This is a genomic window from Caulobacter sp. AVps16 (genome assembly GCF_058681455.1).
This window is the reverse complement of record NZ_CM178739.1, coordinates 449,798-504,425: the sequence shown is the minus strand read 5'-3', so window position 1 is coordinate 504,425 and position 54,628 is coordinate 449,798. Positions and strand designations below refer to the sequence as shown.

The following is a 54,628-nucleotide window of genomic DNA, read 5'->3' as shown; positions in this document are numbered from 1 at the left end:
CCCCGTGCGGATGTATCTGCGCGAAATGGGTTCGGTCGAACTGCTGTCGCGCGAAGGCGAAATCGCCATCGCCAAGCGCATCGAGGCCGGTCGCGACACCATGATCCGCGGTCTGTGCGAGAGCGCCCTGACCTTCGAAGCCATCATGGTCTGGCGCGAGGAACTGGGCACGGGCCGCATCCTGCTGCGCGAAGTGATCGACCTGGAAGGCACCTATGCCGCCATCAATGGTGTCGCCGCCCAGCCGGCGACCGATGATGGCGATGCCGAACCCGCCGAGCCGGTCGACGACGAAGGCGGCGCGCCCAAGCCGGAAGGCGACGGCGACGACGAGGACGATTTCGACGACGGTGCCGGTCCCACGGTCAGCGCCATGGAAGGCGAACTGCGCGAAGGCGTGATGACCATCCTGGACGCGATCGCCAGCGAGTTCGAAACCTTCCGCAAGCTGCAGGACAAGCTGGTCGGCAGCCGCCTGCGCGGCGAGGACCTCAGCGACAATGACCGCAAGGCCTATGAGGCCCTGTCCCAGACCATCATCCTGCACCTCAAGACTCTGAAGCTGAACAACAACCGCATCGAGGCCCTGGTCGAGCAGCTCTATGCGATCAACAAGCGCCTGATCGGTCTGGAAGGCCGCCTCCTGCGCCTGGCCGACAGCTATGGCATCAGCCGCAGCGAGTTTCTGAAGGCCTATTTCGGCTCGGAGCTGAACCCGACCTGGAGCGACCAGGTCAAGGCCATGGGCGTGCGCTGGACCAAGTTCGTCGAGAACGATGCCACCTCGGTCACCGACATCCGCAGCGAGATCGCGGCCCTGGCCACCGAGACCGGCGTGCCAATCGACGACTATCGCCGCATCGTCCAGACCGTGCAGAAGGGCGAGCGCGAGGCCCGTCAGGCCAAGAAGGAAATGGTCGAGGCCAATCTCCGCCTCGTGATCTCCATCGCCAAGAAATACACCAATCGCGGCCTGCAGTTCCTGGACCTGATCCAGGAGGGCAATATCGGCCTGATGAAGGCTGTGGATAAGTTCGAATATCGCCGCGGCTACAAGTTCTCGACCTATGCCACCTGGTGGATCCGTCAGGCCATCACCCGCTCGATCGCCGACCAGGCGCGGACCATCCGCATCCCGGTCCACATGATCGAGACGATCAACAAGATCGTCCGCACCAGCCGTCAGATGCTGCACGAGATCGGCCGCGAACCGACCCCGGAAGAACTGGCCGAAAAGCTGGCCATGCCGCTGGAAAAGGTCCGCAAGGTCCTGAAGATCGCCAAGGAACCGATCTCGCTCGAAACCCCGATCGGTGACGAGGAAGACAGCCACCTGGGCGACTTCATCGAAGACAAGAACGCCATCCTGCCGATCGACGCGGCCATCCAGTCCAACCTGCGGGAAACCACCACCCGTGTTCTGGCCTCGCTGACCCCGCGTGAAGAGCGCGTGCTGCGCATGCGCTTTGGCATCGGCATGAACACCGACCACACCCTGGAAGAAGTCGGCCAGCAGTTCTCGGTCACCCGCGAACGCATCCGCCAGATCGAGGCCAAGGCCCTGCGCAAGCTCAAGCACCCCTCGCGGAGCCGCAAGCTGCGCAGCTTCCTGGACAGCTAAACGCCGCGACAACCCGCACAAAAGCGAAACGCCCCGGTCGAAAGACCGGGGCGTTTTTCTTTGGGCTGCAAAGGCAGTTGCCGACTTGAGTTTCAGTGGCTTCGCAAGGCGATGATCTGGGATCAACCCGCTCCCCGGGTAAGTTTGGGGGAAACCCGGGGAGCGGTAATCCGGGCGCGGCCGCTTGGGGGCGAAGCGGCAGCGCCCAGTAGACGGCGCGCTAGATCTTAAGGTCCAGCAGGGCACCTGTCATGGCGTCGGCGGTCTTGAACACCGCGACATTGGCCTTGAAATCAGCCTTTGCGGAGATCTGCTCAACGGCCTCCTTGACCAGATCCGTGTCGCTGTCACGCGCGCTCCAGGTCGCCGTGCGTTCGGCGCTGGCGGTCAGGCGGTTGGCGGCGGCGGTCATGCCGGCGGCGGCGATGGCGGTGGCCTGCATGGCGGGGCTTCCTCTGCGTCCCACTGGTTTTCCCACGCCGGGGTTAAGCCCTCGCGCAAAAGAAGGGTGAACGCCGCATCAGCCATGCCCGCCGGCAGAGGACCCGGCACGGGCAAAGATTACAAAACCTTCAGGTCGCTCAATCTCGACAAGCCGCCACAGTCTGGCCAAGGTTCCCGCCTTTCGCGGGCCTGGCCCGCCCAGGAGCCTGACTGATGTCCTTTTCGCGCCGCGCCGCCCTCGTCAGCGCCGCCCTGCTTATGGTCGCCCAACCCGTCCTGGCCGCGCCCAAGGCCAAGACGCCCGCGTCCAGCTTTACGCCGTCGCCCGAGGCGATCCGCGCCCATATGACCTTCCTCGCCGATGATGCGATGGAAGGCCGCGAGGCCGGTACCCGTGGCTATGATATCGCGGCCAACTATGTCGCGGCGCAATATGCCCTGCTCGGCGTCAAGCCCGGTGCCGCCAATGGCTCCTATCTGCAGCGCGTGCCGCTGCTGGCCTTCAAGAACGCCTCGGAAGGCAGCTTCAGCCTGAAGGGGGCCGACGGCCAGGATAGCGCCCTGAAGTTCGGTGAGGACTATCTGCCCAGCCCCCAGGCCCAGGCGACCGAGGTCTCGGTCAGCGCGCCGCTGGTCTTTGTCGGCTATGGCGTGGTGGCCCCGGAGAAGGGCCGCGATGACTATGCCGGCCTGGATGTGAAGGGCAAGATCGTCGTCCTGCTGACCGGCGCGCCGACAAGCTTCCAGACCGAGGAACGGGCCCACTACGGCAATGGAACCGTCAAGCGCCTCGAGGCCGCCAAGCATGGGGCCGTGGGCGTGATCACCATGGCCACCACCAGCTCGGAAAAGCGCCGCCCGTTCGAACGCGGCGTGGCGGGCTATCGTGAATGGCGGATGACCTGGCGCAACGCCCAGGACGTGGGTTACGTGCGCGGCGTCTCTGCGCCGTCCCTGGCATCGATCGGGCTGAAAGGTGCCGCCAAGCTGTTCGCCGGTGCGCCGACCGCCCTGGACGCTGTGCTCGCCGCCGCCGAAACGCCGGACGGCGTGATCAAGGGCTTTGACCTGCCCTTCAAGGCTTCGGTGTCGCTGAAGAGCGAAATCGAAAAGCGCGAGAGCAGCAATGTAGTCGGGGTGATCGAGGGGTCCGACCCCACGCTCAAGGCCCAGACCATCGTCCTCAGCGCCCACCTGGACCACACCGGGGTAAACGACCACGGCAAGGGACCAGACAAGATCAATAACGGCGCCCTGGACAATGCCTCGGGCATCGCCACCCTTCTGGAAGTCGCCCGCGGCTTCAAGAATGCCAAGACCAAGCCCAAGCGCACCATCCTGCTGGTCGCGGTGACGGCCGAAGAAAAGGGTCTGATCGGCTCCGAATACTTCGCCAACAATCCGACCGTGCCCAAGGCCGAGATCGTGGCCAATGTGAACCTGGACATGCCGGTCCTGCTCTATCCGTTCACTGACGTGATCGCCTTCGGTGCCGACCGTTCGACCCTGGGCCCGGCCGTGGCCAAGGCCGCCGGCCGCGTCGGTATCGCGCTGTCCGGCGACCCAATGCCGGAAGAAGGCCTGTTCACCCGCAGCGACCACTATCGCTTCGTCGAGCAGGGCATCCCGTCGGTGTTCCTGATGACCGGGTTCCAGAACGGCGGCGAGAAGGGCTTCAGGGACTTTTTGGCCACCCACTATCACAAGCCCAGCGACGATCTGAACCTGCCGATCGACTATCAGGCCGCCGCCAAGTTCGCCCTGGTCAATTACGAGATCGCCCGCGAGCTGGCCGACGCCAAGGACCGTCCGGTGTGGAAGAAGGGTGACTTCTTCGGCTCGCAGTTCGCGCCGGCCGGCCACCCTTCGGCGGCGAAATAGCCAACGGCGAAAAGCGCCATTGACCCCAGGGGCGGCGGAAGAGATTCTGCCGCCCCATCCTTTTCGAGGTTCGCCGTCCTGTGTCTGCCCGTACTGGCGTTTTCCTGAAGATCGGTGTGTTCACGCCGATAATGATGGTCGCCGACGTCTGGCTGGCCCAGAAGCTGTTTCCGGGCTTCGATCCCGGTGCCCAGTTCATCAGCGAGCTGGGCGGCCCCGCAGCCCCGGCCCCCCTGGTGTTCAATCTCGGCATGGTGCTGGCCGGAAGCGCCGGTCTGCTGGCCGGGGCCGGCTTCACCCATGCCCTCGAGCACGCCGGCGGCCGACGGGTGGTCTCGGCCTTTACCGGCCTTTGGGTCGCCCTGACCGGCCTGGGCGCGATCTTCGCCGGTCTGTTCCACTGGCCCGATGAAATGCACCGCGCCTGCGGTGTGGGCCTCGCCATCCAGTTCGCGCCGCTGTTCACCGCCTGGGCCCTTTGGGGCGTCCCCGAGCACAAACGCCTGGCCCAATTCTCGCTGGGCTGGTTCTTCGGTCTGTTGCTGGTCTTCGCCCTGCTGACCGGCGTGTGGAATGTGCGGACAGGCTATGACGTCGGCTACTGGCAGCGCGGCCATGCCTTCCTGGGCCTGCTATGGCTGGGCATCGCGGCCTGGACCCTGGAGCGCGGCTGGCGCGGACGACTGGCCAGCCAGATCGAGGCGGCTTCGGCCTAGGCGTAAGCCCGTCCCGGATCGGCAGGAACGGTACTTTACCCTAGGGCAAAACGTCTCTAGGTTGTTCCAGATCGTGAACCTGCGACCACCGCATGGTCGTACAAGCCTCCAGCGGAACGACAGGGCCATGGCCAAAAACCCCTTCAAAGACAAGGTCTGCATCGTCACGGGCGCCGCTTCGGGCCTGGGCCGGGCGCTGAGCGCGCAACTGGCCGAAGCCGGGGCCACCCTGATCATTGCGGACATCAATTTCCCGGCCGCCGAGGAACTGGCTCACCGCATGAGCCAGCTGGGCGTCACGGCCAGGCCGGTCCGCACCGACGTGACCCAAAGTGAATCTGTCCGCCAGCTGATCGAAGGCACGGCGGAAGAGTTCGGCCGCATCGACTACCTGTTCAACAATGCCGGAATTGCCGTGTTCGGCGAGATCCGCGACCTGAGCCTGGATCACTGGCGGCGGGTCATCGACATCAATCTGATGGGCGAGATCTACGGGATTCACTACGCCTATCCCCTGATGATCAAGCAGGGCTTCGGGCATATCGTGAATGTGGCCTCGGGCTTCGGCATGGCCCCCGGGCCGGTGAACAGCCCCTATGTGGCCTCGAAGTTCGCGGTTTTCGGTCTATCCCACGCGCTGGCTACCGAGGCCCGGGCCTTTGGCATCCATGTCACCGTCGCCTGCCCGGGCTTCATCAAGACCCCGCTGGTCGACAACATCCACTGCGTCAACGCGGCTCCGGCCGATGTCCTCGCCAATATTCCAGTCGCCATGGTGCCGGTGGACCGTGCGGCGACTATCATCCTGACCGGCGTCGCCAAGCGCAAGATGGTCATCGCCTTCCCCGGCTATGTCGGCGTTCTGGCCTTCATCCATCGCTTCCTGCCGGCCCTCTGGGACAGCATGGGCAAGGGCGAAATCGCCAACTTCCGGAAGATCCGCAAAGACCCCGCGGCCAGCTGAAGGCTCAGGGATCCGGTCGGGAAGCCTACCGCCAGGCGTAGTTGAAGCTGATGCTGATGCGCTGCTCGTCGGCCTGGTTGGGCGTGACCTCATGGCGCAGCCAGCTCTCCCACAGCAGGATCGTGCCCGGCTCTGGCTGAACATAGACGAAGGGCTGCAGGGTTTCCGGGGCATCGGACTGACGCGTCGGGGCGGCCATCATCATCGGTAGACGCGGATCCTCGAACTTGAGGGCCGAGGCCCCCTGCGGGATGGTGACATAGACCGTACCCGAGATGACGCTGTGCGGGTGGATGTGGCCGGTATGCTGGCCGCCAGGATCCAGGATGTTGATCCAGAAACTGTCCATCACCAGCTTGCCGCCGGCAAGGTCGAAGCAAAGCTCCTTGGCGAAGACTGCGACATGCTTGTCGAGCTTCTTCTTCAGATCGGCAAACAGGCTGTCACGCTGCGGCAGGTCGTCCAGGGAGGCGTAGGAGGTATAGCCCAGATAGGCCTTCTTCTCGGCCCAGGCCTGACCCGCCTCGTCCTCCTCCGCCACCGCGATGCAGGCATCATGCAGGTCGTCGATGAAGGTCTCGAAGTCCTTCTCCCCGGCGAGGCTGGCTTGATAGAGCGGGGTGACGAAGAGCGGGCGTGTGGTCATGGGGCGGGTCATACAGGCGCGGCGCGTTGACGACAAACCATCAATGGAACATCATGGGAACATGGCCGACGACGGACTGACCCTGAAGATCGACGCGGCGCTCGCCGAGCGGATCCGTGCCCGTGCCGAGGCGGCAGGACAGACCGTTGAGGACCATGTGCTCGCAATCCTCAGCCACGCCGTCGAAGAGCCAGGCCTCGAGGATAACGAGACTCTCTGGAGCGGAGCGCCGGGTCTCATCGAGCGCATTGGTGCCTTCAACGAAGGCTCAGAAGCCTATGATGACCAGATCGACCGCATCTGTGATGAGGCCGAGCGGACTGGCGGAGTTCCGTTCGAGGTCTTTCAGGAACGCCTCCGCAACCTTGGGCAGCGCCGCTGATCCATGTATCGCGTGATCGTCTCACCGGCCGCCATGGCCGATGTCGACCGCCTGGAAGACTGGCTTTTCGAACACGGCGCACCTTACGGTCTCGATCTCGGTGCGAAACTCGCCGACGCCGCAGCCACGCTCATCGACTATCCCGAACGCGCACCCTTGAGTCGGAGCGGTCGCTATCGCGAGCTCTACATCGCGTTTCATTCGAACCAGCATGTCATCCAGTATCGTGTCAGGGATCTTACGGTCGTGATCGCGCGCGCGTTCCACAGTCGCGAGGATCGCTGATCGTGCCAGACTCGCCTATATGTCCGTCGTGAACGACGACACCCCCTCTCCCAGCGCCGAAGACACCAACGCCCTGAGCGGTGCCGCCCTGATCAAGGACGAGGCCGCGCGCCTGCCTGATGCACCGGGCGTCTACCGGATGATCGGCGAAGGCGACGAGGTCCTCTATGTCGGCAAGGCCAAGAGCCTCAAGAAGCGGGTGATCCAGTACGCCCAGGGTCGTTTTCATACCAACCGCATCGCCCACATGGTCGAAGCGACGCGGGCCATGGTGTTCGTCACCACCCGCACCGAAGCCGATGCCCTGCTGCTCGAGATCAATCTGATCAAGTCGCTGAAGCCCCGCTTCAATGTGCTGCTGCGCGACGACAAGAGCTTTCCCGAGATCATGATCCGCCGCGATCATGACGCGCCGCAACTTCGCAAGCACCGCGGGGCCCACGCGATCAAGGGCGACTATTTCGGCCCGTTCGCCAGCGCGGGGGCCGTGAACAGCACGCTCAACACCCTGCAGAAGGCCTTCCTGCTGCGCTCGTGCAGTGACAGCGTCTATGAGAGCCGCGACCGGCCCTGCATGCTGTACCAGATCAAACGCTGCGCCGCGCCGTGCACCGGGCTGGTCAGCCTCCCCGACTATCAGGCCCTGGTCGACCAGGCCGAGGCCTTCCTGCGCGGCAAGTCCCGCGCGGTGATGGCCACCATGGCCGCCGAGATGGAAGCTGCCGCCGAGGACCTGGAGTTCGAGCGCGCCGCCCGCCTGCGGGACCGCATCCGCGCCCTGTCGGCCGTGGCCCAGGCCAGCCAGATCAACCCCGAGACCGTGGAGGAGGCCGACGTCGTAGCCCTGCACGTCGAGGGCGGTCAGGCCTGTGTGCAGGTGTTCTTCTTCCGGGCCGGCCAGAACTGGGGCAACCGGGCCTATTTCCCCCGCATCACCGGCGCGGCGGAAGAAGAAGGGGTCAGCGAGGAGGCCCAGGCCATGACCGCGTTCCTGGGCCAGTTCTATGACGACAAGCCGATCCCGCGCCTGATCCTGGCCAATATCGAGCCGGCGGACAGTGCCCTGCTGGCCGAGGCCTTTGCCCTGAAGAGCGGCCGCAAGGTCGAGATCAGCATCCCCAGGCGGGGCGAAAAGGCCGATCTGGTTCAGCACGCCCTGACCAATGCCCGCGAAGCCCTGGGCCGGAAAATGGCCGAGGGCTCGGCCCAGACCAAGCTGCTGGCGGGGGTCGGCGAGGCCTTTGGTCTGGACGCCCCGCCCGAGCGGATCGAGGTCTATGACAACAGCCACATCCAGGGCACCAACGCCGTCGGCGGCATGATCGTGGCCGGGCCGGACGGCTTCATGAAGGGCCAGTACCGCAAGTTCAACATCAAGAGCACCGAGCTCACCCCCGGCGACGACTACGGCATGATGAAGGAGGTGCTGAAGCGCCGCTTCGCCCGCCTGGTCAAGGAGGAGGAAGAGGGTCAAAGCGACAATCGCCCCGACCTCGTCCTGGTCGACGGTGGCAAGGGCCAGCTGGATGCGGCTCTGGAGATCATGGCCGAGTTGGGCGTCGACGACATCGCCGTGGTCGGCGTCGCCAAGGGTCCCGACCGGGATGCCGGCCTGGAACGGTTCTTCATGCCCGACAAGACGCCGTTCATGCTCGAGCCCAAGTCGCCGGTGCTCTACTACCTGCAGCGCCTGCGCGACGAGGCCCACCGCTTCGCCATCGGGGCCCACCGCACGCGGCGCAGCATGGACCTGAAGAAGAACCCGCTCGACGAGATCGAAGGCGTGGGTCCCGGTCGCAAGAAGGCCCTGCTGCACGCCTTCGGCTCGGCCAAGGGCGTCGGCCGCGCCGGGGTTGAGGATCTCCTGAAGGTCGAGGGCGTCAGCCAGGCCCTGGCCGAGCGCATCCACGCCTTCTTCCGCAAGAGCTGAAGCCCGCCGCCGGCCTCGAAAAACTAGAGCCCGCGCATTTCGACCGGTTCTCGATCCGCGTCCAGGCGAATGGCGATGTCGGCGCGGGGCGGCAGATCGCGGGCGATCCACTCGGTCAGACGCTGGTAGTGGGCGACGAAGCGATCCAGCGCCTTTTCATCCATCGCAAGGGCAAGGTCGCGCCCCCGGGCGGCCAGGTCCTGGCGCAGGCGCTGCTCCTGCTGGCCCCGCCAGGCGCGCACGGTGGCAAAATCGGGGGCGGTCATCACCACCAGAAGATCGATGCGGTCAAACAGGACGCGATAGGGCCCCGCCAGGGCGGCATTGGCAAAGCCTCGCCAGACGCCCGCAGCGTCCTCGTCATGCTCGAGCGCATTGACCGGTTCGTCGAGGGCCGCCTCGGGCTGGGCCTGTCCCCCCACGCACCAGCCTTCCAGCAGGATCACCTGGGCCGGACCCTCGAAGGGCTCGAAGTCCGCGACCGGTGCCCGGTCATCGGCAGCCTTGTCGAAACGGGGCAGCAGCACACGGCCGGGACGGGCAAGTGCCTCCAACACCTCCAGGCCCAGCGCGATGTCGTGGGTCCCGGGTACCCCGCGCGTCCGCAGCAGGGGATGGACTGTCCGGCCCAGACCCAGACGCTCGACATGGGTCAGATAGAGGTCGTCCAGCGACAGATTGGCGGTCTGCAGGCCCCGGTGCCGCAACAGCCGGGTGACCAGTGACGTCAGGGTCGACTTGCCCGCCCCCTGCGGGGCACAGAGGCCGACCAGCAGCGGTGCATCACGCCCGGCAGCGGCCTGGGCGATCCGCGCCGCAAGCGGGACGTGGAGCCGGGCGGCCAGACCGGCAAAGCGCGGCGGCAATCCTGCCTGCGCCATGAAGGCGGCGACCTCACTGGGATCGCTCATCGCGCTCAGAACCGGTTGGACCATCTCGGGGCGTCCTCGGGCGGCGGCGGTAGGGTCGCCTCGAACACGAGGCCCTCGGGCTGAAAGTCGAACGCCGCCGAGCCTTTCAGCTCTCTCCGGATCGAGATGTCGATCAGACGCGTGCCGAAGCCCGGCTTGCTCGGCGGCGTTACCGGCGGGCCGCCCGTTTCCGTCCAGCGAAGGGTCAGGGCCCGCGTCGTCGGATCAATCTTCCAGTCGATCCCCACCTGAGCCGTCGGAACGGACAGGGCACCATATTTCGCGCTGTTGGTGGCCAGTTCGTGGAACACCATCGACAGCGACACGGCGGAATGCGGATCCAGAGACACAGGCGGCCCCGTCAGCACGACCCGGTCGCCATGGGCGCGGGTGCAGGCGCGCAGGAGTTCGTCCAGTTCGGCCTTGCTCCACCCACCCCGGGTCAGAAGATCGTGGGCCGCCGACAGGGCGATCAGCCGCTCGGTGAAGAGCTCGACCGGCGCGCCCTCCATCTTGCCGAAGGTCTGCCGGGCCAGGGCCTGAACCGTGGCCAGGGTGTTCTTCACCCGGTGGTTCAGTTCGTTGATCATGACCTTCTGGCGCTCTTCGCGGATCTGCAATTCGCGCGAGGCTTCGCTCAGGGCCGCATGGATGGCTCCGATCTCTTCCAGGCTGAACGCCGAGGGGGCCCTGATCGGCTGCCCCTGACCGATCGCGTGCGCCGCCTCCACGAGGCCCCCGACCTCACGATTGATGCGGCGCGAGAAGAACAGGGCCAGCCCCACCCCCAGGACCAGCAGCAGGATAAAGACGCCGGTGGTCAGGGCGACCGAACGGGTCACAGTCCTCGCCAGATCGGCACGCGGAATGGCGACGAGAAGCGTCCAGCCCGTCTGGGGTGAGCGACTGTAGGCGACCACGGTCGGGATGCCGTCCAGGGACGTACTGTGGCTTACCCCTTCAGGGGCGCGAGTGATCCGGTCGGCCATATCCGGTGTCGCGCTGTGGCCGACCCACTTCTCATGCAGCCTGGAGCGGGCAATGATCTTGTTGTTGTTGTCGAGAACCGCAGCCACCCAGCCGTCGGGCACCCGCTGCTCCCGGAAGACCGAGAGGAAAGACGCGGCCTCGACAACATAGGCCACAACATAGGCCTTGCCCTTGACCGTGACCGGCGTCCCCGCCGTGATCGCATATCGCCGGGAGACCACGCCCATCCGCAGGTCGGAGACCTGGCTGCGACCAGCCTGAAGGGCCCGGTCCAGCTCCGGAATCCGGGGCGAGCGCGGCAGGGCCACACCATAGGCTATCCGGGTGTTGAGGATCTGCTGTCCAGTCAGGTCTGCCACAACGACCCAGCCCGCTCGCCGGTCCGTGACGCGGAGCGCCCGGGCGTGGAATCGCGCCCAGTCACCAGCCAGCAGCGCCTGATCCGTGGCCAGGGTCTCGACGACCGCCACGCCGACGGCGGCCTGACGGTCTATGGCCCCGGACAGGGCCCGCGCCGTGGTGAGCATCTGCGCGTTCAGTTGGGCGCGGCCCTGACGATCGACGCTGGAGAGCAGGAAACCCATGCTGAGCAGGGCCGGGATCAACAGACTGACGGTAAGCAAGACAAGGCGTCCGCGAACCGAGTCCACGCCCGCCTTAACCCTCTCGCCATACCGGCCCAGCCGTCTCATGCGATTGCGGCGCCGCTACTGTCAGGAACCGATTGCGATCCTGGTACCACTATAGCCAATCTCGGCCGATCGGTGGCGCGAAAATCGTCCCCACCGGTCAGGTCCTTCGAGCGAAGCCGTAGCCCTCTGACGGTTTCCCGCGTTAGAAACGCATCATGAAGAATCTGCCGAACATCCTGACCGCTTCGCGCCTCGTCCTGGCGCTGTTCATGTTCGTGGCCCTGGCCACCGCCGCCGGTGCCGTGCCCTGGCTGAGCGAGCGCCTGACCGGCGAGGACCAGTTCCGCCTGGAACGCTGGGCCTTCTGGGCCTTCGTTGTTGCCGCCGTCACCGACTTCTTCGATGGCTGGCTGGCCCGCAAGTTCGACGCCGTGACGGTCTGGGGCGCGATCCTCGATCCCATCGGCGACAAGATTCTGGTCTGCGGCGCTCTGCTGGGGCTGATGGCCCTGGGCCCCAACCCGATGATCGTCCTGCCGGCCGGCCTGATCCTGTTCCGCGAGTTCGCTGTCAGCGCCCTGCGCGAGGTCGGGGCCGGCAAGGGTATCAAGCTGCCCGTCACCGTGCTGGCCAAATGGAAGACCACACTGCAACTGGTGGCCATCGGCGCGGAAATGGTCCTGGCCTCGTGGGCGGCGTTCGGCCTGCCTGACACCCCGGACGTCGTCGGTCCTGCCACTGTGGCCATCCATGGCCTGCTTTGGCTGGCGGCGGTCATCACCCTGATCACCGGTGCCCAATACTGGGAAGCGGCCCGCAAGGCGCTGACCTAGAACACTATTCCGCTGCGAGAAGATCAGACCTATCCCTGACATCGGCGATGATGTCGGGATCTGTCGGCCCGTAGAGCAGCCAATCGCAATTGCCGATCGCCTCGCAGCGCAGCGCTCTGTCGACGCACATCATCAAGACCAGGACATTGGGGCCTGCGGATTGAAGGACCATTCTCGACTCCAGGGCTTTGGATCTAAGTTGAGAATGACTATCATTTGCGATATTGGCAAGGCGGGTAAGGCTCATCAGAGCAGGACAGTTTCACCGGTTTCGTCACGGGCTTGCCGAGCACTCATCCGGGCGGCGAAAAGCACAATCCCAGATTCTCCTTGCTGGCGCGCACTTATGCCCCCATCATAGGATTATCGAATTCGCTGCGTTCGGCCTGCTATTCCATGCTTCCTTCGAGGAAGCGCCGGACGCGCCTACCGATCCCCAACGAAATTTGATCGCCGAACGGAACGCTTCCGGCGGCGACTACTATCCAAAGGACTAACACACCATGGCTACCGGCACCGTTAAGTGGTTCAACGGCACCAAGGGCTTCGGCTTCATCCAACCGGATGACGGCGGCTCGGACGTTTTTGTGCACATCTCGGCCGTTGAACGCGCCGGCCTTCGCACCCTCAATGAGGGCCAGAAGATCACCTACGAACTGGAACAAGACAAGCGCAGCGGCAAGATGTCCGCTGGCCAGCTGCAAGCTTAATCCAGTCAGAAAGGTGCCGGTACGCCGGCACCTCTCGAAAGCTTCCTATAGGCCGGCGCTTGCGCCGGCCTATTTGCGTTTAGGGGCCCATTGTATTCGGCAACAGCGCGGCCTGCGCCGACGGAACCGACCAAGGGACTGTGAGGCGACCCCAGGTAGGGCGGGCACCCCATCCTGGCATTCTGTTTTTCAGTCGCCTTTGGGCCAACCTGGCGTCCACGGTTCCGCGCGACGCCTTAGCCCTGACTGGACCACTGAAACACCTCTTCAAGCGGCTTGCCGAAAACCTCGGCGATCCTGAAGGCCGCCTCGAGCGTCGGCGAGTACTTGCCGGCTTCAATGGCCGCAACGGTCTGACGGGTCAGTCCGATCCGCTTTCCGAGTTCGGCCTGAGACATCTCACCGGCCAGAAAACGCAGGGTGCGGATCTGGTTGACGATCATCCCGCTGCTCATGCCGCGCTCCGGCGATAGGCCCAGGCCGCCAGGCCGTTCTGGGTGATCTCGGCGAGCACGATCGCCAGCAGGCCGGCATTGACGAGCTCCCAGCCGCTCGTCGTGAACGGCATGACCATCCCGACCAGCATCATGCCGACCATCATCACATAGTAGGCCACCATGCTGGAGCGGCGCTGGATGTCGCGGTCGCGCTCGTCGGCTGGCGCGCGAGCGTCGTCCGGTGCGCCGACCCGCAAGGCGATCCGGCCAAGAATGTGCAGCACGCCGTTGCCGCCCGCCGCCAGCGCCAGCAACCACAACTGCGGCAGGTTCGGCAGAACGCCGGGTGCCGGCGGCGATATCACCACATGGGCGAAATAGGGCCCGTAGGTCACTGCGATCAGCAGCAGCGTCATCCAGGCAAGCTTCTCTCTGTGCGGCACGGTTGAACCCCTTCATGTCCATAAATCCAGACTCAATGTTAGATATAACTTACATTGAGTCAAGTTTGACGAACTCTATGCCTGGTCCTTTCGGCATCCGTGCCGAGTATCGCGGCTCACCGCCCTAGGGATAGAGATGGGGATTGCCCCGAGCCGACACCGGCTCTGAAGGGATGACATGGCCTGCAAGGTGGTCGGATGCGACCGCGCGGATGGCCTCGACCGCCACCCGCTGTCGCCTAGGCGAGATAGTCCGCCGCAACCGCCTCGGCCACCTTGATGCCGTCGACGGCCGCCGAGAGGATGCCGCCCGCATAGCCCGCCCCTTCACCGGCCGGGAACAGTCCCGCCGTGTTGAGGCTCTGGAAGTCCTTGCCGCGCGTGATCCGGATCGGTGAGGAGGTGCGGGTCTCGACCCCGGTCAGCAGCACATCGGGGTGGTCATAGCCGGCGATCTGGCGACCAAAGACCGGCAGGGCTTCACGCATGGCCTCGACCGCAAAGGCCGGCAGGCAGGCCGACAGGTCGGTCATGGTGATGCCCGGCTTGTAGGACGGGGCCACCTCGCCCAGATCGGTCGAGGGGCGGCCGGCCAGGAAGTCGCCGACCTTCTGGGCGGGGGCGGCATAGGTCGAGCCGCCGGCCACATAGGCCAGGCTCTCCCACTTGCGCTGGAATTCGATGCCGGCCAGCGGGTGGCCCGGATAGTCGCGCTCGGGGTCGATGCCGACCACGAAGCCGGAATTGGCGTTCCGCTCGTTGCGCGAATACTGGCTCATGCCGTTTGTCACGACCCGGCCGGGCTCCGAGGTCGCCGCCACCACCGTGCCACCGGGGCACATGCAGAAGCTGTAGACCGTGCGGCCGTTGCTGCAGTGATGCGACAGGCTGTAGTCGGCGGCACCGAGGTCGGGATGGCCGGCATGGGTGCCAAACCGCGCCCGGTCCATCCACGACTGCGGATGCTCGATCCGCACCCCGACCGAGAACGGCTTGGCCTCGATATGGACGCCCTGGTCGTACAGCCTCTGGAAGGTGTCACGGGCACTGTGGCCGACGGCCAGCACCACACGGTCGGCCGCCAGATAGTCGCCGGTCGAGAGCCTTAGGCCCTTCACCTTGCGTTGGCCGTCGGGACCGACCGCGATGTCGAGCGCGTCGACCCGATGCTGCCAGCGATATTCGCCGCCCAGGGCCTCGATGGTCTCGCGCATCGATTCCACCATGGTCACCAGCCGGAAGGTGCCGATGTGGGGGTGGGCCTCGGTCAGGATCTCGGGTGGGGCGCCGGCCTTGACGAACTCCTCCAGCACCTTGCGGCCCAGATGGCGGGGATCCTTGATCTGGCTGTAGAGCTTTCCGTCCGAAAAGGTGCCAGCCCCGCCCTCGCCGAACTGGACATTGGATTCCGGATTCAGTTCGGACCGCCGCCAAAGGCCCCAGGTGTCCTTGGTCCGCTCGCGCACCACCTTGCCGCGGTCCAGAATGATCGGCTTGAAGCCCATCTGGGCCAGGATCAGCCCGGCAAACAGGCCGCAGGGGCCTGCACCGATGACCACGGGACGCAGCGCATTCAGGGGCTCCGGCGCGCGGGCCTTGAGGCGATATTCGGTGTCGGGGGCCGGGCGGACATGGGTGTCGCCGGCGAAGCGGGTCAGCACGTCGGCCTCGTCACGCACGGTCACATCGACGGAATAGACCATCAGGATCGCAGCCTTGCGGCGGGCGTCATGGGCCCGGCGCGCGACGGTCCAGGACAGCAGGTCATCGGCCTGCAAACCCAAACGCTGGAGGATCGCGGGTGCCATGGCCTCCGGCGGATGGCCGAGCGGCAGCTTCAGTTCGGAAATGCGCAACATGGCGAGGGTTTAGCGGGAAGACGGGCCGCACGCCAGAATCACGCCGCTAGTCGGGTTCCTGAGGTAACCCTGCTCTCTGGATCAAGGGTTGCGCGCGTCCGAGTCCGTCTCTAAACGGGCGACTTAACCTGCAAGATGGTCGGCAGCGGGCGCGCGGATGTGCGCGACCGTGTCTCTGCGCGCGAGTTTTCCGATGCCCAAAAGAACAGACCTGTCCTCGATCCTGATCATTGGTGCCGGCCCCATCGTGATCGGCCAGGCTTGCGAGTTCGACTATTCGGGCGTCCAGGCCTGCAAGGCCCTGCGCGCCGAGGGCTACCGGATCATCCTGGTCAATTCCAACCCTGCCACGATCATGACCGATCCGGACGTGGCCGACGCGACCTATATCGAGCCGATCACCCCGGACATGGTCGCCAAGATCATCGAGAAGGAGCGCCCCGACGCCCTCCTGCCGACCATGGGCGGCCAGACGGCCCTGAACACCGCCCTGGCTCTTGAAGCCAACGGCACCCTGGCCAAGTTCGGCGTCGAGATGATCGGGGCCAAGGCCGAGGTCATCGACAAGGCCGAGGACCGCCAGAAGTTCCGCGACGCCATGGACAAGCTGGGCCTCGAGAGCCCCAAGTCCAAGGCCGCCCACAATATGGACGAGGCCCGCGAGGGCCTGGCCTTCGTCGGCCTGCCTGCCATCATCCGCCCCAGCTTCACCCTGGCCGGCACCGGCGGCGGCATCGCCTACAACCTCGAGGAATTCGAGGAGATCGTGCTGCGGGGTCTGGACCTGTCGCCGACCACCGAGGTGCTGATCGAAGAAAGTGTCCTGGGCTGGAAAGAGTACGAAATGGAGGTCGTGCGCGACACGGCCGACAACTGCATCATCGTCTGCTCGATCGAGAACATCGACCCGATGGGCGTCCACACCGGGGACTCGATCACCGTCGCCCCGGCCCTGACCCTGACGGACAAGGAATATCAGTGGATGCGCGCGGCCTCAATCGCCGTGCTGCGCGAGATCGGCGTCGAGACCGGCGGCTCCAACGTCCAGTTCGCGGTCAATCCGGCCGACGGCCGCATGGTCGTGATCGAGATGAACCCGCGCGTCTCACGCTCGTCGGCCCTGGCGTCCAAGGCGACCGGCTTCCCGATTGCCAAGGTCGCCGCCCGCCTGGCCGTCGGCTACACGCTCGATGAGCTGAAGAACGACATCACCGGCGGCGCGACCCCGGCCTCGTTCGAGCCCTCGATCGACTATGTCGTCACCAAGATCCCGCGCTTTGCCTTCGAGAAGTATCCGGGCAGCGAGCCGCATCTGACCACCGCCATGAAGTCGGTCGGCGAAGTGATGGCCATCGGCCGCACCTTCAAGGAAAGCGTCCAGAAGGCCCTGCGCGGCCTGGAAACCGGCCTGTCGGGCTTCGACGAGGTTGACATCCACGGCGCTGATGATCCGGACAACGGCAAAGCCGCCGTGATCCGCGCCCTGGGCATGCCCACCCCCGATCGCTTGCGCGTCATCGCCCAGGCCTTCCGCCACGGCCTGACCGTGGAAGAGGTCAATGCCGCCTGTTCCTACGAGCCCTGGTTCCTGCGCCAGATCGCCGAGCTGATCCGCCAGGAAGGCTGGGTCCGGGCCGGCGGCCTGCCGACCGACGCCCAGGGCTTCCGCGCCCTCAAGGCCCAGGGCTTCTCCGACGCCCGCCTGGCCAAGCTGACCGGCTCTACCGAAACCGCCGTCCGAAAGGCCCGTCAGGCCCTGGACGTGCGGCCGGTGTTCAAGCGCATCGACAGCTGCGCCGGCGAGTTCGCCGCAACCACCCCCTACATGTACTCGACCTACGAGACCGGTGCCCTGGGCCAGGTCCCGGAGTGCGAAAGCGCGCCCAGCAACCGCAAGAAGGCGGTGATCCTCGGCGGCGGTCCCAACCGGATCGGCCAGGGCATCGAGTTCGACTATTGCTGCTGCCATGCAGCCTTTGCGCTCGACGCCATCGGCATCGAGTCGATCATGGTCAACTGCAACCCCGAGACCGTCTCGACCGACTACGACACCTCAGACCGCCTGTACTTCGAGCCCCTGACGGCCGAGGACGTGCTGGAGCTGCTGCATGTCGAGATGAGCAACGGGACCCTGGCCGGCGTCATCGTGCAGTTCGGCGGCCAGACCCCGCTGAAGCTGGCCCACGCCCTGGAAGAGGCCGGCGTGCCGATCCTGGGCACCAGCCCTGACGCCATCGATCTGGCCGAAGACCGCGAGCGCTTCCAGCAGCTGCTGAACGGGCTCGACATCGCCCAGCCCGAAAACGCCATCGCCCGCACCTGGGACGAGGCCCGCGCGGCCGGCGAGGAGATCGGCTTCCCGTTCGTGATGCGGCCGTCCTACGTGCTGGGCGGCCGCGGCATGGAAATCATCCGCGATCACGAGCACCTGGAACGCTACATCACCAACACCGGCGAGATCTCGTTCGAGCATCCGATCCTGCTCGACCACTATCTGAGCCGCGCCACCGAGGTCGATGTCGACGCCCTGTGCGACGGCACCGACGTCTTCGTGGCCGGCGTTCTGGAGCATATCGAGGAAGCCGGCGTCCACTCGGGCGACAGCGCCTGTTCGATGCCGCCCTTCTCGCTCAGCGCCGAGACGGTGGAAGAACTGAAGCGCCAGACCGTGAAGATGGCCCTGGCCCTCAATGTGCGCGGCCTGATGAACGTGCAGTTCGCCATCGAGGAGCCGCACAGCGAAAATCCGCGGATCTATGTGCTGGAAGTGAACCCGCGCGCCAGCCGTACGGTGCCGTTCGTGGCCAAGACCATCGGTCAGCCCGTGGCCGCCATCGCCGCCAAGATCATGGCCGGCGAGACCCTGAAAAGCTTCGGTCTGGTCGACAAGCCCTATGACCATATCGCGGTCAAGGAAGCCGTCTTCCCGTTCGCCCGCTTCGCCGGCGTCGACACGGTGCTGGGTCCGGAAATGCGCTCGACCGGCGAGGTCATGGGCCTCGACTGGAAGCGCGACGGCGAGGCCGACATGGCCCCCGCCTTCGCCCGCGCCTTTGCCAAGAGCCAGCTGGGCGGCGGCGTCACCCTGCCCCGCTCGGGCACGGCCTTCGTCTCGGTCAAGGAAAGCGACAAGCCCTGGATCGTCGAGCCCGTCCGCCTGCTGCAGGCCGCCGGCTTTACCGTCCTGTGCACCGAGGGCACCCGCGCCTATCTGGCCACCCAGGGCATCGCCGTCGAGCACGTCAAGAAGGTGCTCGAAGGCCGCCCTCACATCGTCGACGTGATGAAGAACGGCGGCGTGCAGCTGGTGTTCAACACCACTGAAGGCAAGCAGGCCCTGGAAGACAGCTTCGAGATCCGCCGCACCGCCCTGATGATGAAGGTGCCCTATTACACCACCTCGGCCGGCGCTCTTGCCGCTGCCCAGGCCATCTCCTCGGCCCCCGCCGAAGCGCTGGAAGTGCGGCCGCTGCAAAGCTACAGCTGACGCCTGCAGGGACGAGCCGGCAGACAAACGCCGCGTCGGTGAAAACCGGCGCGGCGTTTGTCATAGCCCCACGTAGCCCTGGTCCAGAACGCACAAGGGCGACCGACCCCGAAGGATCGACCGCCCTGCGACCTGCCTCGCGCCCGGTTGCCGCGGGGCAGGCCCTGGAGCGTCACGGTCAAACTCGGTTCGACCGCGCTCCCAGCTCTGCCGCCGAAGCGAAGCTTACGCGCCGCCCGGGAAGCGGAACGGGACTTTCACGGTACCGGTCTTGGCACCCATGGGCAGCTTTTCAGCGATGCACATGGCAGCCTTGTCGAAGCCCTTGCCGGCGGCGCTGTTGTCGACGACCTTGCACTCGGACAGCTTGCCGGCGTCGGCCGTGCATTCCAGCATGACCTGGGCGGCGTCGCGTGTGTTGGCATGCTGCTGCAGGCAGCGGCTCATCTGGTCTTCGAAGCCACCCGCAGCGGAAGCGGTTTGTGCGACAAACAGGCTGCAAGCCATGCCGGCGACGATGGCGATCGGATACTTCATAAGGGGTTCCCTGTGGCGATTGGCCGTTGATGACCCTTATGACAGCGGCAAACTAAGGAACTGAAAAAGTTCAGAGTTAACCCTTTCTGACCTTGAACATTCTGGGCAGATTGAGGCCCGGGCCTTCAGGGGGTATGGCTGGCCCATGCCTGTCACACCCTCTCGCCCCCCCTATACCGACGCCGAGATCGGCGGCCTGGCCAAGCGGCTTCTGGATCACAGCCTGCCCAAGGCCGAGTGGACCCATGCGGCGCATCTGGCCGCCACCCTGCGGTTGGTGCGCACCCGCGACGCCGGGCTGGAGCGCGACCTGCCGGGGATTATCCAGACCTACAATGTCGCCGTGGGCGGGGTGAACGATGATGTCAGCGGCTATCACGAGACCATCACCCAGGGCTACCTGACCGCGATCCGCGTCTTTGTCGCCGGCCTGCCGGACGGGATCGGTGACGGCGAGGCCTGCGCCCGCCTGCTGGCCTCGCCCCTGGGCGACAGGGCCTGGCCCCTGACCTTCTGGTCGCGCGAGCGGCTGTTCAGTGTCGCGGCACGTCGGGGCTGGCAGGAGCCGGATCTTAGGCCCCTGATCTGACCTGACCTGATCTGGCTTGACTGACCCACGCGGCGCCGTGGCAGCGTCCCGGGCCTTTTGCGGAGACGCCTGCCATGGTCATCGTCCATCACCTGAACAATTCCCGCAGCCAGCGGATCCTCTGGCTGCTTGAGGAGCTGGGCGTGCCCTATGAGGTCAAGCGCTATGAGCGCGACGCCCAGACCATGCTGGCCCCGGTCGAGCTGCGCGCCATCCACCCCCTGGGCAAGTCGCCGGTAATCACCGACAGCGGCAAGGTCATCGCCGAGACCGGGGCGATCATCGAGTACATCATCGAGACCTATGGCCAGGGCCGGCTGATCCCGGCCGCCGGCACGGCCGATCGGCTGCGCTACACCTACTGGCTGCACTATGCCGAAGGCTCGGCCATGACGCCGCTGCTACTGAAGCTGGTCTTCACCGCCCTGCCGACCCGCGCGCCGGGCCTGTTGCGCGGTCTGGTCAAGGCCGTCGCCAACGGTGCCCAGACCGGTTTCATCGACCCGCAGCTGAAGGCCCATGTCGACTACTGGGACGACGAGTTAGCCAAGTCCGCCTGGTTCGCGGGCAAGGACTTCACCGCCGCTGACATCATGATGAGCTTCCCGCTCGAGGCCGGAGCCGCCCGGGCCGGGGCAGCCTCGCGCCCGCATGTCAAGGCGTTCCTTGAGCGCATCCACGCCCGCCCCGCCTATCGCGAAGCCCTGAAGCGCGGCGGCCCCTACGACTACGCCCAATAGGCCGGCCAGCCGGCCTGGTTCAGATCGTCGCGACCGCCTTTGGTTAAGCTGCAGGTAACCCTGTAGGTGCATGAACTTGAGTCTCCCATCGGCCTTCGCTGGTGGGAGACCTCGAGCTTTAGCCATGCCGAATTCTCAGGGGCCTCCAGGCAGGCCTTCCTCCAGCCTCGGAAGCCTTGCCGCGATTGCCGGAGCAATCGCCGTGGGGCTGATTGCAGCGGTGTCGGTCAATGCCGCGCCGCGCGATCCCTCGCGGGTCGCGGCGGTCTTCCCGCCCTGGTGGGACGCGGGCCGAAGCCTGGGTGCCGGCGGCTCTGCCGGCCAGATCGCCGCCGTCGGCGGCGCACCCTTCATTGTCATTCTGCGGGGCGACCCGGTCGACCTGGCGCGCCGCGCCCGGGCATCCGGAGCCCTGCTGATCCTCGATCCTGATCTCGCGGGCGTCTGCGCCCCCAAGGGAGCCTTGTCATGAGCATCGCTGTTACCAGCCTCGACAGCCAGCGCCAGTTTGGCGGCAAGGTCGTCGAAGGGGCCAGTTGGCTGATGGTGGTCATTGTTGTGGCCGCCCGGTTGATGATGCAGGGCCCGGTTCTGGGCCTGGCTCTCGCCGCCCTGGTCGCGGCCGCAGCCACCACCCTGGCGCACCGGACCGCCGGAACCAACTCGACCGGCCGGTCTCTGATGGGCGTCGCCCTGATGGCCCAGGTCTCCCTGCTGGTCGCGGCCCTGAATGGCCATGGCTGGCAGATCGACATGCATATGGCCTATTTCGCGGCCCTGGCCCTGCTGGTGGTCTTCTGCGACTGGCGCGTCATCGCCGCCGCCGCCGCCGCCGTCGCCGTGCACCACCTGGTCCTGAGCTTCATGCTGCCCCAGGCCGTCTTTCCCGGTTCGGCGAGCCTTGGCCGGGTCATCGTCCACGCCGCGATCCTGATCGTCGAGGCGGGAGCCCTGATCGCCACGACCTTCAGCATCAACGCCATGTTCGACAGCGCCAACAAGGCCCGCGCCGAGGCCGAGAAAGCTGTTGAGGACGCCCATGCCGCCCATAGCGCCGCTGAAAACGCCCGACGCTCCGAAGAATCCGTCCGGGCCGAGACGGCCCAGACCGAGGCGTTCAATGAGATGCAGCACACTGAAGCGGTCGAGGCGATCGCCAAGGGTCTGGAACACCTGGCCAAGGGCGATCTGACGGTCCGACTATCGACGCGCTTCTCGGAGGCTTACGAAGCGCTGCGGGCCGACTTCAATGCGGCTGCCGAACGGGTGCAGGCCGCCCTGATGGATATCTCGGTAACGACCCGCGCGGTCAGTGCCGGGGCTGACGAGATCGCCCACGCTTCCGACGACCTGTCCATGCGGACCGAGCAGCAGGCCGCCAGCCTGCAGCAGACCACCTCGGCGCTCGAGGACATCACGGCCACTGTGCGCAAGACCGCCGCCGGAGCCAAGGAGGCCTCTGACGTGGTGGCCAAGGCCCGCACCGACGCCCAGCGCTCGGGCGAAATCGTCGACCAGGCGGTTGCCGCCATGACCCAGATCGAAGGCTCTTCCAACCAGGTGGGTCAGATCATCGGGGTGATCGACGAGATCGCCTTCCAGACCAATCTTCTGGCCCTCAATGCCGGGGTCGAGGCCGCCCGCGCCGGCGAGGCGGGCCGCGGCTTTGCCGTGGTCGCCCAGGAAGTGCGGGCTCTCGCCCAGCGCTCGGCCGATGCCGCCCGGGAAATCAAGACCCTGATCTCGACCTCGACCCAGCAGGTCGGTGCCGGCGTGGCCCTGGTGGGCCAGACCGGCGAAGCCCTGCAGCGCATCGTCGGTCAGGTCGCCTCGATCGACACCCTGGTCAACCAGATCGCCGCCTCGGCCAATGCTCAGTCGGCAGGCCTGCAGGAGGTCAATACCGCCATGAACAAGATGGACCAGGTGGTGCAGCAGAACGCCGCCATGGTCGAGGAGGCCACCGCCGCCACCCATGCCCTGAAGGGCGAGGCCGGCCAGTTGGCCGCCCAGGTCTCTCGCTTCAAGGTGTCTGACGGGACGATGGCCGCCCATACTGAGGCTTCGCCACAGCCCCGCCAGCGTCCTGCCGTCATGGCGCGTCCAGGCCGCAGCTCGGCGGCGGCGGCCGTCAAGGAAGAGTGGCAGGAGTTCTAGGCCCAGGGGCCCCGGTCCAAACCGGGGCCCCTGGCCTGCACGGCCACCATGAGAGCAAAGGGGATCGCCTCGCCCCTTGCTTATCGTGAACGCGCCTCTTATCCTCTCAGCCCCCAGTCGTGCGCGCCCGCGACGGGACGAATACTCCTCCCAAGGCGAACCGAGCTAAAATCCGCAATGGAAAAAGTGCCGATGACCGCCGGGGGTTATCAAACCCTCGACGACGAACTGAAGCGTTTGAAGACGATCGAGCGTCCGGCAGTGATCGCCGCAATCTCCGAGGCGCGCCAGCATGGCGACCTCTCGGAGAATGCTGAGTATCACGCCGCCAAGGAGCGCCAGGGCTGGATCGAAGGCCGCATCGCCGAGATCGAGGACAAGATCGCCCGTGCGCAGGTGATCGACGTGTCCAAGCTCTCGGGCAAGCAGGTGAAGTTCGGGGCGACGGTCAGCGTCGTCGACGAGGACACCGAGGAAGAGGCCCGGTACCAGATCGTCGGCGATCACGAAGCCGATGTGAAGTCGGGCCGTATCTCGCTGTCATCGCCGCTCTCGCGCGCCATGATCGGCAAGGAAGTGGGCGAGGTCGTCGAGGTCAATACGCCCGGCGGCGTCAAGGCCTATGAGATCCTGAAAGTGGAGTGGCTCTAGAGGCCTCTGGCTCTAGCGCCCAACCCGCGCCATAAAGCGAGACCATGAACAAGGCTGCTCCTCCCGGGGCGGCCTTGTTTGCATGACCGTACTCTTCCGGATGCCGTGTTGAAGACACCTTCGAAGCCACCTCTGATCATCTGGGCGATCTCCGACGGCCGCGCCGGCATCGAGGCCCAGGCCGTCGGCCTGGCCGAGGCCGTGGTGCGCGAGGCGCGCCTCCAGGGCATCGAAGCCCTGATCGAGGTCAAGCGCGTCGGCTGGACCGGCCGCGTCGGTCGCCTGCCCTGGTGGCTGAACTGGTTCCCGCGCCGATGGCTGACGCCGGACAGCGACATCGGAGGCCCTTTCCCGGATCTGTGGATCGCCGCCGGCCGCGCCACCCTGCCCCTGTCGATCCGCGCCAAGCGCTGGTCGGGCGGCAAGACCTATGTGGTGCAGATCCAGGACCCCCGGGTCCCGCCACACATGTTCGACCTGGTCATTCCGCCCAAGCATGATCGCCTCAGCGGCGACAACATCCTGTCGATCACCGGCTCGCCGCACCGGGTGACCACTGCGCGCCTGGCCAGCGAGTACGAGAAGTTCTCCGACCAGATCGACGACCTGCCCCGCCCACGCGTCGCGGTGCTGCTGGGCGGCAAATCCAAGGCCTTCGACCTGTCCAGCGAACGCGCCGCCCAGATCGCCCACCAGATCCAGATTCCGCTGGAGCAGGACGGCGGCTCGCTGCTGATGACCTTCTCGCGCCGCACGCCCGAGCCGGCCCGCGCCCTGCTGACCGCCCGGCTGCGGCATCTGCCCGGCCTGATCTGGGATGGCGAGGGCTCCAATCCCTATTTCGCCTTCCTGGCGGCCGCCGACTACATCCTCGTCACCGAGGACTCGACCAACATGGCCACCGAGGCCGCCTCGACCGGCAAGCCGGTGTTCATCCTGAAGATGGACGGCTCCAGCCTGAAGTTCCGCCTCTTCCACGAAGAACTGGAACGTCAGGGTGCCGCACGTCCCTATGGCGGGGCTTTCCACGGCTGGGCCTATGAGCCCGTCGACGAGACCGGCCGCGCCGCACGCGAAGTACTGGCGCGGATGCGGGGTGTGGCCGTCGTCGAAGTGGAGCCGGTGGTTGAGGCTGAGGCTGAGGCTGAGGTTGCGGTTGCGACTGCGGCCGCTCCCGAACCCGTCCCCACCCCCAAGCCGCCGCGGAAGCCTCGCGCGAGGCCGCAGGCTGCTGCTGACAAGGCACCCCCGAAACCGAAAGTGGCAACCACGGCAAAGAAGGCCGGGACCAAGACCGCAACGACAGTGAAGGCGGCCAGAAAACCGCGACCCAAGCCGGAATAGCCCGCCTGACCGCGCCCTCTTCCCAGGCAAGCGATTTGGGCGAGGAGGGATTCGGCCCTAAACAGGTCCCATGATCCTCGCTGTCCTCCAGGCCCGCATGAGCTCCACCCGCCTGCCGGGCAAGGTGCTGATGCCGATCCTGCGCCAGCCCATGATCGTGCGGCAGATCGAGCGGGTGGCCCGGTCCAGGCGCATCGACCGGCTGGTGGTGGCGACGAGTGACCAGCCCGACGATGATGTGCTGGTCGAGGCCGTGCACAAGGAAGGCATAGCCGTACATCGCGGGCCGCTGGACAATGTGCTGGAACGCTTCATCGGCGCGCTGGACGCCTATCCCGCCGACCATGTGGTCCGCCTGACCGCCGACTGCCCGCTGGCCGACCCCGACCTGATCGACGCGACCATCGACCTGCATCTGGCGACCGGTGCCGACTATGCCAGCAACAGCCCCGAAGGCGCGGCCTTTCCCAAGGGCCTGGATGTCGAGGTGATCACCGCGCAGGGCCTGCGCCGCGCGGCCCGGCAGGCCGACAGCCAGGAAGCCCGCGAGCACGTAACCTGGGATGTCTGGAACCATCCCGACCAGTGGAAGATCGCCTGGCTCCCCGCCGAGCCGGGTCAGGACGCCATCCGCTGGACGGTCGACCGGCCCGACGACTACGCCTTTGTCGCTACGGTCTATGACCAGCTCTATCCGGCCAATCGCCACTTCACCTCCGATGACATCAAGGCCTTTGTCGCCAGTCGACCGGACCTGACGATGTACGGCGGCGACCGGCGCGGATGAGCCGTCCCGCCATCCTGTTCGTCTGCAACGCCGGTCCCGATGTCGGTGGCGGCCATGTGATGCGGTCCCTGACCCTGGCCGAGGCCCTGACGTCGGCGGGGGCGGACTGCGCCTTTCTGGCCCGGCCGGCGGTCGAGGCCGTGCTCGAGGTCTTCGCGCCCGGCACACCCCGCAGCATGGCTGCCGAGCCGTTCGATGCCGTCGTCTTCGATCACTACGACCTGTCGGCCCCCGACCACCGCGCCTTGGCCCGGGGGCGTCCGACCCTGGTGATCGATGACCTGGCCAACCGTCCGCTGGAGGCCGATCTGGTGCTGGACGCCGGACCTGCCCGTCTGGCCCGGGACTATGCCGGCCTGACGCCCCCCGGAGCGATACTGCTCCTTGGACCGAACCATGCGCCCGTGCGCCCGGCCTTTCCGGCCCTGCGCGAAGCGGCCCTGGCCCGCCGCGCGGCTGCAGGCCCCGTGAAGCGGATCCTGGTGTCCCTGGGCCTGACCGATGTGGGCGGCATCACCGGACGGGTCGTCGATCTGCTGTTGTCCCGCCCCGGCGAGGTTGCCCTGGATGTGGTGCTGGGGAGCGGTGCCCCCAGCCTGCCGCGCCTGCAGGCGATGACCGATCCGCGCCTCAACCTGCACATTGATACCCAGGACATGCCCCGCCTGACCCTGGAGGCGGACCTCGCGGTCGGGGCCGGCGGCTCGACCAGCTGGGAGCGCTGCATCCTGGCCCTGCCCACCCTCACCCTGGTCCTGGCCGACAATCAGGTCGCCGCCGCCACGGCCCTGCAGGCGGCCGGGGCCAGCCCCTGCCTGGATGTGGACACACCGGATTTCGACACCGCTTTCGGAGGCGAGATCGACAGGTTGATGGCGGACCAAGGCCTGCGCGCCGCCCTGTCGACGGCCAGCGCCAGGGTCTGCGACGGCGGTGGCGCCGATCGCGTGGCCGCGGCCTTTCTGGCGCGGATTGCCGGCACCTAGGCCCTAGTCTTTGGCCGCCCGCCACAGCGGTCCGACGGCCAGCAACAGGACCAGGATGTTGAACCCGGCATTGGAGGCATTGCCGGAGGCCAGCGACCCGGCGCTGTCCACGACGAACCAGGCCAGAAGACTGGCCAGAACCGCCCGGCGCACGCCTTCCGGTGCGGCATCATGGACCCATTCCGACAGGCACCAGATCAGGACGCCCCAGCCGGTCAGAAAGCCCCCGGTCAGGGCCGACAGAAACACGGTGTCCGGCGAGGCATAGGTTGTTGCGCCATCGATCGGCCAGCTCAGGAGATCGAGTGTCAGCCGGGCCGGCTCCCGCGTGTTCGCCAGGGTGCCGAGAAAGAACACGGGCCCGAAGGACCCGACGATCAGGGCCGTGACCTTCAGCCAGGCCTTGTGGAACTTTTGGGACATCTGCGCCTCCTCCTGATCCCTTGCCCGGGCAGGCTGAGCCCGGGGCTGCTCTGGCTCAATTACCTGCCAGGTTATTGCTGCGGTTCAGGTCCCCTGTGACCATCGCGCTACCCAAACCCTGGAGCGTCATCATGGTCAGCCCTGCCGAAAGCCCCCTCGAGATCGTCCGCCAGTTCATGAAGGCCATGGAGCCGCTGGACTATGACACGGCCCTGAAGCTCGTCGCCGACAACTGCGAATATGTGAATCCGCCGCCCCTGCCGGTCGTCCATGGTCCGGCCGGCGTTCGCAGTTTGCTCGAGCCGTTCTTCGCACCGACCCTGGAAAACGAGTTCCGGGTTCTACGCGAGTCCGCCAGCGGGTCGCTGGTGTTTCTGGAGAGGCTTGACCGCCATCGCCTCGCCGACAAATGGGTCGAGCTGCCGGTGACGGGCGTGTTCGAGGTCCGTGACGGCAAGATCACCTACTGGCGCGACTATTTCGACGCGGCCACGATCATGTCGCAGTGGCCCACCGGCTAGGGACAGGCCCAAGCCCGCTCCCCTTAAGGGAAAAAACCCGGTCGACTGCGACAAACCGCGCTGGATCACCTAACGCCCGTTAACCAAACGTTCGGCGCTTGGGCTGGATTCTGCAGCGACATCGCCGCCGCCGGATTCTCCCGCCATGCCCGCCCTGCCCGATATTCGCGGCCTGAAGTACCCGGACGAGTTCGTCGCCCGGCATTTCTTCAAGCGCGGCCTGCATCAGCGCCGCGGGCGGGTCGTGGAACTGGGCGGGGGAACGGGCAACAACCTCTCGCTCTATGCGGCCTATGGCTGGTCCCTGACCGATGTCGACTATTCGCAGTCGGCTCTGGACGACGCGGTCTTCAACCTCGACGGCCGGGTTGAAACGATCCGCGCCGACCTGTCGCAAGGCCTGCCCGACCTGGGCGAAACGCCCATTGACGTGCTGCTGATCCCCAACCTGCTCTGCTATCTGACCGACGCCCAGGCCAAGGGGGTCCTCACGGCGGCGCGCCGGTCCCTCGCCCCCGGTGCCGAGGTCTTCGTGCGCACCCGGCTGGTCGATGACTATCGTTGCGGCCGGGGCGTGGAGGAGGAACCTCAGGGCTGGCGGCTGGCGACGCCCGAGACCGGCGAGGCCGGACTGTTCAACCTGTTCTACACCGAAGAGGGTCTGGTCCGCCGGCTGGTTGACGAACTGGGCCTGATCGAGCCGACCGCCCTGAAGGTGTCCTTCGACAATCTGCAGAACGGCATGCGCATCGCCCCCAACAGCGATCTGGTGGTGTGGGGAGCGGTGGCATGAGCGAGCGCATTCGCATTGTCGGCGGCGGGCTGACCGGCATTCTGGCGGCCTTCGAAGCCCATCGCCTGGGCTGGCGCGACATCACGATCCAGGAGCGCTTCGAGGCGCTCGGCGGCGTGGCCCGACCCAGGGTCGTGCATGGCCAGGAGATGCGGGACGGCTGCATCTATTTCGGCGGCGCTGGCGACCCCATCGTCGAGACCCTGTCGGCCCACGGCGCAACCTTTGAAGCCTTCGACAACCGGTTTGGCTCTGTCAGCCTGGGGGCCGACGAGCGCCGGGTCTTTACCTGGGACTTCGGCGGGCCGGCCGTCGACTGTGCCGCGACCAGGATCGCTCGCCCGGCCGGCGACAGCCTGGCCGACCGCATCGCCGCCTATCCGCCGGCCATAGCCGCCCGGCTGGACGCCTATTGTCGCTGGCACCTGGACACCGATCTCGACCTTGTCCAGGGCGAGGCGGCCATACCGCTGGCGATCAACCGGGTCTTCCCGGCCGCAGCCGACCTGACCGCCCTGGCAGCGCTGAAGACAACCGATCCCTGGGCTGACGAGCTCTATGCCATTCCGCGGGGCCTGTCGGGCCGCACGGCAAACCTGAGCGCCACCCTGCCGGTCGGTGGCTTCTCTGCCCTGTTCGACACCTGCCACAGGGCCCTGGTGCAGTTGGGGGTCAAGGTCGAGCTCAATGCCCTGGTCTCGCCCCGCGCCCTGCTGGCCGCTCCCCAGGCCGACGAGACCGTGGTCTGGGCCGCCAACCCGACGCCGCTGTTCAAGCCCCTCGGCCTGGCCACGCCCGATCTGCTCAAGAAGAGCTTTGCCACCTATGTCTTCGCCGTCGAGTTCGACGGCCCCTGCCCGGTCTATGTCCAGAACTTCACGGCCCAGGGCGCGGCCTTCCGCGTCTATCTCTATGAGAGCGGCGGCCAGACCCTGGCCGTGGCCGAATGCGTACGCGAGGCCGACCTGGCCAAGCTGCCCGGCGAGATGCGGACCCTGATGTCTGGCTTCGGCGCCCTCAAGGTCGGTGCCCTGCTGCACACGGACGTCAAGCCGCGCTGGATCTACCATACGCTGGACGCCATTGCGGGCCTCAAGGCCCTTCGCCGCGAGCTTGCCGGCCGCTTCGGCACCGCCTTCATCCCGGGGGCCTGGGAGCCCTATGCCAAGGCGGCCAAGCTGTCCGAGGTCAATGCCGCCCTGCTGGCCGCGCGCGAGGACGCCCCCGCACTGGCTCCGACGGCCGCGCTGGCCGGATGACTGCGATGACCACGGCGGCGATCATGCAGCCGACCTATCTGCCCTATCTGGGCTATTTCCAGCTGATGGCGGTCAGCGACGTCTTCGTCTTTCTCGACGACGTGCAGTTCGCCCGGCGCTCGTGGCAGTCGCGCAACCGCATCCTGACGGCCCAGGGCGAGCTGATGCTGACCATTCCGGTCCGGAAACATGACCGCGACACGCCGATCAGTGCGATCGAGATCGACGACAGCCAGGGCTGGCGCGAGAAGCATCTGGCCGCCCTGCGCCATGCCTATGGCAAGCGGCCGGCCTTTGCCGAAGGCTGGGCCTTTGTCTTCGAACAGCTGGCGCAGCATCGGGACGGGCGGCTGGCCGACCTGACCTGCGACATGGCCAGGGCAGCGGCGGCGAAGATCGGCCTGACGCCCCGTCTGGTCCGGGCCTCCGAGCTGGGGGCCGAAGGTGCCCGTTCGGAGCACCTTCTGGCCGTCTGCCGGGCCGTGGGCGCGACCCACTATGTCTCGCCCACCGGCTCTGCGGACTACATGGAAGAGGACGGCGTGTTTGCGGCGGCGGGCTTTCCGGCACGGTTCCAGGCGTTCCGGCCGGTGAGCTACCCCCAAGGACCGGGCGAGTTTGTGCCGTTCATGGGCTTTGTCGACGCCCTGATGAATGTGGGCTGGGCGGGGATGGCGGCCCTGGTATCGCCAAAGCCCTAGCGAACGCCGATCACTTGCCGCATCCTTCCTTGGCAGTTGGGAGGCCGAGCATGTCCAGATCCGTCGTCGTCACAGGGGTTTCCACCGGTATCGGCTGGGCGATCACCCAGGTTCTGGTGGCGGGCGGCTTCCATGTCTTTGGCAGTGTCCGCAAACAGGCCGACGCCGAGCGCCTGCAGACCACCTTCGGGTCCAGCTTCACCCCGCTGGTCTTTGATGTCACCGACGAGGCCGCCGTCAACGCCGCGGCGCGCAAGGTCGAGGCGGCCCTGAACGGCGCGACCCTGGCTGGCCTGGTCAACAATGCCGGCATCGCCGTGGCCGGCCCTCTGCTGCACCTGCCTGTGGACGAGTTTCGCCAGCAGTTGGAGGTCAACCTGACCGGGGTGGTCATCGCGACCCAGGCCTTCGCACCGCTCCTGGGGGCACAAAGTCCGGCACGCACCGATCCCGGCCGGATCGTCAACATCTCCTCGGTCGGGGGCAAGACCGCCAATCCGTTCATGGGGCCCTACTGCACGTCCAAGTTCGGGCTGGAGGGCCTGTCGGAGTCGCTGCGCCGGGAGCTGCTGCCCTTCGGCGTCGACGTGGTGATCGTGGCCCCGGGCGCTGTGGCCACGCCGATCTGGGACAAGGCCGACAGCGTCGATGTCGCCCGCTATGCCAATACCGTCTATGCCCCGGCCCTGGCCGGCATGAAGGCCTTCATGCTGACGATCGGCAAGTCTGGCCTACCGCCAGAACGGATCGGCGAGGCCGTGCATCTGGCCCTGACGACGGCCAGTCCCAAGACGCGCTATGTGATCTCGCCCGATCCCGTGCAGGTCCTGCTGGGCCAGATCCTGCCCAAGCGCATGCTCGACCGGATCATCGGCAAGCGACTGGGCCTGCTGCCCAAGGCTTGAGGTCTCGGAAGCTTGGGCGATTTCGCACGTTCAGGCCGGCAAGCATGGTAGGGTAAGTCAGAGGCGTAACCAAACGCCCCCTGGCGCGTTCCCCCCTGATCGCGGATCGCCGCCAACGGCTCCCCACAGAAGGGAGCGAGCCCCTGATAGCCGACAATCGACAAGACGCCCCCTGGCTGGCCGCGTAGCGCCGCGTCGGACCCCTCGCGGTCCGAGCGCCGTCGCGCGCCTGTCGCCCCGCACCAGAAGAAGTGACCCGCCGATGAAAACCTATCCGGGCACCCGCCCCTCCGGCCCCAAGGGCCTGAACGATTCCCGCTCGACCGGCGGTCAGCCAACCCGCCCGCGCCCGATCGATCCCGATGCCCTCCGGGGCACCAAGACGTGAGCCGCCTGACGCCGGTTCCCGCACGCCAGACAACCGTTTCCGGGGAGGGCAGCGTGATCGCCTATCTGGTGCTGGTTCACCGCTATCCTGAACAGTTCAAGCGTCTGTTCCGGGCGATCCATGACCCCGACAACCACTATCTGATCCATGTCGACAAGAACTCGGGCCCGGCTCTGGAAGCCGATATCCGCGAATTCCTGTCCGCCTATCCCAACGCGGCCGTGCTGGAGAGCAAGAAGGCCCTGTGGGGCGGCTACAGCCTGGTCGATGCCGAACTGCGCGGCATGGAAAAGCTGCTGGAGATGGGCAAGGACTGGAGCTTCTTCATCAACCTGTCGGGACAGGATTTCCCGCTGATGACCCAGAAGCGCATTCGCGCCTTCCTCGCGCAAAACCGGGGCCGCGAGTTCATCCGGGTCCTGGACCAGGCCCGGATGCGTCCCGACACCATGGGCCGGGTGCTGAAACATGTGGTCGAGTTGAAGGGCCGCATCGTCGACACCCTGGCCACGCGACTCTTTCTCGACGGGGCCACCCCCTATATCGGCACCCAGTGGAAGATCGTCAGCCGGACCTTCTGCGACTTCGTCTGCCACGACCCGTCGGTGGAGCGCTACAAGGCCTTCTACCGCAACACCTTCATCGCCGATGAGGGCTTCTTCCAGACCGTGATGATGAACACCTCCACCCATGGCGAGGTGATCAATGACGACAAACGGATGATCGACTGGATCCCCGACGGCGACATCAAGCTGAGGCCCCGCACATTCGTGGCTTCGGACGCCGTGCAGCTGACCACCAGCCAGGACCTCTTTGCCCGCAAGTTCGATGCAACCGAGGATTCCGAGATCCTCGACCTCCTGGAGGCCCATCTGCGCACCCAGGATGTGGCGAACGTGGATGAAGCACCAAGCGCCCCCGCACCGCGACTGCTCGTGGGGGCCTAGGCAAGTCCTCCATCGGCAATGGTGAGTCGCAAACGAAAGCTGTCATCCCGGACAAGTCCGGGATGACAGTCTGTTTTGATCTGAAGCGATCCGGGAAACGGAGGACGCCCTAACCCACCATCGACCAGTCCAGCGGCTCGCCGCGGGTCAGGTCGCGCGCAGCCTTGCCGGCCAGCACCTTGGCGAGATCGGCGGGCGGCAGGCCGTTGCCGGGGCGGACCGAGCGGACATTGGCCCTGGTCAGGGGCTCGCCGGCCTTCACATCGGCGGTGACATAGAGCGAGCGGCGGAACAGCAGCGACGTCGCTTCCGAGCCCAGGGTGTCGTAGTGGGCGCGACCCAGCGAGGCCCAGGCGTTCTTGCAGTCCTCCACCAGGGCCTTGAACTCGGCGGGCTCCAGGCTGAAGGCCGCGTCAGGACCGCCGTCGGCGCGGGCCAGGGTGAAGTGCTTTTCCACCGCGCAGGCCCCGACCGAGACCGCCGCCACCGAGGCGGCCGTGCCCGGCGTGTGATCGGACAGGCCCACAGGGCAACCGAAACGCTGGGCCATGTCGGCGACTGTCCGCACATTGGCGTCGGCAAAGGTGGCCGGATAGCTGGAGACACAGTGCAGCAGCAGAACGCCCGCCGCGCCGGCCGACAGGGCCGTTTCGCGGGCGGTCTCGATCTCCTGCAGATTGGCCATGCCGGTCGAGATGATCAGCGGCTTGCCCTTGCTGGCGGCATACTGGATCAGCGGGATGTCGACGGCCTCGAACGAGGCGATCTTGAAGGCCGGCGCGCCCAGGCTGTCGAGCAGGTCCACCGCCGTCTCGTCGAACGGGCTGGAGAAGATCGTCACCCCGCGCTGGCGGGCCCGCTCGAAGATCGCCGCATGCCATTCGAACGGCGTATGGGCCTCTTCGTAAAGCTCATACAGGGTGCGCCCGTCCCACAGTCCGCCATGGATCTTGAACTCGGGGCGGTCGACATCGAGGGTGATGGTGTCGGCGGTATAGGTCTGGATCTTGATCGCGTCGCAACCGGTCGCGGCGGCGGCGTCGACCATGGTCAGGCAGCGCTCGAGGCTGCCATTGTGATTGCCCGACAGTTCACAGATCACATAGGGCGACTGGTCGGTGCCGATCTTGCGGCCGGCGATCTCGATGAAGGGGGAGTCGGTCATGGCGCGGTCCGGAGCAACATGGTTTCCGGCAGTTTAACCCGGGAAAGGTGGACGAGGCGTCAATCGCCGCCGCCGCCGCCGTCTCCACCGCCCCCATCGCCATCGCTGGAGCCGTCGGAGTCGTCAGAGCCCTCTGACTTTGACCCCTTTGAGGAGGAACCGATGTGGACAATGCCGCCATCGCCGCCGTCTGTGGCGCTATCCCGTTTCTTGTTCTTCTCGGCGGCTGCGCCCGCCCCCATCATGGCCACGCCCGAGCCGGCACCGATGGCGACGCCCAAGGCGAGACCCAGGGCCAGATTGTCGAGCGCCAGGCCCAGAGCCACCCCGATGGCGATCCCGACGCCAATGCCGATCGGCAAACCCGCTTTCATGATGTCCCCCGTGTTGCAGCCATCGCGCTAAGCTGGAATCGACACTATATCTGCGCCCATGTCGACCTCCTCCGCCCCCCGCCAGACCCGCTGCCTGATCATTGGTTCAGGCCCCGCCGGCTACACCGCCGCCATCTATGCCGCGCGCGCCCTGCTGAAGCCCGTGCTGATCGCCGGCATCCAGCCGGGTGGCCAGCTGACCATCACAACCGATGTCGAGAACTATCCGGGCTTTGCCGACGTCATCCAGGGTCCGTGGCTGATGGACCAGATGAAGGCCCAGGCCGAGCATGTCGGCACCGAGTTCGTTAGCGACATCGTGCTGTCGGCCGACCTCTCCAAGCGCCCGTTCCACATCAAGTGCGACAGCGGCGAGGAATGGCTGGCCGAGACCCTGATTATCGCCACCGGGGCCCAGGCCAAGTGGCTGGGGCTTGAAAGCGAGAGCAAGTTCCAGGGCTTTGGCGTCAGCGCCTGCGCCACCTGCGACGGCTTCTTCTATCGCAACAAGGACGTGGTCGTGGTCGGCGGCGGCAATACGGCCGTCGAAGAAGCCCTGTTCCTGACCAGTTTCGCCCGCAAGGTCACCCTAGTGCACCGCAAGGACGAGCTGCGGGCCGAGAAGATCCTGCAGGAACGCCTGCTGGCCCATCCCAAGATCGAGATTGCCTGGAACAGTGCCATCGACGAGGTGCTGGGCGACAGCGACCCGATGGGTGTAACCGGCGTCCGCCTCAAGAACGTGATCACCGACGACCTGAGCGAGCTGAAGTGCGACGGCGTCTTCATCGCCATCGGCCATGCCCCGTCGTCCGAGCTGTTCAAGGACCAGCTGGAAACCCATGCCGGCGGCTATCTGCTCGTCGCGCCCGGCACCGCCTCGACGGCGATCGAGGGCGTCTATGCGGCCGGCGACGTCACCGACCATATCTACCGCCAGGCCGTCACGGCCGCCGGCATGGGCTGCATGGCCGCCCTGGAAGCCGTGCGCTTCCTGGCCGAGCAGGATCACATCCGCGACCGCCACCCGATCAGCCATGCCGAGGCCGAGAAGATCGGCGTCTGGTAGGGCTGCGGCGCGGGTGGGCGCTGGCGGCCATAAGGCCGCCAGCTCAAAAAGCCCATCAGAGCCCGGCGGCGCGAATGAAGACGGCCTCGAACTGAGCACCAGTCTTTCGCCTGAAGGTCACGGTTTTGGGCTCCCCAGGCTCAAAGGCCATATGCTTCTTGAGCACGAAGACGCTGTTGCCGGGCACATCGGTACCGTCAATCCTGACCAGCTCGTCCCCGACCGCGACTCCCGCCTCCATGGCCTGAGAGTCCGCCTGGACCTGCTGGACCACGATCTTGGCGACGGTGGTCTTGGTCAGACCTGTGGTCATCACCTGAACGGAAAAACCGATCTTTCTCGCCCTCGGCTTGGCACCGGCCTGTGCTGACACGGCCAGGGCAAGCATGGTCACTCCGAACACAACAGACCGGCGCAAGGGGGCGAGCTTGATCTTGTCGGCGGCGGTCATGCTCATGGGTTCCTGAATTGAGGCCTGTCCGGACCTTCTAGTCAGGCAGATCGCAAAGACCCATGGCCCCAAAACGCCTAGCTCATATGCATTTATGCATGGATTGGCCCTGCGCCCCCGGACAGGGATCTTGCTAGGGAACGCCTCGCTTGCCGATGGGCGGGCAACTGCGCCGATCCGGTAGAGGCCTTAGCCCAGTTCTGCACCCACTCCGAAGACGGCGCGGCCCATGAGATAGGCCGGTCGCCCTGCCGGCCCTGACCCTAGTTCAAGGGCGACAACAGGTTCGGCGGCCGCTGTTTCGGCTTGGGCGGCGGGGCCTTGGGGGTCTCGGCAACGGGCGGCTTTTCAGCGGCAACCTCCGGAAGCTTGTCCAGGGCGCGGTTGATCTCGGCGATCTCTTCGGGCGTCGGGATCCGGCGACCGGCGACCGTCCCTTCGAACTTCAGGCGCTCACCGCCGGGGGCCGTGGCGTCGGGCACCGCAACCAGATGGGCCCCCGGGGCCAGGGTCGAGGGGATCAGGCCTGCCGCCTGGGCCTGGGCCAGGATCTGGGTATTGACCACCGCCCCGGCGGCCAGGGCCTCGGCAGGGGCGGCTTCGAGGGTGCGGGCGTCGCCGGCCAGCAGGATGTCGGCGGTCACGTCCTCGCCGCCACGATACTTGCCCTTGAACGCCGCCAGGGTGCCCGACGGTCCGGTCCAGCGATAGAAGATGTGCTGGCCCACCTGGCGCAGCTTGACCAGGGTCGGGGCCCAATAGGGCGCGACATAGCTGGCGTGATAGTGGGTGGCGACACCCACATCCTTCATCACGAAGCCATTGAGGGCGCGGCGGGCCACCGACTCGGCCGAGGCCCAGAGCTGCGGATTGGGTTCGCGCGCCAGGGAGCCGTCGCAGGTGAAGCTGAACTGGCAACCGGTGGCGCGGGCGGCGCCTTCATAGATCACGCCGCAGACGGTCTTGGGATAGCCCGGATGCCGCATGCGGTTGAGCACGGTCTGGGCCACGGCCTCCTGGCCGGCCAGGGGCTCGAAGGCGGATTCGAAATAGACCGCCTGGGCCAGGCAGCGCAGGGCCTTGGTGCGGTCCTCGACTGAGGCCTTCAGCACGAAAGGCTTCGCCGGCTCGATGGCCAGGGGCGCGGGCCGGCGCAGGCTGTTGATCAGGCGAGCCGTGTCGAAATCGGGCGCGGCATCGGAAAAGCGCGGGATCGAGGCCAGGTCGATCCGCTCCCAGCCGGGCACGCGACCCCAGTAGCGGGTATGGGGCCGGGGATCATGCCGACGGGCCAGGCTGAGCATGGCCGGATCCATATTGGCCACATAGCGGGTCAGGGCGGCGTCGGAGAAGCCCCGCGTCACCCGCGCCACCCCGGCCTCGCGGCCATAGCCGCGCGGCACATAATAGGTGGCGCATGCGGAAAGGCCGCCCAGCAGCAAAAGCCCCAGGGCGGCCTTGATCCAAGGCTTGGAAACGGCGGTCAACACGAAGCGGCTATTTGCCGCCCAGGGTCGCGCGGATCATCCAGGCGTGTTTCTCGTGGGCCTGCAGGCGCTGGGTCAGGAGGTCGGCGGTCGCTTCATCGCCCGCGTCGTCAGCGGCCGGAAAGGCGGCGCGCAGAGTGGCGATCACCGTCTCGTTGTCCTGCTTCAGCTCGGTCAGCATGGCCTCCCAGTCCTGTTCGGGATCGCCATCCTTGATGCTGGAGAGATTGCCGAAGGCGGCATAGCCCTGCGGGGCCAGCTCGCCCAGGGCGCGAATACGTTCAGCGATGGTGTCCAGCGCCGCCCACTCTTCCGAGTACTGACCTTCAAGCAAAACGTGCAGCGACTGGAAGTTGGGGCCTCTGACGTTCCAGTGATAGCCATGCGTCTTCAGATAGAGCGCATAGCTGTCGGCCAGGACCTTGTTCAGGCCGGCGGCGATCTCGCCGCGCTGTTTCGCCGAAAGACCGGTATTGGGGGCGGCGGCCATTCTCATCTCCCGTGTTGCGTGTTCTAGGTAAGCTCGTCCATGGTCTTGGCAAGCCTTGTTTCGGCGGAGAGCGACAAAGGTGAGTGAGGACATTTCAGCCCCATCCGTTGCCGACCGTGCACGCCTCCACGGACTGATAAGCGCGTGGCTGATCCCTCCCGTTCCACCGCCGGCCTGGCATTGCGCGCTGGCAACCCTGATCGCGACCGCAGCCGCCATTCTGATGCGCGTCACCCTGCTGGGCCTGAGCGGCGGCGTCGGGGCGACCCAGCCCTTTTTCCCGGCCATTGTCCTGGTCACCCTCTATGCCGGCTGGAAATGGGGACTGGGTCCCATTGTCGCCGGCGCGGCCTTCGGCTGGTGGCTCTGGGGCGGCCGCGATGGCGAAGCCCTGTCAGAAGACGAGATCGCCACCCTGGTGATCTTCCTGCTCTCCTCCACGATCACCCTGATCGTCGCCGAGGGGCTTAGGGGGGCCCTGCGGGGCCTTTCAGAGGCTCGTCGCCAGCAGATGGATGCGGAAACCCGGCTGGAACTGACCCAGTCGGCAGCAGGCGTCGGCCCCTGGGACTGGGACATTCCCACCGATACCCTCTATCTGTCTCAAGGGGCCCGGCAGAATCTCGGCCTCTCCCCCGACGAGCCCATTACCTGGGCCAATCTGGTCGATCACGTCCATCCCGACGATCGCGCCATGGTCGCCGAACGCATCCGCAACTCGGTCCGGGCCGGCGAGGCCTATGAGGTCGAGTATCGCCTCGCTGACCTGAGCCGGGGGGAACGCTGGATCCATGGGCGCGGCGAGGTCCGCCGCGATGACACCGGCCGGGCGGTTCGGATCCTGGGCCTGAACTTCGACGTCACCCGGCGGCGCCGCGACGAGGAGCGCGTGCGCGAGAGCGAAGCCCGCTTCCGCAGCCTGGCCGACAGCGCCCCGGCCCTGATGTGGATGTCACGGGTCGGCGGCCAGCGCGACTTCGTCAACAAGGCCTATTCTGACTTTGCCGGCTGCGACTATGAGGAAGCCCTGGTGCTGGACTGGCGCACCCGGCTGGATCCGCGCGACCTGCCCGTCATTCTCAAGGGCCAGATCGCCGGCGAAGGCAGCCGCAAGCCCTTCAGCCTGGAAGGCCGCTATCGCCGCGCTGACGGCGAATGGCGCTGGCTGAAATCCTTTTCCCAGCCTCGCCATGCCCCCGACGGGGCCTTTGACGGTTTCATCGGTATCGCCTTCGACAATACCGACGCCAAGCAGGCCGAGGCGGACCTGGCCAGCGTCAATGAACTGCTGGCCGAGCGTGTTCAGGCCGCCGTCGCCGAGCGTGATGCGGCCCAGGCCGCCCTCTTCCAGTCCCAGAAGCTGGAGGCCATCGGCCAGTTGACCGGCGGCGTGGCTCACGACTTCAACAATCTTCTGACCGTGATCATCGGCGCCTTGGATGTGGTCGAGCGGCATCCGGACGATCAGGCCCGTCGCCAGCGGATGGTCGGGGCCGCCCTGGACGCCGCCAGACGCGGTGAAAAGCTGACCCAGCATCTGCTGGCCTTCGCCCGCCGCCAGCCGCTGCGGCCCGAGCTCTGTCGCATCGATCGTCTCATCACGGAGAGCGAAGGCCTTTTGCGTCGCGCCGTGGGCGACGCCTACGATTTCCAGTTGCGGCTGGAGGGCGGCGTGGGCAGCGCCCTGGTGGATTCCGGCCAGTTCCAGGCCGCCCTGCTCAACCTCGTGGTCAATGCCCGGGACGCAACCCCGGCCGGCGGCGAGATCACGATCGAGACCCGCCCCGTGACCTTGCCTGCCGGGTTCGGCGATCTGGGCCCGGGCCAGTACCTGCGGATCGCCGTCCGCGACACGGGGTCCGGTATGGATCTCGAGACAGCGGCCCGGGCGGTTGAACCGTTCTTCACGACCAAGCCGCCCGGTGAGGGCACGGGCCTCGGCCTGTCCCAGGTCTATGGCTTCGCCCGCCAAAGCGGTGGTTCGGTGGACATCGAGACGCGCCCCGGTCAGGGGGCCTGTGTCGCCATGCTGCTGCCCATCGCCAAGGACGCAGACCTGTCGACGGCCTCGGCCGCCCTCGATCCGATCGTCAGCCAGGTTCCGACCCGCGTGCTGCTGGTGGAGGACGATCCCCAGGTTGCCGAAATGGTCGACGCCATGCTCTGTGATCTGGGCCACACGGTGAGCCGGGCGGGCGGCGTCGATGAAGCCCTCGACTGCCTGGCGCGGGATCCGGCCATCGGACTGGTCCTCAGCGACGTGATCATGCCGGGTGGCCGCAGCGGCGTCGACCTGGCCGAGTCCCTGGCCCGGACCCACCCGGGCCTGCCGGTGGTGCTCTGCTCCGGCTACACGGGCGGCGACCAGGGTCGGGCCCAGGCGGGGGCCTGGCCGTTCCTGAGCAAGCCCTTCTCGCTCGACAGCCTGGCCCGGGCCCTGAGCGCGGCTCGGACGACCTGAAGCGTCCGAACCCGGACACCTCTTTGCAAGCTCATCACAAAGGGCTATATGTGTTTCGTCACTTATGCTCAATTTCAGCATAAGCCGGACGCTGGAACGGTTTGCCCTGCTCCGGCGTTTTTTGAGGCCCCACAAATGCTCAGTTTGAGCATAAGCGAGGATCACATGGCCGACGGGTTTGCCGCCCTGGAGTTCACCCCGCAGATCGAAGCGGAGACCGCCGGCGTATGGGACAAGGTCAAGCACCATGTCACGCCGCTGGAATGGCGCAGCCAGGCCCCGCTGATCGCCGAGATCAACCGGCTCAAGCGCGAGAAGAACGCCGCGATCCTGGCCCACAACTACATGACCCCCGACATCTTCCACGGGGTGGGCGACTTCGTCGGCGACAGCCTGGCCCTGGCCAGGGAAGCCGCCAAGAGCAACGCCCAGATCATTGTCCAGGCCGGCGTGCACTTCATGGCCGAGACCAGCAAGGTCCTGTCGCCCCAGAAGAAGATCCTGATCCCGGACCTCAAGGCCGGCTGCAGCCTGGCCTCCTCGATCACCGGGGCCGACGTGCGGCTGATCAAGCAGCGCTATCCGGGGGTGCCGGTCGTCACCTATGTCAACACCACCGCCGAGGTGAAGGCCGAGACCGATATCTGCTGCACCAGCGCCAATGCCGTGCAGGTGGTGGAATGGGCCGCGCGCGAATGGGGGACCGACAAGGTCATCCTGATCCCCGACGAATATCTGGCCCGAAACGTCGCGCGCCAGACCGAGGTGAAGATCATCGCCTGGGCCGGACACTGTGAGGTCCACAAGCGCTTCACCGCCAGCGACATCGCCGACATGCGCGCGGCCTGGCCCGGTGCCGAGGTACTGGCCCACCCGGAATGCCCGACCGAGATCCTCGAAGCCGCCGACTTCGCCGGGTCGACGGCGGCGATGAACGACTATGTGGCGGCCCGCAAGCCGGCCCAGGTGGTGCTGATCACCGAATGCTCCATGGCCTCCAACGTCCAGGCCGAGAGCCCGCTGACCCAGTTCATCGGTCCCTGCAACCTGTGCCCGCACATGAAGCGCATCACCCTGCAGAACATCCACGACGCCCTGGTTCACGAGCAATTCGAAGTGACGGTGGACGCCGACATCATCGACCGTGCAGCCCTGGCCGTGCAGCGGATGATCGACCTGCCACCGCCGCTTGTTCCCGCCCGCTACGACCTCGTGAAGGCCCGCCATCACGTGGACGTGGAGCTGATCTAGTCCCCTTTCCTCCCGCCCTCCCCGGGGAGTGTGACATGACCGATCGCCTGATCTTCGACGGCCCCGTGATCCTGGGGGCCGGTCTCGCCGGCCTGACCGCTGCCCTCGCGGCCGGGCGCGCCCTGGTGCTGTCTCCGACCCCGCTGGCGACCGGCTGCTCCAGCGCCTGGGCCCAGGGCGGCATGGCGGCGGCCCTGTCGGTGGACGACACCCCCGCCCTGCACGCGGCCGATACGGAAGCGGCCGGCGCAGGCCTGTGCGATCCAGAAGCCGTGGCCTTGCTGACCACGGAAGGCCCAGGGGCCGTCCGTGCGCTCGCTGCACTCGGCGCGCCTTTTGACACCAAGGACGGAGACTTCACGCTCAGCCTGGAAGCGGCCCACTCAAAGGCCCGTGTTGCCCGCGTCGGCGGCGACGGGGCCGGGGCGGCGATCATGGCCGCCGTCATCGCCGCCGTCCGCGCGGCTCCGGCCATCGAGATCCGCGAGCGGGCCCGCGCCCGCCGGCTACTGCAGGACGCCACCGGCCGCGTCATCGGCGTGCTGGCCGACATCGACGGCCGGCTGGTCGAGATCCTCGCCCCTGCCGTCATCCTGGCCACCGGCGGAATCGGCGGCCTCTATGCCGTGACCACCACCCCCGCTGAGGTCCGCGGTGAGGGACTGGGCCTGGCGGCCCTGGCCGGGGCGGTGATCGCCGACCCCGAGTTCGTGCAGTTCCATCCCACCGCGATCGACGTCGGCCGCGACCCCGCGCCCCTGGCCACAGAAGCCCTGCGGGGTGAGGGCGCGATCCTGCGCAACAGCGACGCCCGCGCCTTCATGGAAGACTACCACCCGGCCCGGGAACTGGCCCCGCGCGACGTGGTGGCCCGCGCCATCCATGCCGAGCGCGAGGCCGGCCGGGGGGCCTTCCTCGATGCGACCGTGGTGGTCGGCGGCCACTTCCCCAAGGAATTCCCGGCCGTCTTCGAAGCCTGCATGAGCGGCGGCGTCGATCCGCGCCGGGCCATGATCCCGGTGGTTCCGGCGGTCCACTACCACATGGGCGGCGTGGCTACCGATCTGGACGGCCAGACCTCCCTGCCCGGCCTTTACGCCGCCGGCGAATGCGCCGCGACCGGCGTGCACGGCGCCAATCGCCTGGCCTCCAACAGCCTGCTGGAGGCCGCCGTGTTCGGGGCCCGGGCCGGCCGCGCGGCAGCGGCGGCCAAGGCCAAAGGCGGCCCGCCGGTCTTGCTGGAGCCCCTCCCCGACCTGCCGGACGCCGCCCTGCAGTTCCTGCGCAAGGCCATGAGCCGCGACGCCGGCGTGATCCGCGACGGCATGGGCCTGAGCCGGCTGCTGACAGAGATCGACGGGCTGGAAGCCGCCCATGGACTCTGCCCGACCCTGGTCGCCGCTCGCCTGATCGTCGACGCCGCCCTGGCCCGCGAAGAAAGCCGCGGCGGGCACTTCCGCGCCGACTTCCCGGAAACGGGCGAGGCGGTGCGCACCTTCGTCACGCTGCAAACCGAGAGCGCCGCCGTGCGCTATGCCGCCGAATGACCCTCTCACCGCTTCCCGATCTCCTGATACGTCCGATCATCGATCTCGCCCTGGCCGAAGACCTCGGCCGGGCCGGCGACATTACGGGAGAGGCCTGTATCGACGCTGACGCCCGGCTGTCGGTGGTGTTCGCCGCCCGGCAGGACGGCCGCGTCGCGGGCCTGTCCTGCGCCCGCCTGGCCCTGGCGGCGATGGATCCGACCGCGACGTTCGAGATCGTCACACCGGACGGGGCCGACTGCGTGCCGGGCACGGTGTTGGCCCGGGCGGAAGGCAAGGCCCGCGCCGTGCTGATCGCCGAGCGCACGGGACTGAACCTGCTGGGCCGGCTGTCGGGCATTGCCACCCTGACCCGCGCCTATGTCCGCCTGGTCGAGGGCACGGGCGCGACCATCGTCGACACCCGCAAGACCACCCCGGGCCTGCGGGCCCTTGAAAAGTATGCGGTGCGATGTGGCGGCGGGATCAACCACCGCTTCGGCCTGGATGACGCCATCCTGATCAAGGACAACCACGTCGCCGCCTGCGGTGGGGTCGGTGAAGCCGTCCGCCGGGCGCGGGCCTTCGCCGGCCATCTGGTCAAGGTGGAAGTCGAGGTCGACGGCCTGGACCAACTGGAAGACGCCCTGAAGCACAGCCCGGACGTGGTGATGCTGGACAATTTCAGCCTCGACGACCTGCGGACGGCCGTGGCCCTGGCCAAGGGCCGGGCGGTGCTGGAGGCTTCCGGGGGCGTCAACCTGACCACTGTGCGGGCCATCGCGGAAACCGGCGTGGACGTCATCAGCGTCGGGGCCCTGACCCACTCGGCGCCGGTGCTGGATATCGGTCTGGACGCGGTCTGAGCCCGTAGATGCTCCCCCTCTGGGGGAGCTGTCGGCAAAGCCGACTGAGGGGGCCATCGCGGCGACAGCCGAGCTCGCCCCCTCCGGCCCTCTGGGCCACCTCCCCCAGAGGGGGAGGATCGACGGTCTAGCCCCAGATCTTCATCAGTTCCCGCACCACCATCACCGCCAGAGTGATCGTCGACAGGGCGAACAGCAGGAACCGCAGGTTCACGATGTTCACCGTCACCTGCACCAGGCTGTGCGCCACGCGCAGGCCGACATAGACCCAGGCAAAGTGCACGGCCCAGCCGTCGGCGTGACCGGCCACGGCGATGGCCAGGGCGGCAGCGTAGAAGATGGTCGGCTGTTCCATCAGGTGATTGTAGTTGTCAGCCGCCTGGCGCGGGCCGGCGGGCAGGACGTCCAGCGAGCCCGGAAAGGCCGCATCCTGCGGCTTGATCCCGGCCTTCAGCATGGCCGGGATGCGGCGCACATACATCCACAGCCAGATCAGCAGCGACCAGGCCACCAGCGCCATCACCGGCGCGATCATCGTGTTCATTTGGAGCGTCCCTCCCCGGACGTTTTACTTGTCCGGAGAGGTTAGACGCAGAACGGTGATCTTGCGAAGCCTGACGTGCGGGAAAGGCAGAGGCTCTCCCCAAGAAGGGAAGATCTATGCCCTAGGCCCGGTCGCGGAAGGGATCGGCCGGATAGACCCCGAGGATCTCGAAGGTCTCGGAGAAGAAGCGCAGCTCGTCGAAGGCCAGGGCCAGGCTGCGGTCCTCGGGGCGACCATCGACCTCGGCATAGAAGATGGTCGCCGTGAAGGCACCGCCCTCCATGTAGCTCTCCAGCTTGGTCATGTTGACGCCGTTGGTCGCAAAGCCGCCCATGGCCTTGTAGAGCGCGGCCGGCAGGTTGCGGACCTTGAACACGAAGCTGGTCACGCAGCGATGGGTGAAGGCCGGTGGCTCGGGAGAGGTCTCGGCCGTCATCACCAGGAAGCGGGTGGTGTTGTGGCGCTCGTCCTCGATGTCGCTGGCCAGGATGTCGAGACCATAGATCTCGGCCGCCAGGGCCGGGGCCACGGCCCCACGGGTCGGGTCGGGCCTCAGGGCAAGGGCCTTGGCCGCACCGGCCGTGTCGCCGGCCGACTCGGTGGTGACGCCGAGCTTGCGCAGGCTGTTGCGGCACTGGGCCAGGGCGATCGGCATCGAGGCCACCACCTTGATGTCCTCCAGCTTGACCCCCGCATTGGCCATCAGCTGGAAGCGGATCGGCTTGAAGCGTTCACCGATGATCTTCAGGCCCGAAGCCGGCAACAGATGGTGCACATCGGCGACCCGACCGGCGATCGAGTTCTCGATCGGAATCATGCCCAGGGCGCAGACCCCGGACTTGATGGCCTCGAAGGCCTCCTGGAAGGTGGCGCAGGGAAAGGCCTCATAGTCCGGAAAATAGGTGCGGCAGGCCTCGTGGCTGTTGGCGCCGGGTTCGCCCTGAAAGGCGATCTTCTTGAGGATGCTCATGCTGTCTTCCGGGCCTGCTCACGGGCCGCTTCAAGGTCAGAGGGATTATCGACGGAGATCGGCGCTTCCGGGGCCACGGCGGCGCGGATCGTCATGCCCAGCTCCATGGCGCGCAGCTGCTCCAGCTTCTCGCGCTGCTCGAGCGCCGACGGGGCTGCAGCGTTGAAGGCTTCGAGTGCCTCGCGCCGATAGCCGTAGATGCCGATATGGCGCCAGATCGGGCCGTCGCCATAAAGGGTCGACCGGGTGAAATAGAGGGCCCGGCCGCTCGTGCCGTCATCCTCCATGGCCAGGACAGCCTTGACCACGTCCGGATTGGTCCGGTCTGCGGGCGAGGCTTCGGCCGCAACGACGGTAGCGATGTCGCAATCCCCGAAGTCCTGCAACAGGCCGGCGCAGGCGCTCAGCACCGACGGATCGACAAAGGGCATGTCGCCTTGCAGGTTGATGACCACATCGTGCTCGAAATGGGGATCAAGCTCGGCCAGGGCCGCCAGGATGCGGTCCGAGCCGGAGGGCAGTTGCGGGTCGGTCAGCACGGCGCGACCACCTGCCGCATGCACGGCCTCGACGATCTCGCGATCCCCCGCAGCCACCGCCACAGGGCCGATATTGGCCTTGAGCGCCTGGTTCAGAACGCGGACAATCATGGGCAAGCCGCCGATATCGGCCAGGGGCTTGTCCGGAAGGCGGGTGGCGGCCATCCGTGCGGGGATCAGGACGATAGGGTTCATGAGTTCAATATCGCTGCTGCCCGGTTGCGCGAGGGGCGGTAGCGTGTAAGAGACGCGAGCGCAATAAGAGGCGCGCGCGGGGGATTCCCCGCCGCGGGTTTGGGCCCCGCCCCCGGCGGGCCGGTAAGAGGCTGACAAGGCTGAGATGAGCGACCTGACGTTCAACAAAATCGCTGGCGGCGTGCTGCTGACCGGCCTCGTTATTTTCGGTCTGCGGGAAGCATCGACCATCGTGTTCCAGAAGCACGAGGTCGAAAAGGCCGGTTACGAAATCGCGGTCGAGGAGACCACCGGAGGCGGCGGTGCCGCTGCGGTCGAGGTCGCGCCTGACTGGGGTACCGCCCTGCTGCTGCCGGCCAATATCGCCGCTGGCCAGGCCGTCGCGGCCAAGTGCGCTGCCTGCCACAAGATGGACCCGTCGAACCCCAACAGCATCGGTCCGGGCCTGTACGCCATTCTGGGCCACAAGCCCGGTTCGCACGCCGGCTTCGCCTATTCCAGCGCGATGAAGGAATTCGGCGCCAAGAACCCGGTGTGGGATTATGACCACATGTACGAGTTCCTGAAGGCACCCGGTAAGTACATCTCCGGCACCAACATGACCTTCGTCGGCCTGAAGAAGCCGGAAGATCGCGTTGCGATCATCGCCTATCTGCACAGCCTGGGTTCGACCCTGCCGGTTCCGGCTCCCAAGCCGGCTGAAGCTGCTGCTCCGGCTGCGGCCGAAGGCGCTCCGGCCGCCGCGCCGGAAGCCGGTGCTGCCGCCGCTGGTGCGCCTGCGGCCCCGGCTGCGGCCCCCGCAGCCCAGTAATCGGGCTCCGATCCTGACATCAAGGGCCGCGAAGTTCGCTTCGCGGCCCTTCTTGTTTTTCGCCGCAGATCCTGCCCTTCCGCTGAAGGCGGCTCTATGAGCCGGAGTGGGCAAGGCGACGTCAGCCGTAAAGACCCCCGCAGTCACTGCGTGAAAGCCCCCAGAGGGGGAGCATCAAACGTCTCAGGGTCGCCGGTAGCCGAGCGGCGCTCCGACCCCTGCGGCCTCGATACGGGCCACCGCCTCGGCCAGGGGCTCGATCGCCACGGCCATGTGGTGGGCATTGGCATGCAGGATGGTGTCCGGATCCAGCAGGATGGCGACGTGCCCCTTCCAGAACACCAGATCCCCGCGCCGACGCTCTGAGGCCTCGACCGGGCGGAAAAAGTCCCTCTGCAGATCGGTATCGCGCGGACAGGCCCGATTACAGGCCGCCAGGGCCTGCTGGACCAGAGCAGAGCAGTCCAGCCCGAGCGATTCGCGCCCGCCCCATTGATAGGGCGCGCCGAGGAACCTCTGGGCCACGGCGACATAGTCGCATTCACCCCGGCCGACAGGCGTCAGATGGTCGGCGATGAACCAGCCCGAGCGCGCCGCCCGGGCAAACCGTCCCTCGCGGGCTTCGACCGTCACCAGGGCCCCCAGGCTGTAGAGCCCGACAATGGCCGACTTGATGTCCGGACCACTGAAAGCATAGGTGCGCAGCGCCGAGACGGCGTGGCTAGCGGGCAGGACCGGGGCCGAAAGGGCGTCGCTGGGCACATAGCCGACATAGCCGTCGCGCCCCGCCTGGCCGAAGGCGAAGCCGTCGACCTCGAACAGCACGTCGAAGCGCTCACCGAAGGCCAGTTGGTCTTCCTGCTCGGCGTCGGGTGCCGGGGCCTTGCGGATCGAGGCAATGGGCGCACTGGCCTGCATGGACTGGGTCGCTGCAAAGCGCTCGGCCGCGACCCGGCCCTCCAGCCGGATGTCGGCCAGGCCGTCGCGGATCAAGGTCAGGCGGCGATCCGGCGCGCTCATGCGGCAAACCTCGTCTTGAGCATGGCGAACAGGGCCCGGATCGCCTGGGCCTCACCGCCGACCGGATAGCCGGGCCGCCCCTTGGGGTTCCAGGCATAGAGGTCGAAATGGGCCCAGGGTCCAATGCCGTCGCCGGCGGGCGCGAAGCGCTGCAGGAACAGGGCGGCGGTCGTGGCCCCGGCCTGGGCCCAGGGGGCGGAATCGTTCTGGAGATCGGCGATGTCGCTGTCGATGGCCTCCCCATAGGCCTCGGTCAGGGGCATGCGCCACAGCGGATCAAAGGTCGCCTGCGACGCGCGGGCGATCTGATCGGCCAGGGCGTCATCCGCCGTCCAGAACGGGATCACAAACGGCCCCAGGGCCACGCGGGCCGCGCCGGTCAGGGTAGCGAGGTCCAGGGTCAGGGCGGGCTTGAGCTCGGCGGCGCGGGCCAGGGCATCGGCCAGGATCAGGCGGCCCTCGGCGTCGGTATTGCCCACCTCGACGGTCAGACCGGCACGGGTCTGCAGGATATCACCCGGCCGCATGGCGTCACCGCTGATGGCGTTTTCGACCACCGGGGTCAGGACCACCAGCCGAACCGGCAGCTTTGCCGCCATCACCATCTTGGCCAGGGCCAGGGCATGGGCGGCGCCGCCCATGTCCTTCTTCATCAGCCGCATGCCCGAGGCTGGCTTGATGTCCAGGCCACCGGTGTCGAACACTACCCCCTTGCCGACCAGGGCGACCAGGGGATGTGAAGGCTCGCCCCAGCTCAGTTCCAGGATCCGGGGCGCGCGATGCGGGACTGCGGCGCGGCCGACGGCGTGGACGGCCGGATAGTTGGCGGCCAGCAGGTCGTCTCCAGTCGTGACCGACAGGGAGGCCCCATGCTGTTGGGCAATCTCGCGGGCGATCGCCTCGATCTCGGCAGGCCCCATGTCATTGGCCGGCGTATTGACCATGTCCTTGACCAGGGCGCAGGCGTGGCTGACTGCGGCGATGGCAGCGACATCCACTGCCCTGGGCGCGACCAGCCTGGGCCCGGCCTCGCCGGACCGCTTGCGATAGCAGTCGAACCTGTAGAGCCCCAAAGCGAAGGCCAGGGTCGCTTCCGAAGCGTCCAGCCCCCGTGGCATGCGGGCCAGCCGGTAGTCACCGGCGGGAAGCCGGGCCGCGAGCCCCCGGAACAGGCCCGGATCGACGGCGGCGCGGGACCCCAGCCCCATCAGCACGCGTTCGATATGACCGCCTGGCGCAGCCACGACCAGGACCTGACCGGCCTTGGCCTTGAACTGCGCCTGTCCCGCCAGGGTGCGAACGGCAGGGCGACGCATCGCCAGGAAGGCCTCCAGTTCAGCCTCGAACAGGGGGTGGATCGGGATCGCACCGTCCGGCGCCGAGGCCAGAATGGGGAAGCTGTCCAACATGTCGCGGCCCTCGGAAATTATGCTTAACGATTCCTTGAGAGCCGCGCGGCGAGGATGCGCGAACCTTTCGGAGACTCGTCTTCCATGTGTCGCAAGCGCGCGTTCCTCGCAACCGTTCTCGCCCCTGTCCTGGCCGTGGTCAGCGGCCTGGCGCTCGGTGCCCCGGCCCAGGCCGGTGAGGCCAAGACCCCGCCTGCCGCCGTTGAACCGACCGGCCCGCGCAAGGCCTCGCCGGCCCAGCGCGCAGAGATGCGTCGCGCTGATCCCCTGGCCCGGGCGGCCTTCTGGGGCGGGGAGTTCGCCGCGGACAGCCGCGACGCCGAGGCGGGCGTCGCCCTGGCCCAGTCCCTGCGCTCGCTGGGACGCTATGACGATGCCGCCGACGCCGCCGGCAAGGTGCTGCTGGTCCAGCCCGACAATTTCGACGCCCTGCTGGAACTGGCCCGCGTCCACATCGCGCGCGGCCAGGGCTTCTACGCCATTGAACCGGCTCGTCACGCCGCCGCCCTGGCTCCCCGCGACTGGCGGCCCCAGACCTTGCTCGGCGTGGCCTATGAGCAGGCCCAGCGCCCCGAAGAGGCCAGCGCCGCCCACCGCCAGGCCATAGCCCTGGGACCGAACGAAGCCGCGCCGAACGCCAACTATGGCCTGCATCTGGCCAGCCAGGGCGACCTGCCCGGCGCCGAGGTCCAGCTGCGCCGGGCGGCGGCCATGCCCGCTTCCACCATCCAGATCCGCCAGAACCTGGCCCTGGTCATCGGCCTGCAGGGCCGGATCGCCGAGGCGGAAAAACTGGCCCGCCAGGACCTGCCGCCGGAATCGGTCGCCAATAACCTGGCCTGGCTCCGTGCCGCGACCACCCGACCCAATCCCGCGGCCACGCCCCGCTCCTGGGACGCCATGAAGGCGGGAGGCTAGGGCAAATCGGCAAGGCGAACGTCAGGAACTTGATGCGCTGTCCGCCTATTCCCGTTATTTCGGGGCATGCCTTCCGACCCGTCTTCGATAGCTTCGCCGGCCGCGCCGGTTGCTGAAAAAGTCCCGTTTGTCGCTGTCCTGGCCGGCAGCGACGCCAACCGCCATCAAGGGGTGGAGCGTGACATAGGGGTGGGTGTGACCGGCAATAATGACGGCCACACGATGCTGTCCATGCTGTGTCCGTCGATCGAGCTTGGCCGCATCCACGTCGCCCCGAGCTATTTCCGGCAAAGCAAGCGCTGGAATCCCAATGCGGCCGACCTGCTGTGGAACATCATTTCCGACGTGGACCAGAACCCGGACACGCTCGATATCGCCCGCAAACTGGTGTCGACAGCGAGCCGGCCGATCGTCAATCCGCCAAGTCTGATGGGCCGCACACGCCGCCATACCCTCGCAGGCCTGCTGCAGGGACTGGATGGCGTCATCGTCCCGAAGGTGCTCTTGCTGCGCAACCCCACGCTTGAGCGCGTCAGCAAGGCCACCGCAGAGGCCGGTTTCCGGTTTCCCGCCATCCTGCGCCAGACGGGCAGCCACAATGGCGAAATGCTCGGCGTGTTCAACGCGCCTGAGGATATGGCCCAGATCTTCGGCGACCGGAAAAACGCCTACTACCTGACCGAATTCGTCGACGTGCGTCGCGCCGACCGCTTCTATCGCAAGTCCCGCTTCTTCTTTGTCGGCGACACGATCATCACCCGCCAGCATGTCATTGCCGACAAATGGTATGTCCACGGGGGCGCCGGCGTCCTGGCCGAGCATGCGGCCCTGCGCGACGAGGCCCGCGCCATGCTGATCGACGGCTTCGAAGCCCTCCCCCTCGCCACCCGTACGGCCGTGGATGCCATTCGGCAGGCCATTGGCTTTGACTATTGCGGCCTGGACTGCTGCATCCAGGAAGACGGACAGGTGGTCGTGTTCGAGGCCAATGCGACCATGAACTTCTCGCCACGGTTCGATAATCAGACCACCCAGCACAATCGCGCCGCCCTGCCGCGCATGCTGGCTGCCCTGCGTCGGCTCATCGAGGCCAAGACCGGTCGAACCCTGGCCGAAAACCCGGCGAAAGGGCTAGAGGGTTGAGCTGAGGGCGCGCTCTATGATCGTGGCGGCCTGCAAGAACTGCCGAAGCAGGGGCATGGAAACCTCTTCCCGCAGCACCACCACCAGGGTCGCCATCAGCGAGAAGACCAGAGCCGTTTCGACCGCCGATCCGGCGACCTCGTCGGTCACGAAGCGCCGATTGCGTTTGGGCTGTTCGCTGTCGCGCGCCATGCAGACTGTCCCAGATTGGAAAACCACTGGGGACCCCGCCGCAAGAAGGGTGCCGGTGTGAAGTCTTCCGCCGCAGGTGCCAGCGACTTCGGCGGCCCTCGAAGGCCAGGCCTAGGGGCCCTGGCGGCCCAGGCGAGCCAGGAGGTCGTCGCGATAGGTGCGACTGGCGACAAGCTCTGCACCGCTTTCCATCATCAGGCGCCAGGAGCCGTCTGACAGGGACTGGGTTTCGCTGACGCGGGCCAGGTTCACCAGGGTGGACCGATGGCTCCGGGCGAAGATCGCCGGATCCAGCCGGCGTTCCAGGTTCTGCAGCGTTTCCCGGATCAGGCCCTCGCGCTGACCCCAGTGAACGACGACATAGTTGCCGGCCGCCGAGAACCATTCCACCTGGGACAGGTCGACCGGGGTCCGTCGCGAGCCTGTAGAGACCATCAGCCGCTCGGTCGGGGCGGCCTGGCGCGCCACAACCCGCCGCGCCTCGGTCAGGGCCGCCTCCAGTTGATCGGCGCGGGCCTGAACCTCGACAGCTCTTTGTCGATGGGCGGCGGCGAGGCCGGCGGCGGCCAGGGCGGTGTAGAGCAGGATCGAGACGGGCGAGCGGGCCAGGCTGCGGGCCAGGGCTTCGGTCACGCCGCCACCTGACGCCCGGAACGCCATGTCCAGCCAGGCCGCCCCGATCGACTCCAGCGCGACCACGGGGACCGTCCCCAGGGTCAGGACAACCAGGGCCCGCCCGCCGGATCCGAAGCGCCGCAGGATCGCCCAGATCAGGCCCGCGACGGGCAGCCACAGGGCATAGCTGGCACCCTGCCAGGCCACCGACTCGACGAGGCCGATCGGCGCGCCGGCCGCCCGCGCGGACTGACGCGCGAACCAGGCGGCACTGATGGTGGTGGCGACATAGCTATAGGCACCAAAGGCCCACACCCAGGTGGCCGTTGAGGCGCGTCTCAAGCGGGCGAACGATCCCTGCGCCGGCGCAGGACCCTCGCCAGGACCCAGATCACGGCCAGGGGCTGGAAGACGAGGGTCGGCCAGAGCTGGCTCCAGGGGGTCGGAAGGAAGGTCAGGAAGTTGCCCGAGAAGGCACTCATCACCGCCCCGTAGGCGCTCAGCATCTTCACTAGATGCTCGTAGGTCCAGAGGTCTGGAAAGAAAGGCCAGGCTGTGGGGCGAAGAAAGCGCCAAAGGTCCCAGCCGCCATAGGTCAGGGCGGCATAGACCAAGGCCCCCGAGACGACCGGGTTCGGCCCGGCCCGGCCCAGCAGGATCAGCGCAAGGACCCACAACCCCACACCCAGGACGCCCAGGGTCAGGATCCAGTCGATGGCCCTTGCCCGGTCGGCCGGTCGCAGGTCGGGGCGCTTGCGCCTCAGGACCCGCACGCCTGAAAAGACGGTGATGGTCGCCGTGGCGGTCAGGGCCGCGAAATAGGCGTTGAAATGCAGCGCCGTCATCACCCAGGCGCATGCCAGCATCACGCCCATAAGGCTGACGAAGACCCAGCCGGAGGCCTTGTGCAGGCGCGAGCCCTTGCGGCTGACGATCGGCAGGACGCCGGCTGCCACCGTGATCAAGCCGGCGGTGATGTGCAGAGCGAGGATGGGCTGGAAGAGCGAGGTCATGACCCGCTCCAGACCCGAGGGCGGCACGCCGCGCCAGGCCTCTGGGACCAGGCGCGGCCAGCCGGGGCGAACCCCGGCTATTTGGCCATCACGTCCTGGATCTTGATGATCGCCGGTCCGAGGATCACGACGAACAACACCGGCAGGAAGAACAGGATCATCGGCACGGTCAGTTGGGCCGGCAGGGCGGCGGCCTTCTTCTCGGCGGCTGAGAGGCGCAGCTCACGGTTCTCCTTGGCCATGACCCGCAAGGCCGCGCCCAGGGGCGTGCCATAGCGCTCGGCCTGGATCATCGCCGTGGCCACCGAGCGGATGCCCGGATGGTTGGTGCGACGGGCCAGGCCCTCATAGGCCAGCCGGCGATCAGGCAGATAGGAGAGCTCGGCCGTCAGCAGGCTCAGTTCCTCGGCCAGTTCCATCGAGCTGGAGCCCACCTCCGCCCCCACCTTCTGGATGGCCGCCTCAATCGACATGCCGCTCTCGACGCAGATCAGCAGGAGGTCCAGGGAGTCGGGAAAGGCCGCCACGATCGACTCGCGGCGTTTCTGGGCGATGTTGCTGATATAGACATTGGGGGCGTAGTAGCCGATCGCCAGGGCCCCGACGCAGGCGCACATCTTCTGCATGCCCAGCAGGCCGAAGTCATTGATCACATAGATGTAGAACGCCGTGACCACGGCGAAGACGAACGGCATCACGAAGCGGAAGAAATAGAAGGTCGAGACGGGCTGCGGCCCGCGGAAACCGGCCTGGGCCAGCTTGTCGACGACCTTGGGATCTTCCAGCAGCTTCGACAGTTGCAGCCGGTCGACGATGTTCTTGTAGAGGCCTGCGTCCGTGTGCCTCAGGCTGCTGCCGGAACTGCTCTTGGAGGCGATCGCCTCGCGCGAACGGCGGCGCAGTTCCTCGCGGCGGTTGGCCACCGACTTCAGCCGACCCTCGAGGCCGCGCTCGCTCATGGCCGGCGCCGCCAGGGTGATAATGGTGGCGAACACCACGAGCGCGATGAAGCCGGTCAGCAGGTTGCTGGGGTCGGTCAGGACGGCGGCGATACTCATGTCAGCACCCTCCCCCTAGAACTTGAAGTTGATCATCTTGCGCATCACGAAGATGCCGATGCTCATCCAGATGCCGCCCGCCAGCAGCATCAGGTGGCCGCGCGGATCGGTGAACAGGGGCTGCATATAGGCCGGTGAGGTCACGGTGATCAGCACCACCAC

The 54,628-nt window shown here is 66.9% G+C and carries 57 protein-coding genes and 1 pseudogene (2 of these 58 cut by a window edge); 33 read left to right on the top strand and 25 right to left on the bottom strand.

Features of this window, described 5'->3' with window-relative positions; all coding sequences use genetic code 11:
- A protein-coding gene (gene rpoD / locus ACW17U_RS02460) for an RNA polymerase sigma factor RpoD (RefSeq protein ID WP_062148781.1) crosses the window boundary here: on the top strand, positions 1–1,621 show its 3' portion. It extends 338 nt beyond the left edge of the window; only the last 1,621 of its 1,959 coding nucleotides appear in the window; its start codon lies off the left edge, out of view; its stop codon occupies positions 1,619–1,621.
- A gap of 220 nt (positions 1,622–1,841) precedes the next feature.
- On the opposite strand, the gene ACW17U_RS02455 is transcribed toward rpoD, so the two are convergent.
- Positions 1,842–2,063: a flagellar basal body rod C-terminal domain-containing protein gene (locus ACW17U_RS02455; protein ID WP_492054712.1), complete on the bottom strand. Its 222-nt coding sequence runs from the start codon at positions 2,061–2,063 to the stop codon at positions 1,842–1,844.
- 215 nt (positions 2,064–2,278) lie between these two features.
- Between ACW17U_RS02455 and ACW17U_RS02450 the strand changes: the two genes are divergently transcribed.
- From ACW17U_RS02450 to ACW17U_RS02440, 3 genes and pseudogenes are all read left to right on the top strand, one after another.
- The gene (locus ACW17U_RS02450; RefSeq protein ID WP_492054711.1) at positions 2,279–3,946 is read left to right on the top strand and encodes a M20/M25/M40 family metallo-hydrolase; all 1,668 of its coding nucleotides are present in this window, start codon (positions 2,279–2,281) and stop codon (positions 3,944–3,946) included.
- A gap of 19 nt (positions 3,947–3,965) precedes the next feature.
- Positions 3,966–4,662: pseudogene (locus tag ACW17U_RS02445) on the top strand (DUF998 domain-containing protein).
- A gap of 127 nt (positions 4,663–4,789) precedes the next feature.
- Positions 4,790–5,626, top strand: a complete 837-nt coding sequence (locus tag ACW17U_RS02440; RefSeq protein WP_062148792.1) for an SDR family NAD(P)-dependent oxidoreductase — start codon at positions 4,790–4,792, stop codon at positions 5,624–5,626.
- 25 nt (positions 5,627–5,651) lie between these two features.
- On the opposite strand, the gene ACW17U_RS02435 is transcribed toward ACW17U_RS02440, so the two are convergent.
- Positions 5,652–6,272 carry a TIGR02466 family protein gene (locus tag ACW17U_RS02435; RefSeq protein WP_062151691.1) on the bottom strand — a complete coding sequence of 207 codons (621 nt, stop codon included), beginning with the start codon at positions 6,270–6,272 and terminating at the stop codon, positions 5,652–5,654.
- Between the two features lie 61 nt (positions 6,273–6,333).
- Between ACW17U_RS02435 and ACW17U_RS02430 the strand changes: the two genes are divergently transcribed.
- The 3 genes from ACW17U_RS02430 to uvrC are packed head-to-tail and all read left to right on the top strand — an operon-like array spanning position 6,334 to position 8,869.
- Positions 6,334–6,654 carry a hypothetical protein gene (locus ACW17U_RS02430; RefSeq protein WP_492054710.1) on the top strand — a complete coding sequence of 107 codons (321 nt, stop codon included), beginning with the start codon at positions 6,334–6,336 and terminating at the stop codon, positions 6,652–6,654.
- A gap of 3 nt (positions 6,655–6,657) precedes the next feature.
- A complete protein-coding gene (locus tag ACW17U_RS02425; protein WP_492054709.1) occupies positions 6,658–6,939 on the top strand; it encodes a type II toxin-antitoxin system RelE/ParE family toxin in 282 nt (93 codons plus the stop codon).
- Between the two features lie 19 nt (positions 6,940–6,958).
- A complete protein-coding gene (gene uvrC / locus ACW17U_RS02420) occupies positions 6,959–8,869 on the top strand; it encodes an excinuclease ABC subunit UvrC (RefSeq protein WP_492054708.1) in 1,911 nt (636 codons plus the stop codon).
- 23 nt (positions 8,870–8,892) lie between these two features.
- Here uvrC and ACW17U_RS02415 read toward each other — a convergent pair whose 3' ends face one another.
- Together ACW17U_RS02415 and ACW17U_RS02410 are read right to left on the bottom strand one after the other, a co-directional pair.
- Entirely contained in the window at positions 8,893–9,804 is a 912-nt protein-coding gene (locus ACW17U_RS02415; RefSeq protein WP_492054707.1) for a kinase, read from the bottom strand.
- The gene (locus tag ACW17U_RS02410; RefSeq protein WP_492054705.1) at positions 9,786–11,393 is read right to left on the bottom strand and encodes a sensor histidine kinase; all 1,608 of its coding nucleotides are present in this window, start codon (positions 11,391–11,393) and stop codon (positions 9,786–9,788) included. The genes ACW17U_RS02415 and ACW17U_RS02410 overlap by 19 nt, the downstream gene beginning before the upstream one ends.
- A gap of 224 nt (positions 11,394–11,617) precedes the next feature.
- Between ACW17U_RS02410 and pgsA the strand changes: the two genes are divergently transcribed.
- On the top strand, positions 11,618–12,235 hold the full coding sequence (pgsA, locus tag ACW17U_RS02405) for a CDP-diacylglycerol--glycerol-3-phosphate 3-phosphatidyltransferase (protein ID WP_062148806.1): 618 nt from the start codon (positions 11,618–11,620) through the stop codon (positions 12,233–12,235).
- Positions 12,236–12,239: 4 nt separating this feature from the next.
- On the opposite strand, the gene ACW17U_RS02400 is transcribed toward pgsA, so the two are convergent.
- Positions 12,240–12,407 carry a hypothetical protein gene (locus ACW17U_RS02400; protein ID WP_492054704.1) on the bottom strand — a complete coding sequence of 56 codons (168 nt, stop codon included), beginning with the start codon at positions 12,405–12,407 and terminating at the stop codon, positions 12,240–12,242.
- A 331-nt stretch (positions 12,408–12,738) separates the two neighbouring features.
- Between ACW17U_RS02400 and ACW17U_RS02395 the strand changes: the two genes are divergently transcribed.
- Positions 12,739–12,945: a cold-shock protein gene (locus ACW17U_RS02395; protein WP_062148808.1), complete on the top strand. Its 207-nt coding sequence runs from the start codon at positions 12,739–12,741 to the stop codon at positions 12,943–12,945.
- Between the two features lie 236 nt (positions 12,946–13,181).
- Here ACW17U_RS02395 and ACW17U_RS02390 read toward each other — a convergent pair whose 3' ends face one another.
- The 3 genes from ACW17U_RS02390 to ACW17U_RS02380 all read right to left on the bottom strand — a co-directional run bounded on the left by ACW17U_RS02390 (position 13,182) and on the right by ACW17U_RS02380 (position 15,684).
- Positions 13,182–13,400 carry a helix-turn-helix transcriptional regulator gene (locus ACW17U_RS02390; protein WP_492054703.1) on the bottom strand — a complete coding sequence of 73 codons (219 nt, stop codon included), beginning with the start codon at positions 13,398–13,400 and terminating at the stop codon, positions 13,182–13,184.
- Positions 13,397–13,798, bottom strand: a complete 402-nt coding sequence (locus ACW17U_RS02385; protein ID WP_492054702.1) for a hypothetical protein — start codon at positions 13,796–13,798, stop codon at positions 13,397–13,399. The genes ACW17U_RS02390 and ACW17U_RS02385 overlap by 4 nt, the downstream gene beginning before the upstream one ends.
- Positions 13,799–14,064: 266 nt before the next feature.
- A complete protein-coding gene (locus tag ACW17U_RS02380) occupies positions 14,065–15,684 on the bottom strand; it encodes an NAD(P)/FAD-dependent oxidoreductase (RefSeq protein WP_492054701.1) in 1,620 nt (539 codons plus the stop codon).
- A gap of 193 nt (positions 15,685–15,877) precedes the next feature.
- On the opposite strand from ACW17U_RS02380, the gene carB reads away from it, so the two are divergent.
- On the top strand, positions 15,878–19,171 hold the full coding sequence (gene carB, locus ACW17U_RS02375) for a carbamoyl-phosphate synthase large subunit (protein ID WP_492054700.1): 3,294 nt from the start codon (positions 15,878–15,880) through the stop codon (positions 19,169–19,171).
- A 225-nt stretch (positions 19,172–19,396) separates the two neighbouring features.
- Here the strand turns inward: carB and ACW17U_RS02370 are convergent, their stop codons facing one another.
- A complete protein-coding gene (locus ACW17U_RS02370; protein WP_492054699.1) occupies positions 19,397–19,708 on the bottom strand; it encodes an energy transducer TonB in 312 nt (103 codons plus the stop codon).
- A gap of 145 nt (positions 19,709–19,853) precedes the next feature.
- On the opposite strand from ACW17U_RS02370, the gene ACW17U_RS02365 reads away from it, so the two are divergent.
- The 8 genes from ACW17U_RS02365 (at position 19,854) to pseG (ending at position 26,962) form a co-directional block, all read left to right on the top strand.
- Positions 19,854–20,297, top strand: coding sequence for a hypothetical protein (locus tag ACW17U_RS02365; RefSeq protein WP_492054698.1), 444 nt, complete (start codon positions 19,854–19,856; stop codon positions 20,295–20,297).
- A 74-nt stretch (positions 20,298–20,371) separates the two neighbouring features.
- The gene (locus ACW17U_RS02360; protein ID WP_492054697.1) at positions 20,372–21,037 is read left to right on the top strand and encodes a glutathione S-transferase family protein; all 666 of its coding nucleotides are present in this window, start codon (positions 20,372–20,374) and stop codon (positions 21,035–21,037) included.
- 202 nt (positions 21,038–21,239) lie between these two features.
- Positions 21,240–21,509, top strand: a complete 270-nt coding sequence (locus ACW17U_RS02355) for a hypothetical protein (protein ID WP_492054696.1) — start codon at positions 21,240–21,242, stop codon at positions 21,507–21,509.
- A complete protein-coding gene (locus tag ACW17U_RS02350) occupies positions 21,506–23,194 on the top strand; it encodes a methyl-accepting chemotaxis protein (RefSeq protein WP_492054695.1) in 1,689 nt (562 codons plus the stop codon). Before ACW17U_RS02355 ends, ACW17U_RS02350 begins: the two co-directional genes overlap by 4 nt.
- 177 nt (positions 23,195–23,371) lie before the next feature.
- Complete coding sequence (greA, locus tag ACW17U_RS02345) at positions 23,372–23,845, top strand: transcription elongation factor GreA (RefSeq protein ID WP_062148828.1); 474 nt, start codon at positions 23,372–23,374, stop codon at positions 23,843–23,845.
- A 108-nt stretch (positions 23,846–23,953) separates the two neighbouring features.
- A complete protein-coding gene (locus ACW17U_RS02340) occupies positions 23,954–25,189 on the top strand; it encodes a mitochondrial fission ELM1 family protein (RefSeq protein ID WP_492054694.1) in 1,236 nt (411 codons plus the stop codon).
- A 70-nt stretch (positions 25,190–25,259) separates the two neighbouring features.
- Positions 25,260–25,976 (top strand): cytidylyltransferase domain-containing protein, encoded by a 717-nt coding sequence (locus ACW17U_RS02335; protein WP_492054693.1) that lies wholly within the window; start codon positions 25,260–25,262, stop codon positions 25,974–25,976.
- Positions 25,973–26,962 carry a UDP-2,4-diacetamido-2,4,6-trideoxy-beta-L-altropyranose hydrolase gene (pseG, locus tag ACW17U_RS02330; protein ID WP_492054692.1) on the top strand — a complete coding sequence of 330 codons (990 nt, stop codon included), beginning with the start codon at positions 25,973–25,975 and terminating at the stop codon, positions 26,960–26,962. The genes ACW17U_RS02335 and pseG overlap by 4 nt, the downstream gene beginning before the upstream one ends.
- Positions 26,963–26,965: 3 nt before the next feature.
- Here pseG and ACW17U_RS02325 read toward each other — a convergent pair whose 3' ends face one another.
- On the bottom strand, positions 26,966–27,385 hold the full coding sequence (locus ACW17U_RS02325; RefSeq protein WP_062148839.1) for a hypothetical protein: 420 nt from the start codon (positions 27,383–27,385) through the stop codon (positions 26,966–26,968).
- A gap of 131 nt (positions 27,386–27,516) precedes the next feature.
- On the opposite strand from ACW17U_RS02325, the gene ACW17U_RS02320 reads away from it, so the two are divergent.
- The 7 genes from ACW17U_RS02320 (at position 27,517) to ACW17U_RS02290 (ending at position 32,899) form a co-directional block, all read left to right on the top strand.
- On the top strand, positions 27,517–27,906 hold the full coding sequence (locus tag ACW17U_RS02320) for a limonene-1,2-epoxide hydrolase family protein (RefSeq protein WP_492054691.1): 390 nt from the start codon (positions 27,517–27,519) through the stop codon (positions 27,904–27,906).
- Between the two features lie 145 nt (positions 27,907–28,051).
- Positions 28,052–28,699, top strand: a complete 648-nt coding sequence (locus ACW17U_RS02315) for a class I SAM-dependent methyltransferase (protein ID WP_492054690.1) — start codon at positions 28,052–28,054, stop codon at positions 28,697–28,699.
- On the top strand, positions 28,696–29,958 hold the full coding sequence (locus tag ACW17U_RS02310; RefSeq protein ID WP_492054689.1) for an NAD(P)-binding protein: 1,263 nt from the start codon (positions 28,696–28,698) through the stop codon (positions 29,956–29,958). Before ACW17U_RS02315 ends, ACW17U_RS02310 begins: the two co-directional genes overlap by 4 nt.
- A gap of 5 nt (positions 29,959–29,963) precedes the next feature.
- Entirely contained in the window at positions 29,964–30,659 is a 696-nt protein-coding gene (locus ACW17U_RS02305; RefSeq protein ID WP_492054688.1) for a WbqC family protein, read from the top strand.
- A gap of 50 nt (positions 30,660–30,709) precedes the next feature.
- Positions 30,710–31,564, top strand: a complete 855-nt coding sequence (locus ACW17U_RS02300) for an SDR family NAD(P)-dependent oxidoreductase (protein WP_492054687.1) — start codon at positions 30,710–30,712, stop codon at positions 31,562–31,564.
- A gap of 262 nt (positions 31,565–31,826) precedes the next feature.
- Entirely contained in the window at positions 31,827–31,952 is a 126-nt protein-coding gene (locus ACW17U_RS02295; protein ID WP_166504260.1) for a hypothetical protein, read from the top strand.
- On the top strand, positions 31,949–32,899 hold the full coding sequence (locus tag ACW17U_RS02290) for a beta-1,6-N-acetylglucosaminyltransferase (protein WP_492054686.1): 951 nt from the start codon (positions 31,949–31,951) through the stop codon (positions 32,897–32,899). Before ACW17U_RS02295 ends, ACW17U_RS02290 begins: the two co-directional genes overlap by 4 nt.
- Positions 32,900–33,008: 109 nt before the next feature.
- Here the strand turns inward: ACW17U_RS02290 and pseI are convergent, their stop codons facing one another.
- Together pseI and ACW17U_RS02280 are read right to left on the bottom strand one after the other, a co-directional pair.
- On the bottom strand, positions 33,009–34,064 hold the full coding sequence (gene pseI / locus ACW17U_RS02285; RefSeq protein WP_492054684.1) for a pseudaminic acid synthase: 1,056 nt from the start codon (positions 34,062–34,064) through the stop codon (positions 33,009–33,011).
- Positions 34,065–34,123: 59 nt separating this feature from the next.
- Positions 34,124–34,438, bottom strand: coding sequence for a hypothetical protein (locus ACW17U_RS02280; protein WP_492054683.1), 315 nt, complete (start codon positions 34,436–34,438; stop codon positions 34,124–34,126).
- 58 nt (positions 34,439–34,496) lie between these two features.
- Between ACW17U_RS02280 and trxB the strand changes: the two genes are divergently transcribed.
- Positions 34,497–35,507 (top strand): thioredoxin-disulfide reductase, encoded by a 1,011-nt coding sequence (trxB, locus tag ACW17U_RS02275; RefSeq protein WP_492054682.1) that lies wholly within the window; start codon positions 34,497–34,499, stop codon positions 35,505–35,507.
- A gap of 55 nt (positions 35,508–35,562) precedes the next feature.
- Here the strand turns inward: trxB and ACW17U_RS02270 are convergent, their stop codons facing one another.
- The 3 genes from ACW17U_RS02270 to ACW17U_RS02260 all read right to left on the bottom strand — a co-directional run bounded on the left by ACW17U_RS02270 (position 35,563) and on the right by ACW17U_RS02260 (position 37,935).
- Entirely contained in the window at positions 35,563–35,958 is a 396-nt protein-coding gene (locus ACW17U_RS02270; RefSeq protein ID WP_492054681.1) for a PDZ domain-containing protein, read from the bottom strand.
- A 263-nt stretch (positions 35,959–36,221) separates the two neighbouring features.
- Positions 36,222–37,448: a cell wall hydrolase gene (locus tag ACW17U_RS02265; RefSeq protein ID WP_492054680.1), complete on the bottom strand. Its 1,227-nt coding sequence runs from the start codon at positions 37,446–37,448 to the stop codon at positions 36,222–36,224.
- A gap of 7 nt (positions 37,449–37,455) precedes the next feature.
- Positions 37,456–37,935, bottom strand: a complete 480-nt coding sequence (locus tag ACW17U_RS02260; RefSeq protein WP_062148876.1) for a Dps family protein — start codon at positions 37,933–37,935, stop codon at positions 37,456–37,458.
- A 223-nt stretch (positions 37,936–38,158) separates the two neighbouring features.
- On the opposite strand from ACW17U_RS02260, the gene ACW17U_RS02255 reads away from it, so the two are divergent.
- From ACW17U_RS02255 to nadC, 4 genes are all read left to right on the top strand, one after another.
- Complete coding sequence (locus tag ACW17U_RS02255) at positions 38,159–40,396, top strand: PAS domain-containing protein (RefSeq protein ID WP_492054679.1); 2,238 nt, start codon at positions 38,159–38,161, stop codon at positions 40,394–40,396.
- A 165-nt stretch (positions 40,397–40,561) separates the two neighbouring features.
- A complete protein-coding gene (gene nadA, locus ACW17U_RS02250) occupies positions 40,562–41,647 on the top strand; it encodes a quinolinate synthase NadA (RefSeq protein WP_492054678.1) in 1,086 nt (361 codons plus the stop codon).
- 35 nt (positions 41,648–41,682) lie between these two features.
- Complete coding sequence (locus ACW17U_RS02245) at positions 41,683–43,194, top strand: L-aspartate oxidase (protein ID WP_492054677.1); 1,512 nt, start codon at positions 41,683–41,685, stop codon at positions 43,192–43,194.
- Positions 43,191–44,039, top strand: a complete 849-nt coding sequence (gene nadC, locus ACW17U_RS02240; RefSeq protein ID WP_492054676.1) for a carboxylating nicotinate-nucleotide diphosphorylase — start codon at positions 43,191–43,193, stop codon at positions 44,037–44,039. Before ACW17U_RS02245 ends, nadC begins: the two co-directional genes overlap by 4 nt.
- Before the next feature lie 127 nt (positions 44,040–44,166).
- Here the strand turns inward: nadC and ACW17U_RS02235 are convergent, their stop codons facing one another.
- The 3 genes from ACW17U_RS02235 to ACW17U_RS02225 all read right to left on the bottom strand — a co-directional run bounded on the left by ACW17U_RS02235 (position 44,167) and on the right by ACW17U_RS02225 (position 46,287).
- Positions 44,167–44,583 (bottom strand): MAPEG family protein, encoded by a 417-nt coding sequence (locus ACW17U_RS02235; protein ID WP_492054675.1) that lies wholly within the window; start codon positions 44,581–44,583, stop codon positions 44,167–44,169.
- Between the two features lie 121 nt (positions 44,584–44,704).
- The gene (locus ACW17U_RS02230; RefSeq protein WP_492054674.1) at positions 44,705–45,553 is read right to left on the bottom strand and encodes a prephenate dehydratase; all 849 of its coding nucleotides are present in this window, start codon (positions 45,551–45,553) and stop codon (positions 44,705–44,707) included.
- Positions 45,550–46,287, bottom strand: coding sequence for a 3-deoxy-manno-octulosonate cytidylyltransferase (locus ACW17U_RS02225; protein ID WP_492054673.1), 738 nt, complete (start codon positions 46,285–46,287; stop codon positions 45,550–45,552). Before ACW17U_RS02225 ends, ACW17U_RS02230 begins: the two co-directional genes overlap by 4 nt.
- 145 nt (positions 46,288–46,432) lie before the next feature.
- Between ACW17U_RS02225 and ACW17U_RS02220 the strand changes: the two genes are divergently transcribed.
- Positions 46,433–47,098: a c-type cytochrome gene (locus tag ACW17U_RS02220; RefSeq protein ID WP_062148901.1), complete on the top strand. Its 666-nt coding sequence runs from the start codon at positions 46,433–46,435 to the stop codon at positions 47,096–47,098.
- A gap of 183 nt (positions 47,099–47,281) precedes the next feature.
- Here ACW17U_RS02220 and ACW17U_RS02215 read toward each other — a convergent pair whose 3' ends face one another.
- Together ACW17U_RS02215 and ACW17U_RS02210 are read right to left on the bottom strand one after the other, a co-directional pair.
- Positions 47,282–48,118 (bottom strand): C40 family peptidase, encoded by an 837-nt coding sequence (locus ACW17U_RS02215; protein WP_492054672.1) that lies wholly within the window; start codon positions 48,116–48,118, stop codon positions 47,282–47,284.
- The gene (locus ACW17U_RS02210) at positions 48,115–49,527 is read right to left on the bottom strand and encodes a leucyl aminopeptidase family protein (protein ID WP_492054671.1); all 1,413 of its coding nucleotides are present in this window, start codon (positions 49,525–49,527) and stop codon (positions 48,115–48,117) included. Before ACW17U_RS02210 ends, ACW17U_RS02215 begins: the two co-directional genes overlap by 4 nt.
- An 84-nt stretch (positions 49,528–49,611) precedes the next feature.
- Between ACW17U_RS02210 and ACW17U_RS02205 the strand changes: the two genes are divergently transcribed.
- Together ACW17U_RS02205 and ACW17U_RS02200 are read left to right on the top strand one after the other, a co-directional pair.
- A complete protein-coding gene (locus ACW17U_RS02205) occupies positions 49,612–50,445 on the top strand; it encodes a tetratricopeptide repeat protein (protein ID WP_492054670.1) in 834 nt (277 codons plus the stop codon).
- A gap of 195 nt (positions 50,446–50,640) precedes the next feature.
- Positions 50,641–51,588, top strand: a complete 948-nt coding sequence (locus ACW17U_RS02200) for an ATP-grasp domain-containing protein (RefSeq protein WP_492054669.1) — start codon at positions 50,641–50,643, stop codon at positions 51,586–51,588.
- Here the strand turns inward: ACW17U_RS02200 and ACW17U_RS02195 are convergent.
- The 5 genes from ACW17U_RS02195 to ACW17U_RS02175 form a co-directional block, all read right to left on the bottom strand.
- Positions 51,577–51,780 carry a hypothetical protein gene (locus ACW17U_RS02195; protein ID WP_062148916.1) on the bottom strand — a complete coding sequence of 68 codons (204 nt, stop codon included), beginning with the start codon at positions 51,778–51,780 and terminating at the stop codon, positions 51,577–51,579. The two genes, ACW17U_RS02200 and ACW17U_RS02195, sit on opposite strands and share 12 nt — an antisense overlap.
- A 111-nt stretch (positions 51,781–51,891) precedes the next feature.
- The gene (locus tag ACW17U_RS02190) at positions 51,892–52,737 is read right to left on the bottom strand and encodes a LytR/AlgR family response regulator transcription factor (RefSeq protein ID WP_492054668.1); all 846 of its coding nucleotides are present in this window, start codon (positions 52,735–52,737) and stop codon (positions 51,892–51,894) included.
- Positions 52,734–53,408: a hypothetical protein gene (locus ACW17U_RS02185; RefSeq protein ID WP_492054667.1), complete on the bottom strand. Its 675-nt coding sequence runs from the start codon at positions 53,406–53,408 to the stop codon at positions 52,734–52,736. The genes ACW17U_RS02190 and ACW17U_RS02185 overlap by 4 nt, the downstream gene beginning before the upstream one ends.
- 77 nt (positions 53,409–53,485) lie before the next feature.
- Positions 53,486–54,466, bottom strand: coding sequence for a type II secretion system F family protein (locus ACW17U_RS02180; RefSeq protein ID WP_492054666.1), 981 nt, complete (start codon positions 54,464–54,466; stop codon positions 53,486–53,488).
- A gap of 15 nt (positions 54,467–54,481) precedes the next feature.
- A protein-coding gene (locus ACW17U_RS02175) for a type II secretion system F family protein (protein ID WP_492054665.1) crosses the window boundary here: on the bottom strand, positions 54,482–54,628 show its end. It continues 831 nt past the right edge of the window; 147 of the gene's 978 nt are visible here — the last part of the coding sequence; its start codon lies beyond the right edge, outside the window — the gene reads right to left on this strand; the stop codon is at positions 54,482–54,484.

Bases quoted from the DNA above. Each gene is read 5' to 3' on its own strand.
- ACW17U_RS02455 (WP_492054712.1), bottom strand. From the start codon at position 2,063: ATGCAGGCCACCGCCATCGCCGCCGCCGGCATGACCGCCGCCGCCAAC.
- ACW17U_RS02450 (WP_492054711.1), top strand. From the start codon at position 2,279: ATGTCCTTTTCGCGCCGCGCCGCCCTCGTCAGCGCCGCCCTGCTTATG.
- ACW17U_RS02440 (WP_062148792.1), top strand. From the start codon at position 4,790: ATGGCCAAAAACCCCTTCAAAGACAAGGTCTGCATCGTCACGGGCGCC.
- ACW17U_RS02435 (WP_062151691.1), bottom strand. From the start codon at position 6,272: ATGACCACACGCCCGCTCTTCGTCACCCCGCTCTATCAAGCCAGCCTC.
- ACW17U_RS02430 (WP_492054710.1), top strand. From the start codon at position 6,334: ATGGCCGACGACGGACTGACCCTGAAGATCGACGCGGCGCTCGCCGAG.
- ACW17U_RS02425 (WP_492054709.1), top strand. From the start codon at position 6,658: ATGTATCGCGTGATCGTCTCACCGGCCGCCATGGCCGATGTCGACCGC.
- uvrC (WP_492054708.1), top strand. From the start codon at position 6,959: ATGTCCGTCGTGAACGACGACACCCCCTCTCCCAGCGCCGAAGACACC.
- ACW17U_RS02415 (WP_492054707.1), bottom strand. From the start codon at position 9,804: ATGGTCCAACCGGTTCTGAGCGCGATGAGCGATCCCAGTGAGGTCGCC.
- pgsA (WP_062148806.1), top strand. From the start codon at position 11,618: ATGAAGAATCTGCCGAACATCCTGACCGCTTCGCGCCTCGTCCTGGCG.
- ACW17U_RS02400 (WP_492054704.1), bottom strand. From the start codon at position 12,407: ATGGTCCTTCAATCCGCAGGCCCCAATGTCCTGGTCTTGATGATGTGC.
- ACW17U_RS02395 (WP_062148808.1), top strand. From the start codon at position 12,739: ATGGCTACCGGCACCGTTAAGTGGTTCAACGGCACCAAGGGCTTCGGC.
- ACW17U_RS02390 (WP_492054703.1), bottom strand. From the start codon at position 13,400: ATGAGCAGCGGGATGATCGTCAACCAGATCCGCACCCTGCGTTTTCTG.
- ACW17U_RS02385 (WP_492054702.1), bottom strand. From the start codon at position 13,798: ATGACGCTGCTGCTGATCGCAGTGACCTACGGGCCCTATTTCGCCCAT.
- ACW17U_RS02380 (WP_492054701.1), bottom strand. From the start codon at position 15,684: ATGTTGCGCATTTCCGAACTGAAGCTGCCGCTCGGCCATCCGCCGGAG.
- carB (WP_492054700.1), top strand. From the start codon at position 15,878: ATGCCCAAAAGAACAGACCTGTCCTCGATCCTGATCATTGGTGCCGGC.
- ACW17U_RS02370 (WP_492054699.1), bottom strand. From the start codon at position 19,708: ATGAAGTATCCGATCGCCATCGTCGCCGGCATGGCTTGCAGCCTGTTT.
- ACW17U_RS02365 (WP_492054698.1), top strand. From the start codon at position 19,854: ATGCCTGTCACACCCTCTCGCCCCCCCTATACCGACGCCGAGATCGGC.
- ACW17U_RS02360 (WP_492054697.1), top strand. From the start codon at position 20,372: ATGGTCATCGTCCATCACCTGAACAATTCCCGCAGCCAGCGGATCCTC.
- ACW17U_RS02350 (WP_492054695.1), top strand. From the start codon at position 21,506: ATGAGCATCGCTGTTACCAGCCTCGACAGCCAGCGCCAGTTTGGCGGC.
- greA (WP_062148828.1), top strand. From the start codon at position 23,372: ATGGAAAAAGTGCCGATGACCGCCGGGGGTTATCAAACCCTCGACGAC.
- ACW17U_RS02335 (WP_492054693.1), top strand. From the start codon at position 25,260: ATGATCCTCGCTGTCCTCCAGGCCCGCATGAGCTCCACCCGCCTGCCG.
- pseG (WP_492054692.1), top strand. From the start codon at position 25,973: ATGAGCCGTCCCGCCATCCTGTTCGTCTGCAACGCCGGTCCCGATGTC.
- ACW17U_RS02325 (WP_062148839.1), bottom strand. From the start codon at position 27,385: ATGTCCCAAAAGTTCCACAAGGCCTGGCTGAAGGTCACGGCCCTGATC.
- ACW17U_RS02320 (WP_492054691.1), top strand. From the start codon at position 27,517: ATGGTCAGCCCTGCCGAAAGCCCCCTCGAGATCGTCCGCCAGTTCATG.
- ACW17U_RS02315 (WP_492054690.1), top strand. From the start codon at position 28,052: ATGCCCGCCCTGCCCGATATTCGCGGCCTGAAGTACCCGGACGAGTTC.
- ACW17U_RS02310 (WP_492054689.1), top strand. From the start codon at position 28,696: ATGAGCGAGCGCATTCGCATTGTCGGCGGCGGGCTGACCGGCATTCTG.
- ACW17U_RS02305 (WP_492054688.1), top strand. From the start codon at position 29,964: ATGACCACGGCGGCGATCATGCAGCCGACCTATCTGCCCTATCTGGGC.
- ACW17U_RS02300 (WP_492054687.1), top strand. From the start codon at position 30,710: ATGTCCAGATCCGTCGTCGTCACAGGGGTTTCCACCGGTATCGGCTGG.
- ACW17U_RS02295 (WP_166504260.1), top strand. From the start codon at position 31,827: ATGAAAACCTATCCGGGCACCCGCCCCTCCGGCCCCAAGGGCCTGAAC.
- pseI (WP_492054684.1), bottom strand. From the start codon at position 34,064: ATGACCGACTCCCCCTTCATCGAGATCGCCGGCCGCAAGATCGGCACC.
- ACW17U_RS02280 (WP_492054683.1), bottom strand. From the start codon at position 34,438: ATGAAAGCGGGTTTGCCGATCGGCATTGGCGTCGGGATCGCCATCGGG.
- trxB (WP_492054682.1), top strand. From the start codon at position 34,497: ATGTCGACCTCCTCCGCCCCCCGCCAGACCCGCTGCCTGATCATTGGT.
- ACW17U_RS02270 (WP_492054681.1), bottom strand. From the start codon at position 35,958: ATGACCGCCGCCGACAAGATCAAGCTCGCCCCCTTGCGCCGGTCTGTT.
- ACW17U_RS02260 (WP_062148876.1), bottom strand. From the start codon at position 37,935: ATGGCCGCCGCCCCCAATACCGGTCTTTCGGCGAAACAGCGCGGCGAG.
- ACW17U_RS02255 (WP_492054679.1), top strand. From the start codon at position 38,159: ATGCGCGTCACCCTGCTGGGCCTGAGCGGCGGCGTCGGGGCGACCCAG.
- nadA (WP_492054678.1), top strand. From the start codon at position 40,562: ATGGCCGACGGGTTTGCCGCCCTGGAGTTCACCCCGCAGATCGAAGCG.
- ACW17U_RS02245 (WP_492054677.1), top strand. From the start codon at position 41,683: ATGACCGATCGCCTGATCTTCGACGGCCCCGTGATCCTGGGGGCCGGT.
- nadC (WP_492054676.1), top strand. From the start codon at position 43,191: ATGACCCTCTCACCGCTTCCCGATCTCCTGATACGTCCGATCATCGAT.
- ACW17U_RS02235 (WP_492054675.1), bottom strand. From the start codon at position 44,583: ATGAACACGATGATCGCGCCGGTGATGGCGCTGGTGGCCTGGTCGCTG.
- ACW17U_RS02230 (WP_492054674.1), bottom strand. From the start codon at position 45,553: ATGAGCATCCTCAAGAAGATCGCCTTTCAGGGCGAACCCGGCGCCAAC.
- ACW17U_RS02225 (WP_492054673.1), bottom strand. From the start codon at position 46,287: ATGAACCCTATCGTCCTGATCCCCGCACGGATGGCCGCCACCCGCCTT.
- ACW17U_RS02220 (WP_062148901.1), top strand. From the start codon at position 46,433: ATGAGCGACCTGACGTTCAACAAAATCGCTGGCGGCGTGCTGCTGACC.
- ACW17U_RS02215 (WP_492054672.1), bottom strand. From the start codon at position 48,118: ATGAGCGCGCCGGATCGCCGCCTGACCTTGATCCGCGACGGCCTGGCC.
- ACW17U_RS02210 (WP_492054671.1), bottom strand. From the start codon at position 49,527: ATGTTGGACAGCTTCCCCATTCTGGCCTCGGCGCCGGACGGTGCGATC.
- ACW17U_RS02205 (WP_492054670.1), top strand. From the start codon at position 49,612: ATGTGTCGCAAGCGCGCGTTCCTCGCAACCGTTCTCGCCCCTGTCCTG.
- ACW17U_RS02195 (WP_062148916.1), bottom strand. From the start codon at position 51,780: ATGGCGCGCGACAGCGAACAGCCCAAACGCAATCGGCGCTTCGTGACC.
- ACW17U_RS02185 (WP_492054667.1), bottom strand. From the start codon at position 53,408: ATGACCTCGCTCTTCCAGCCCATCCTCGCTCTGCACATCACCGCCGGC.
- ACW17U_RS02180 (WP_492054666.1), bottom strand. From the start codon at position 54,466: ATGAGTATCGCCGCCGTCCTGACCGACCCCAGCAACCTGCTGACCGGC.